This window comes from Rhodococcus sp. NPDC059179 (genome assembly GCF_042754885.1).
Classification (GTDB): domain Bacteria; phylum Actinomycetota; class Actinomycetes; order Mycobacteriales; family Mycobacteriaceae; genus Rhodococcus_G.
Genome location: NZ_JBHZBV010000001.1, coordinates 940,763 through 996,528, shown reverse-complemented (window position 1 = coordinate 996,528; position 55,766 = coordinate 940,763). Strand labels below are relative to the sequence as shown.

Genomic DNA, 55,766 nt, shown 5'->3' with positions numbered 1-55,766 from the left:
GGCCGAGAAGGTCATCACGGAGGCGGTCGAGCGGCTCAAGGCCAACGGCGGCCACTGATCTTCCTGCGGCCCCCGGCCGCACTCGAAAGTGTGGGATTTCGCCCGGTATCCGGGCGAAATCCCACACTTTTCTCGTTGTCGCCCGCGGTCACTACGATTCGCCGGGTGACCGGATACGACGACACCGACTTCTTCGGGGGCCTCGACGCCTCCGCCCTGCCCGAGCGCCAGCAGCGGATCCTCGCGACCGTCCGGGACTGGGCCGTCGAGTACGGGTTCGCGCCGAGTACCCGGCAGATCGCGGACGAGGTCGGGCTCCAGTCGACGTCGTCGGTGTCGAAGCATCTGAAGGCGTTGGAGGAGAAGGGGTTCCTGCGACGCAGCTCGTCGGTGACCCGGCCGATCGACGTGCGCCCGTTCCTGCGGGGGGCCGGACCGGGCACCGCGTCGGGCGACTCGGTGGCCGTGCCCGTGGTCGGCGACATTGCCGCCGGCAGCCCGATTCTCGCCGAGGAGCACACCGACGACGTGCTGACGCTGCCGCGCGAGCTGGTCGGGTCCGGCACCGTGTTCGGCCTGCGCGTGCGCGGCGAGTCGATGATCGACGCCGCGATCTGCGACGGTGACATCGTGGTGGTGCGGCAGCAGCACGAGGCGCATTCGGGTCAGATCGTCGCCGCGATGATCGACGGCGAGGCGACCGTGAAGGTGTTCCGGCGCCGGGGCGGGCACGTCTATCTCGAACCGCGCAACCCCGCCTACAAGGTCATAGACGGCGACGAGGCCGTCGTGCTGGGCAGGGTCGTCTCGGTGATGCGGCGGGTCTGAGCGGTGCGTCCATTCGCGTGAAGGCCGCGGATTCACCCTCGGTGTGAGGGTCTTCCTCCCCAGTGGGGATGGAATCCCTTTCGTGTTCGGGCGACAGTTACGAGTGTCCGAACCACCATTCCGTCTCGGCGGAATAGCGAAAACGGATGGCCCATAACCTCTTCGAGTGGACTGTCCGATCCTGAAAGGAATCTGCCATGTCCACTCACACAAAGTTCACGCGTACTGCCGCCGTCCTCGCGATCGGCGGGGCGGCAATGCTCGGTGTGCCCGCACTTGCCTCGGCAGCCCCGTTCACCTGGAACTCGGGTGACGACGGCGGATCCGCCGCGGACGTGACAAGCGACGGAACGACCTTCACGTACACGCTCGACAACACATCAGGCGCCGCGGTCGCCGTCGGCGTGAACGTATCGACCTTCCAGTTCCTTGGGTCCAGTGGCATTTTCGACGCGGCCGGCCCGGCGGCCCTTGCTCCCGGCACCACGGCAGGCGGGGCAGACGACGGGATCACGGTCCACCTCATCCAGGGCGGCACCTACGACTCCGGGGATGGAAACCCGGAACCTGTCGGCACCGGATATGCCGTCACGTGGTGACGGTCGCAGTCGTCCAGAGCCGCTGAAAGTGTGGGATTCCGGTCGGATACCGACCGGAATCCCACACTTTTCTTGTCGAGCCTATTGCTCGCCGTCTTCCTTCCGCGCCGCCGCCGAAGCCGCAAGCCCCCCTGCCATCCGCAGCGGGACCTCCTTCCAGAAGAAGACCAGCACCAGCGCCGCCAGCGCAACACCGGTCACCGACAGGAACACCGTCGACAACGACTCGGAGAACCCGACCTTGAACGGCTGCGCCAGCGCCGGGCTCAGCTGCTGGATGATCGAGCTGTCCTGCAGGACCTGTTCCGCCGACGTCACGTCATGGTTCGCGAGCCCGGTCGACAGTGCGACGTCGGCCGGATTCGAGCTGTGCAACCCCTCCGCGACGGCCTGCTGGAAGGCCGGATCCTTTGCGGCGGAACGCAGCTCGTCGCCGATGTTCGGGGTCAGCTGCGCGAACAGGATCGACAGGAACACCGCGACCCCGAGGGTGCCACCCATCTGCCGGAAGAACGTCGCCGCCGCCGTCGACACGCCCATGTCCTGCGGGGGCAACGCGTTCTGGATCGCCAACGTCAGCGGCTGCATCAGGTTGCCCAGACCGAGACCGGTGATCGCCATGAACACCATGACCAACGGCAGCGACGAGTCGGCGTGAACGAAATGCAGCAGGAACATGCCGAGGGTCAGCAGGGAGGCACCGATCAGCGGGTACACCCGGTAGTGGCCGGTCTTGGAGATCCGCTTACCCGAGACCATCGAACCCGCCATGAGCCCGAGCACCATGGGCAGCATCTGCATCCCCGCCAGCATCGGGCTCGACCCGCGGACCACCTGCAGGTACTGCGGCAGCAGGGTGATGCCGCCGAACATCGCGGCGCCGACCACGACGGAGATGACCACGCCCATCGCGAACGTCGAGTTGCGGAACATTCGCAGCGGGATCAGGGCGGCGTCGCGCATCCCGCGTTCGACAAGGATGAACCCGAGCACGCCGAGCACCCCGATGACGTAGCAGGCAACGGAAAGCACACTCCCCCAGCCCCATTCACGGCCCTGCTCGGCGACGACCAGGAGCGGGACGATGCCGATCGCCAGGACAAGCGCGCCCCACCAGTCGATCCGCACCCCGGGGTGATGGACCTTCGGCAGCTGCAGCACCTTCGAGACCACCGCCAGCGCGAACACGCCGACCGGCACGTTGACCAGGAACACCCAACGCCAGCCGTCGATTCCGAGGATGGCCTCCTGGCCTGCCAACAGGCCACCTAGCACCGGCCCCAGGACGCTGGACGTGCCGAAGACCGCGATGAAGTAGCCCTGGTACTTGGCGCGCTCGCGCGGGCCGACGATGTCGCCGAGGATGGCGAATGCCAACGACATCAGCCCGCCCGCACCGAGGCCCTGGAAGGCGCGGAACGCGGCCAGCGCGTACATCGATTGAGCCAGGGTGCACAGCAGCGAGCCGAGCACGAAGATGACGATCGCGGCCATGTAGAACGGCTTGCGCCCGTACATGTCGGACAACTTGCCGTACAGCGGGGTGGAGAGCGTCGCGGTGATCAGGTACGCGGTGGTCACCCACGCCTGCAGCGAATAGCCCTCGAGGTCGTCGGCGATCGTCCGGATCGCCGTCGAGACGATGGTCTGATCGAGCGAGGCCAGGAACATGCCCAGCATCAGTCCGCTGATGATGACCAGAATTTCCCGGTGAGTGAACGAGCCTGCGGCCTGGGCGGGGGCAGTGCGTTCGGTCGCGTCGGTCACCGGTCGCTCCCCGGCGTCGGCTCCGAAACAGGGTCGCTCCGCAGGCTCCGCTCCGAAGAAAACAGAGGCCGCATCCGCTCGTAATCGCCCACGAACCGGTCCATCAGCCGCGCAAAGTCCTTCAGGTCCTCGACCGGCCAGTCACCGAGCATCAACCCGAGTCGCTCGTTGCGCAGCGCGCGGATCCGCCCCGCCGCGGCCCGCCCGGACTCGGTGACGGCGAGCACGCTCGCGCGACCGTCGGTCGGGTCGGCCTGCCGCTGCACGTGCCCGCGCTCGACGAGCTGCGCCACCTGACGACTGACGGTCGACGGGTCGGTATACATCGACTCCGCGAGCGCACCCGAGCGCATCGGGCCGCCGTTGAGCAGGCGAAACAGGCATGCGTAGGCGGCCGGGTCGATTCCGTCGGTGGACTTGGCGTGCGCGATGGTCCGGTCCCGAACCCGCTGCAGCCGCACCAGGTAATTGCCGATCTCGTCGGCGTATGGCTCGATCTCGTCGCGCATACCCGCGCCCCCAATACTTGCGTCACTCAACTAGTTTCCGGCCGCAAGTATGTGACGGGGGCACGCCGCTAGGCAAGCGCGGGCGAGGGGTGGGTCAGCGGCCCTGGAAGTCCGGGGTGCGCTTCTGGAAGACCGCTGCCATGGCCTCGCCGATGTCCTCGGACGCGAGGAACGCCGCGTTCCAGGCCGCGACGTAACGCAGGCTGTCGTCGACGCCGGCCGAGCGGCTGTGGTCGAGCACGTCCTTGATGCCCTGAACCACCAGCGGCGGGTTCGCGGCGATCTCGGCCGCGGTGGCGTGCGCGGCGGCCAGGACCGCGTCGGCATCCTCGTACACGTCGTTGACCAGGCCGATCTTCTCGGCCCGTGCCGCGTCGATGTCCTTGCCGGTGAGCGCGAGCTCGCGCACGTGGCCGTCACCGATGATCGCGGGCAGCCGGGCGAGGGTGCCCATGTCGGCGACGATGGCGACCTTCACCTCGCGAATGCTGAACTTCGCGTCGGCGCTCGCGTACCGGATGTCCGCCGCACTGACGAGGTCGACGGCACCGCCGATGCACCAGCCCTGGATGGCCGCGACGACCGGCTTGCGGCAGTTGGCCACGGCGTTGATCGAGCGCTGCATCTTCTTGATTTCCTCGTGGAAGGTGGTCCGAGGCGCGGCCTGCGCCTTGTCGCCGAGGACCGGCGCCATCATCGGAGCCATCGCCGCGAGGTCGAGGCCGAAGGAGAAGTGCTTGCCGGATCCGGCGAGGACCACCGCCCGCACCTCGGGGTCGGCGTCCAGCTCGGCGAAGATCAGCGGCAGCTCGCGCCAGAAGTCGGGGCCCTGCGCGTTGCCCTTGCCGGGACCGATGAGGGTCACCTGCGCGACGCGGTCCTTGCGCTCGACGGTGAAGGCATTCCAGATCTGCTCGGTCATTACTCAAGAGTAACAATCCCCCGCGCCGCACGTTAAGGCTGCGCAAACTCCGCCCGCAGGATCTGGTCCGGGACCAGACTGGGGCGCACAATCAACTGAGCCGGGACGGGGCGAGATCGGAGATGCCATGTTGATGCATCAGGGGATCGGCCTCGACCGGTTCAACGCCCTGCCCGAGCGCGGCGCCGTGCACGCGCTGTTCGCGTGCTGCTGTTCGGTGACGTGGGCTCGCCAGGTGGCGGCGGGCAGGCCGTACCGCGCGCACACGGAATTGCTGACCGCGGCGGACACCGAGCTGTTCGAGCTGTCCGAGGCGGACATCGACCGCGCCCTGGAGTGCCATCCGGGGGTCGCCCGCCGGGCCCAGTCCACGGCCTCGAGCCTGGAGCAGAGCGCATGCTGGGCGCCGGACGAGGCCACCATGTCCGCTGTGATCGACGCGACCGCCCGCTACGAGGAGCGCTTCGGGCACGTCTACCTGTGGTGCGCCGCGGGCCGCGACGCGACCGAACTCCTCGGCGACCTGACCCATCGCCTGGGCAACACCCCGGACACCGAACGCAAGACCATGCTCGGCGAGCTGGCGAAGATCAACCGGAGCCGGATCCAGCGGATGCTCGGCCCCGAGGGCGGTTTCGCAGAATCCGGGTACTGAGTGCTAGTGATAGGCCCAGCGGCCGCCGCCGCAGAACATCGCGTGACCGTCGGGTGTCTGCGTGATTCGGTCGACTGACGGGTCACACGCGTCCCCGTGGTTGTGGACGCCAATGATCTCTTTCTCGCCCCAAATCCCCTCCCCTGTGTGGGGATTGGTGCTGCAGACGAGATCGCCGCCGGTGTTCGCGTCGACGCCGACCCGTAGCTCTTCCGAGCAGGATTGGCCTGCCACGGCCGACGGTGGTTCGACAGGCTGCGGGTGCTCGCCCGGGTGTGCGTTGGCCGCGCCTGCGAACCCGAGGGCGGACAGTCCGATCAGCGCGGCGACAGCGGGGGTCCGTGCCGCGACGGCAATGCGATTGATGGACATGATGTGTCCGTTCGATTGGTGCTGCGGAGGACTTCGGAGGTCGACTCCGAGAGGACCTGAACAGCTATCAAGCCTATTCGCGCAACGGCAGGGCGACGATCCCCACAGGGGTGGGAAATCGCCCACCCCGGCGCTCCTTTTCCATTCACTGGGGTCTGGCACCGGAATGTCGAGCGTCAGGACCGCGTCAGCGCGCTCGCGAACAGCTCGGATACCGCGGTGTGCACCGCGCGCTCGTCCACCTGCTCGGGGTCCACGGCGTGTTCGAGCATCAGCCCGGAGATCAGCGCCATCAGCGTGATCGCGATGTTGCGGGCATCGACCCGCTCGGCCACCCCCCATTCCCGTGCCCGTTCCGAGATCAGCTCCTCGATCTGGGCGCGCAGGTGCCGCCGCTCGCGCAGATATGCCTGCGCGATCTTCGGGTCCCGGGCGGCCTGCAGCCCGAACTCGAGCACCAGCAGCGCCCAGCCCGGGTCGGCGATCAGCCAGGAGCTGATCGTCTCGCCGCCGCGTCCGGCGGCGTCGGTGGCGCTGAGCCCGGCGATCTCGGCGAGCACCCGTCCGGCCAGCTCCAGGGACCGCTGCGCGAACAGCTCGGCGAACAGGTCCTGCTTGGACTCGAAGTTGGAGTACACCGCACCCTTGGTGAAGCCGGCCCTACGGGCGATGTCGGCAAGGGTCGCGGCGGCGAAACCGTTTTCGACGAACTCCTCGGCTGCCGCGTCGATCAGCCGTTGACGCACCACATCGCGCCCGGGCCGGGTCTGGGGGTACCTCCCGCTCGCGGGGGATGGACCCTCTGGTGACGCAGCTCTCCCTTGACCTATGGCGTTCACGATACCTACGGTATTCAATACCGAGAGTATCGGCAAGACTCAGAATGTCGGAAAGAACGCGCCGCGACAGCAAGGAAGCCATGACCACCACCGAACCGCACCGGTCCACCAGCCCGACCGACCGCTACAGCCCGCGGCAGATCCTGGTCGCGGTGGTCCTGGGCGTGTTGCTGCTCCAGCTCGGCTTCATCACCAGCTACGTGGCCGCGTTCCACCAGCCCACCCCGCGCGACATCCCGATCGCGGTGATCGCCGAGGCGGGGCTGCCCGACGGCATCGACCAGCAGGTCGCCGACGACCTCAACGGCATCGACGGCCACCCGGTCGACGCCCGGCTCGCCGCCAACACCTTCGAGGCGCGCACCCTGATCCGGGACCGCGAGATCATGGGCGCCTATGTCGTCAGCCCCACCGGCACCGACACCCTCGTCACCGCCAGCGGCGCGGGGAGCTCGGCGGCGACGGCACTCGAGGGCATCTTCACCAAGGCAGGCGCCGCCGAGCACCGCACGTTCGTCGTCCGCGACGAGGTGCCGGTCGCCGTGCACGACAACCGCGGCCTGTCCGGCTTCTATCTCTCGATCGGCTGGGTGGTCGGCGGCTACCTGCTCGCCGCCGCCATCGGCCTGCTGATCGGGGCACCCCGCACCCTGCGGGAGGCGGGCGGGCACATCGCGATCATGGCCGGGTACGCCGCGGTCTCGGGGTTCCTCGGCGCGCTCATCACCACACACCTGCTCGACACCTTCACCGGCCACCTGCTGCCGCTTTCCCTGCTCGGCGCGGGAGTGGTCCTCGCGACCGGAGTGTTCACGATGGGCCTGCGCGCTGCGGTCGGGATCGTGGCCGTGCCGCTGGCGATCCTGATCTTCGTCGTGCTCGGAAACCCGAGCGCGGGAGGCGCTTTCGGATCCAATGTGCTGCCCGGCTTCTACGCGGCCATCGGGCGGTGGATCACCCCAGGGGCAGGCACCGAGGGCGTGCGGTCGATCGTCTACTTCCAGGGCACCGGCGTCGGCCAGCCCGTCGTCGCGCTCGCCCTCTACGCCCTGATCGGTATCGCGCTCGTGCTCGGCTGCACCGCTCGCCGCGCGCGCCGCGCCCCGACCGCCGCGTGAGCGCCACGACACGTCGCCCCGCGTGCCGTGCGGAGCCGACGCACCGGTTCTAGTGTGGGGCATGGCCAGGCTCCTGCACCCGAACGCGGCCCACGTCGCGCGCATCTTGATCTCCCGCGGCCATCACGGCGTGGTGGTGACCCAGGACCAGTCGACGCACACCGCCGAGGCGGCCGCGGCCGCGCTGGGCGTGCCGGTCGGCGCGATCACGAAATCGCTGGTGTTCCTGCTCGACGACGACCCGATCCTGCTGCTGGTCTCGGGCGCCCACCGGGTCGACACCGAGCACACCGGCAAGCGACTCGATGGCACGCTGACCCGGGCGCCCGCCGAGACCGTCCGGCAGGTGACCGGCCAGCCGATCGGCGGTGTCGCGCCGGTCGGGCACCCGACCAACCTGCCCACGTACGTGGACGCCACGCTCGCGCAGTACCCCGAACTGTGGGCCGCCGCCGGCCATCCCGCGACCATGTTCCGCACCACCTTCGCCGAACTGCTCCGCATCACCGCCGGACTGGCCATCGACGTCGACTGAGCCCGGGTCCTATAGTGAGCGAAACCGATCCCTGGAGGCCACGTGACTGACGGAGTGTGGAGTCGGCGACACGTCGACCTGTGCCGCACCACCGCGAGCCTGTGTCCGCGCTGATCCGACTCGTCGGCGCGCACCGTTGGTGCGTGCGTCTGCGCAGCTGAAGATCCGGAGAATCCGTTGTCACAACCACTCGACAGTCATCGACAAGACGATCTGGCCCCCGCCTCTATCCCCGAGGACCCGGTCGGCATCACCGCCGACCAGTACCGGGCGGCGATGCGCCGCTACCCGGCAGGCGTCACCATCGTCACGCTCGACTCCCAGGCCGGCCCGGTGGGCTTCACCGCCACCTCCTTCGCCTCGATCTCCCTTGACCCGCCGCTGGTCTCGTTCAACATCGCGCACAACTCCTCGAGCATCAAGGCGCTGCACGCCGCGGACTCGCTGGTGATCCACCTGCTCGGCGAGCACCAACAGCACCTGGCCCAGCGCTTCTCGCGCAGCGCCGATCAGCGGTTCAGCGACGAATCGCTGTGGAACCGCCTCGACTCAGGCGAGCCGGTACTGCACGGCACCCCGATCTGGTTGCGCACCACCGTCCACCAACTCATCCCGATCGGCGACCACACCCTGGTCATCGGGCTGGTCACACGCGTGCACGACGAGGACGACGCGGAGGCCGCCGCCGCTCCCCTGCTCTACCACGACGGCCGGTACTACCGGCCGACCCCGCTCGGCGAATGATCCCGGCGGCGAACATGACCGCTCAGCGCGGGGCCATCGACTCCCCAGTTCGGCGTGAGTGTCGCGGCTGTCGTTGACCACGACCGCCACCTACACCTTCATACCGAAACTGGGAGTTCCCATGGTTGATCACGCTCTGGGACAGCGGGATTCAGATCCCGATCTCGTCCTCACCCTGCAGTTCAGCAATCCCGGATCCGCCGACAGGCGGCAGCTGGTCGCGCTCGCAAACGCCCTGCGCGCGACCGCACAGGAGCTCGTCCCCGGGGTCAGCACCCGGGCCCGGATGGACACCGCGCCCACACCGACCGCCGCGGTCGCGCCCACGAACTCGGCCGGTCACGCGAACTCCGTCTCGCCGACCGACGCGTCGCTGGTCATCGACCTCCCGGCCCGGCAGGTCTCGGTTGGCGGCCTACCGGTCTCGTTGAGCCACACAGAATTCGAGATTCTCTCCCACCTGGCCCGGCGGCCGCGGGTGGTGGTCTCAAGGCGCCGACTGCTCGAGCTGAGCGGCAACCTCGGCGAGCGCGAACGGGCGGGCCGCAGCGTGGACGTGCACGTCTCTCGGGTTCGGACGAAGCTCGGACGGTTCGGCTGGCTGGTGTCCACCGTCCGCGGCACCGGCTACCGCTTCGACCCCGATCCCCGGGTCCACATCGTCACAGAGGCCGCGGCTGACCCCACCCGGCGCTCGGCCTGACCGCGGCCTTGCGGAGGAGCGACCGACCGGCCACTCCTCCGCAAGGCAACTGGGGAGACGTGCCCTAGGAGGCGAAAACGCTTCTGCTGGAGGCGAATCCGAATCGGCCAAGCACCTCGCCGAGGGCGGCTGACGGCCGGGTGAGTCCGCGCTCGTGCAGCGACGGCAGCACCTCGTCCACCACCCGGTCGAGCACGCGGGGCAGGACCAGCGGAAGCAGGGTGACCCCGTCGGCGACCCCCGCCGCGCTGATGTCTGCGATGAGCCCGGCCAGCCCCGACGCCGTCCCGACGTAGGCGATCGAGTCGGGCACCCGGACGCCCCCGAGGTCGCCGTCGAGCTGGGCGAGTTCCCTTCGCGCGGAGCGTGAATCGTCGCCGAGTAGTACCTCGACGTCGAGCAGAACCGTGACCGAGTCCGGATCCCGGCCGTCGGCCGCGGCATCCGCACGGATGCGGTCGCGTTGCTGCTGGGCCTCGCGGAGATCATGCGCACGGATACGGACGACGGCGCCAGGAACCGCGGCCAGGTCGAGCTGCGCCCCCGGGTCCGCCGACGCGGTCAGGTCCACCCAGTAGTCGGTGAGCCCGATCGGGATCCGGAAGTCGGTGTGCACCGCGGACTCCGGGTGATGCCCGGCTCCTGACAATTCGACCGCCACGTGCAGCGGCCGGGTACGGAAAGACGAATAGGCAGACATGGGTCTCCTTGGGGATGCGTGTGAGCTGGGCGAGCTGGGGACGAGCTCAGCTCAGACACATGCCCGACGCGGTACGGCAGAGATCCACATGCCGACGGCACCACTGGGCGTCAGTCGCCAGGATCGTCACGGGTGCCATGGCGCGAGTTTACCCGGCGAACCCGATCGCGGGGCGACGCCCGTCCACCAGTTCCCGCAGCGCGGCCACCAATCGGTCCACGTCGGCGGCGTGGCTGCCCAGGCCCAGGCTCGCCCGGACGGCGCCGTCGGGTCGGCCGAGCCTCGCGAGCAACGGATGCGCGCAGAACCGGCCGTCGCGGACCCCGATGCCGTGCCGGTCCGAGAGATGGCTCGCCGCCTCGCGGGGCGCGCATCCGTCGACGGTGAAGGTGACGATGCCGACCGAATCCGGTGAATCGGACCAGATCCGGAGCAGCTCGACGCCGTCGATGCCGCGCAGTCCGTCGACGAGCCGGTCGCACAGGACCCGCTCGTGCCGCTCGGCCGCGTCTGCGTCGAGGCCGGCCAACGCCTCGCAGGCCGCCGCCAGCGCCGCGACGCCGAGCACGTTGGGGGTGCCGGCCTCGTGCCGCTGCGGCGCCTGCGCCCAGTCGACGCCGCCAGCCGAGACCTCGCGGGTGGCACCGCCGCCGACCAGGTAGGGCTCGGCGGCGTCGAGCCAGTCCCGCCTGCCGACGAGCGCGCCCGCGCCAAAGGGTGCATACAGCTTGTGGCCGGAAAAGGCCAGGTAGTCGACGCCGAGCGCGGCGATGTCCACCCGCCGGTGCGGGAGCAGCTGGGCGCCGTCGACCAGGATCCGCGCGCCACAGGCGTGCGCGACCTCGGCCAGGCGCGCGATCGGCAGCACCTCGCCGGTGACGTTGGAGGCGCCGGTGACGGCGAGCAGCGCGGCGGGCCTGGTGCACAGTTCGGCGACGATCCGCTCGACGGTCTCGGCCACGGTGTCCGCGGACCGGACGATCCGGGCGCCGTTCTTCTTCCAGGGCAACAGGTTTGCGTGGTGCTCGATGTCGAGGACGACGGTGTCGCCGGGCACGCAGCCGGCGAGCAGGTTCAGCGAGTCGGTGGTGTTGCGGGTGAACACCACCACGTCGTCGGGCCGGGCCCCGACGAATCCGGCCACCGTGTCGCGGGCGCCCTCGTAGCTGGCGGTCGACACCTGTGAGGCGTAGCCGGCGCCGCGGTGCACGCTGGCGTAGTAGGGCAGCAGTTCCTGCACCCGCGCGGTGACCTGCGCCAACGCAGGCGCACTCGCCGCGTAGTCGAAGTTCGCGTAGGTGCAGGTCCCGCCGCCGGACAGCGGGACCGACAGGTCGGCACCGGAGACCGCGGCGAACGGGCGGTCGGCGGAGCAGGCGTCGGCGGCGAGAACGGCGGTGGTGGCGGCGGTGAGAACAGCAGTCATCAGATATCCCTCGGTCAGGGACCCGTGTGCGTTTGGTAGACAACGAGCCCGCGCTTGCCGGGTCCGGTAGTGGACCGCAGCCAGGTCGTCACCCGGGGCACCCCACCGCGGTGGAGGGTTGCCGGCCAGCAAGCCGGGGCTATCTGCTGGCACTCATGACCTACGGCGAGGATTGCAGCCCTGGCCGCGTGTTGTCAACCTTCTCCGCGGGCTCACCCGCTCCCCATCCCTCGACCTCTCTCGCTCCGCTGCCCGCGAACTAGTCGGACACGTGGGTGGCTTCGGGGTTGGTTGCGTCACGGACAACGCGCAGGGCCGCGGTCAGGGCTTCGAGCTGGTCGGGGGTGAAGAGGCCGGTGAACCAGCGGTCGATGCCTTCGAGGTAGGCGGGGAGGATTCGTGCGACGCAGGTGGCTCCCGCCGCGGTGAGTACGGCGCAAGAGCTGCGGCGGTCTTTCGGATCGGCTTCGCGGCGGGCGAAACCATTGCGCTCCAGGCGATCTACGAGTCGGGTGGCTCCGCTGGTGGACAGGCCCGTCTGAATGGCCAGATCGGTCATGCGGAGTTTGCGTCCCGGCGAGCGGGTCAGGCGTAGGAGTGCGTTCAGGTCCAAGCCTGAGAGACCGTTCTCTTTCCAGATCGGGTCCAGGCGCGCGAGGAGCCCTTCATTGGCCTCGAACAGCAAGCCGACGGCGGTGAGCCTGGGGTCGTCGAAGAGATGCTTGGGGTCCACGTGAGCAGCGTAGACCAGACCATTGCGTCGGGGATAGTTGACATGCGGAACATTTTGCGTATGTTGTTGACAACGCAATATTCCGCACAGCAACAAAATGGAGGGTTTCGATGACCACACAGGAATGGATCGCCGGATTCCGTGCACCGTTGGTGAACCCGGGCGAGGAGATTCGGCTGGCCGAACCGCGCGGATTCGCCGGGGAGACACTGCGGCAGGTGGTGCGGCTCGCCGGCGGCGGCGAGCGGCTACGGGTGCGGCTGACGAATCGGTACTCGGATCGGGAATTGGTGATCGGGGTGGCACGAATCGCACTACGTAAGAGCGGGCACGAGATCGTGGCCGAGACCGATACTGCGGTGCGGTTCGGCGGGGCCGACCAGGTGCGGATTCCGGCGGGCGGGGAGATCGTGAGCGATCCCGTCGCGATGGAAGTCGAAGCGGGACAGGAAATCACGCTGACTCTGTACCTACCCGAGGACACGGGCCTCGCGGCGTTCGCGCATATGCCCGCGGCGTCCGGCTGGATCGTGCCGGGCGATCGGACGGGTGACACCGCCCTGCCCGACGCCGAGGAAACCATCTCACGGTTCTTCCTCACCGGAATCGATGTGTTGGCCGCGGCCGGGACACCGGTACTGGTGGCCTTCGGCGACTCGTGGTTCGAGGGTGTGGGATCCACGCACGGGGAGAACCGGCGGTCGGTCGACGCACTCAATTCCTCGCTGTCCCACGGATGGGTGGTGAATCAGGGCATCGGCGGTAACCGTTTGCTCAGCGATCAGGTCGGCGAGCACGCGCTGGCCCGGTTCGAACGGGATGTGCTTTCGGTGCCGGGCGTGGCGGGCGTGTGGGCCAACTTCGGGATCAATGACCTGATTCTGACGGGAGCCGCGCCGGTCGATGCCCTGATTGCCGGGTACATTGAGCTGGCGCGGCTCGCACATGCAGCGGGGCTGCCGATCTACGCCAATACGATCGGGCCTTTCGCCGGGGTGATCTACCCGGGCATGAGTGTGGCCGAAGGGATTCCGGTGCGGAACGCGGTGAACGCGTGGCTGCGGGAATCGACGATCTTCGACGCCGTGTTCGATGTGGCGGCGGCGGTGGAAGATCCGAAGCGGCCGGACTTCATTCGGGCCGAGTTTGACAGCGGCGACGGACTGCACCTCAATGACGCGGGTGCGCGGGCCATGGCCGGGACGGTGGATCTGCTTGCGCTCCAGGCGAATACCGGCATCAAGGCAGCCTAGGCCCGGCGGCTTGCACTTGTTAGAGGCCGTTGACCCAGCGAGTCGGTCGAACCGGCTCTCGTCGTGCACCCCGGCGAGGGCATCCGGGATTCCGATGCACCCGCGGCGCGGCGTCGTGGTCATCGGGCGCCCTCGGAAAGCTGGTCCGGCAAGCCGAACGCGAAGGGCGCCTCGAACATGGCGGCGATCCGAAACCTGATCTCCTCGGTGCTGATCGATCCGCCCACGCCCATCCCCGGCGCTGCTGCCGTCACTGATGTGTTCATTCGTGCTTCCTCGGTTCGTGTCGTCGGCCGGAATTCGGCCTGAACCAACCATGGCCCCGGCGTCGGCCGTTGTCTGTCCGCCGGCCGGGCCTCGCCACGGATGAAGCGGCCGTCCCCCGATCGGTGGACACGCCATCCGACGGCCCGTCGAATTCGACTTGATTTTGAATCCTGATCTGCGGTTTCCTGTCGCCATGACCGCCGCTACCCTGCTCAGCTTCGCGGGCGTGTGCCTGCTGCTCGCCCTCATGCCTGGACCCGACTCGTTCCTGGTGCTGCGCTACAGCATCGGCGGCACCCGGCCCGGCGTCGCGGCGGCCGTCGGGGTGGCGATCGGCAGCCTGTTCTGGGCGGTGGTGGTGGCGCTCGGGGTCGCGACCCTGCTCGAGCAGTCCGCGTCCGCGTACCGGGTCGTCAAGATCGCCGGCGGGCTGTACCTGCTCTACCTCGGGGTCCGCGCCCTGCTCCGGCGGCGGGCGGCCGGTCCCGCGGAGACCGGGCGGGTCGCGGCCTCGACCGGGTCCGCGTTCGGCGCCGGGGTGCTCTCCTGCGCGTTGAACCCGAAGATGGGCCTGTTCTACCTCGCGGTTGTCCCGCAGTTCCTCGACCAGGTGACCTTCGGTTCGGCGATGACCCTCGGAGCGGTCGAGGCCGTCGTGGCGCTGGTGGTGATGGGCGCGTTCGCGGTCGCCGCGTCGCGGCTGGTCGCGCTGCTGCGCAGGCCAAGGGTGAGCGAGCGACTCGACAGCCTGAGCGCCGGGATCCTGGCGGCGCTCGGCGTCGGCACGCTCGTCTCGGCGGGCAATTCCTGACGCGGCGCCACCGCGCGGTGCGTTGCGCGGGGCCGGACACGCGCGCTGTACTGGCAGCGGCACCGACGGAAGGAATCGACATGGCACGCGTCGTCATCATCGGCGGTCACGGCAAGGTCGCCCTGCACCTCGCCCGGATTCTCAGCGATCGGGGTGACGGCGTCACCGCCCTGATCCGCAATCCCGCGCACGCCGCCGACGTCGGGGCGACCGGCGCGACCGCCGTCCTCGCCGACGTCGAGAACCTCGGCACGGACCCGATCGCCGACCTCATCCGCGGGCACGACGCCGTGGTGTGGTCCGCGGGCGCGGGCGGCGGAGATCCCGCCCGGACCTACGCCGTGGACCGGGACGCGGCGATCCGCTCGATGGACGCGGCCGCACAGGCAGGCGTCGACCGGTACGTGATGGTGTCGTACCTCGGCGCCCGGGCCGATCACGGTGTCCCGCCGGATAATTCGTTCTTCCCGTATGCGGAGGCCAAGGCCGCCGCGGACGCCCATCTGCGCGGCACCGCGCTGTCCTGGACCATCCTCGGCCCCAGCACGCTCACCCTCGAGGCGGGCACGGGCGGGATCGAGGTCGGTCCGAGCATCGAGTCGGGCACGGTGTCGCGTGAGGACGTCGCGCGGGTGGCCGCGGCGGTGCTGGTCCGGCCGGCGACCATCGGGCGGTTCATCGGCTTCAACACCGGCGACACCCCGATCGACGAGGCGCTCGATTCGCTCGGCTGAGCAGGGCGATGCCTAGCACTCCCCGACCTCGACACCCCAGCGAAAGAAGGGTCCGGGCGTAGTCTGCAGCCATGTCTCGGCGAGAATTTTCGCCGCCCGCGCGGGCTCCGATCGCCCCTTCTGCGCGCCGCTACCGTCCGCGCGTTCACCAGCTAGCAAACTTGCCATGAGATAACGACGCGACAACCAGCCGACTCAGACAGGAAATCTCGGGTGCCACTGCAGTCCCAACCGGAAACGGACCGATCCCAGCGGATCCCGACCGAGTACCTTCGGTCGGCGCTGGCTCCCGCGCCACGCACCCTGATCGACATCGTCATCGCGACCGCCGAGGCCAACCCCGACGCGCTCGCGATCGACGACGGCAGCACCACCCTGACCTACCTCGAACTGCTCGAGGAGATGTACGGCGGCGCGCAGCGGCTCGGCGAGGCGGGGGTCGGCGCGGGCGACCGGGTCGGCATCCGGATGCCGTCCGGCTCGTATTCGCTGTACGTGGCGATCCTGTCGGTGCTGGCCGCGGGCGCCGCCTACGTGCCGGTGGATGCGGACGACCCCGACGAACGCGCCGAGCTGGTCTTCGGCGAGGCGCAGGTCGCGGCGATCATCACCGGCGACACCATCGAGCCCGGCACCGCTCCCCGCCGTGAGAATCCACCCGCACCGCGGGTCCCGACCGTCGACGACGACGCCTGGATCATCTTCACCTCCGGCTCCACCGGCACCCCCAAGGGCGTCGCGGTCAGCCACCGCAGCGCCGCGGCGTTCGTCGACGCCGAGGCGCGGATGTTCCTGCAGCACGCGCCGATCGGGCCCGGCGACCGGGTGCTGGCCGGGCTGTCCGTCGCCTTCGACGCCTCCTGCGAGGAGATGTGGCTGGCCTGGCGGCACGGCGCCACCCTGGTGCCCGCGCCCCGCGCGCTGGTCCGCAGCGGCATGGACCTGGGCCCATGGCTGGTCTCACGCGATGTCAGCATCGTCTCCACCGTGCCCACGCTGGCCGCGCTGTGGCCGGCCGAGGCGCTCGAGGCGGTGCGGCTGCTCATCTTCGGCGGCGAGGCCTGCCCGCCGGAGCTGGCCGAACGCCTCGCCGTCGACGGCCGCGAGGTGTGGAACACCTACGGCCCCACCGAGGCGACGGTCGTCGCGTGCGGCGCCCTGATGGACGGCCGCGGCCCGGTGAGCATCGGGCTACCGCTCGACGGCTGGGACCTGGCGGTGGTCGACGGCGAGGGCACCCCGGTCCCGATCGGTGAGGTCGGCGAGCTGGTGATCGGCGGTGTCGGTCTCGCCCGCTACCTCGACGCGGCGAAGGACGCCGAGAAGTACGCGCCGATGCCCTCGCTCGGCTGGGACCGCGCCTACCGCAGCGGCGACCTGGTCCGCCTCGAGCTCGAGGGGCTGCTGTTCCAGGGTCGCGCCGACGACCAGGTCAAGCTCGGCGGCCGACGCATCGAGCTCGGCGAGGTGGACAACGCGCTGCAGAACCTGCCCGGGGTGAGCGGGGCGGCCGCCGCGGTCCGCAAGACCGCCGCCGGGAACTCGATCCTCGTCGGCTACCTGGCCAGCACCGACCCCGACTTCGACGTCGCCGCGGCCCGCGAGCTGCTCGCCGAGCGGCTGCCCGCGGCGCTGGTACCCCGGCTCGCGCTGCTGGGCGAGCTGCCGACCCGCACCTCCGGCAAGGTGGACCGGGCGGCGTTGCCGTGGCCGCTGCCTGGCACGGACGCCGGGGACGCCGCGGCGGGCGCCGGGCTCGACGGCACCGCCGCCTGGGTGGCCGGGCTGTGGGCGTCGATCCTCGGCGCGCAGATCACCGGTGCCGACGACGACTTCTTCGCCAGCGGCGGCGGCTCGCTGGCCGCAGCCCAGCTGGTGACCGCGCTGCGGGAACGCTTCCCCGAGGTCACCGTCGCCCAGGTCTACGACCACCCGCGGCTCGGCTCGCTGGCCGGGTTCCTCGACGAGCTCGCGCCCACCGCGGCGGCCGAGCCCCGGATCGTCGAGCCCACCCCGCGGTCCACCCAGCTGGCGCAGATCCTGCTCACCATCCCGCTGACCACCCTGACCGGGCTGCAGTGGGTGACCTGGCTGGCGATCGTCAACAACGTGCTCGCGCTGGTCGCCGACGTGCCGTGGGCCCCGGCCGTGTCCTGGTGGTGGGTGCTGGCCGCGTTCATCGCCTTCATCAGCCCGATCGGGCGGATGGCGATCTCCGTCGCCGGGTGCCGGCTGCTGCTGCGCGGGCTCACCCCCGGCAGCTACCGGCGCGGCGGTCGCGAACACGTGCGGCTGTGGGTCGCGCACCGGCTCACCGAGGCCAGCGGGGCGGCCAACCTGTCCGGTGCGCCGTGGATGATCTACTACGCGCGCGCCCTCGGCGCCAAGGTCGGCCGCGACGTCGACCTGCACACGCTGCCGCCGGTCACCGGGATGCTCGAGCTCGGCGACGGCTGCTCGGTGGAGCCGGAGGTGGACCTGACCGGGCACTGGATCGACGGCGACGTGGTGCACATCGGCGAGATCCGGATCGGCGCGGGCGCGGCCGTCGGGGCCCGCTCCACCCTGCTGCCCGGCGCCCGCGTCGGCAAGAACGCGGAGGTCGCGCCCGGCTCCGCGGTGACCGGGCGGGTCAAGGCCGGGCAGAGCTGGGCCGGCTCCCCCGCGGTGAAGGTCGGCAAGGCCGCCCACCCGTGGCCGGCCGAACGGCCGCCGCTGGCGACGCGGTGGGTGCCGGTGTTCGGGCTCACCTCCGTCGCCATCGCCGGTCTGCCGATCGTCGCGCTCGCGGCCGGGATCGCCCTGATCGGCTGGGGCGTCCACGGCACCCCCGACCTCGGCTCCGCGGCGGTGCGCGCGCTCGCCTGGCTGCCTGCCGCGACGGTGCTGACCCTGGCGGTGTTCGCGGCGCTGACCCTGATCGCGGTCCGCGGGCTCGGCGTCGGCCTGCGCGAGGGCTACCACCCGGTGCGCAGCCGCGTCGGCTGGCAGGTGTGGGCAACCGAACGGCTGATGGACTCGGCCCGGACCCTGCTGTTCCCGCTCTACGCCAGCCTGCTCACCCCGGTGTGGATGCGACTGCTCGGCGCGAACATCGGCAAGAACACCGAGATCTCCACCGCGCTGGTGCTGCCGAAGTTCACCACCGTCGCGGACGGCGCCTTCCTCGCCGACGACACCATGGTCGCCTCCTACGAACTCGGCGGCGGCTGGCTGCACATCAAGGAGGCCAAGGTCGGCAAGCGCGCCTTCCTCGGCAACTCCGGGATGGCCGGTCCCGGCCGCCGGGTGCCGAAGAACGGCCTGGTCGCGGTGCTGTCCGCGGCGCCGAGCAAGGCCAAGTCCGGCTCGTCGTGGCTGGGCAGCCCGCCGGTGCGGCTGCGCCGGTCCGTGGGCGACACCGACTCGTCCAGGACGTTCGAACCGCCCCTGCGACTCAAGATCGCCCGGGCCGTGGTGGAAACGTGCCGGCTGATCCCCGTCATGGTCACCTTCGGCATCGGCCTCGGGGTGCTGTTCGCGCTGCAGGCGATGGCGGGCGCGGTCGGCTTCTGGCTCGCCGCCCTGCTCAGCGGGATCGTCCTGCTGGTCGCGGGCGCGGTGGCCGGGGCCGCGTCGATCGCGGCGAAGTGGCTCGTCGTCGGGCGGATCAGGAGGGTCGAGCACCCGCTGTGGTGTTCCTTCGTGTGGCGCAACGAGGTGTCGGACGCGTTCGTGGAGACCGTCGCCGCGCCCTGGTTCGCGCGCGCCGCGACCGGAACCGCCGTGCTGGCGGTCTACCTTCGAGGGATGGGTGCGACGATCGGCCGCGGCGTCTGGTGCGAATCCTATTGGCTCCCAGAGGCGGACCTGGTGACCCTCGGCGACGGCGCGACGGTCGAGCGGGGCTGCGTGGTGCAAACCCACCTGTTCCATGATCGGATCATGTCCATGGACACCGTCACCCTTGGCAACGGGGCAACCCTGGGACCGCACTGCGTCGCGCTGCCCGCGGCCGGAATCGGCGACGGCGCCACGGTTGGACCCGCGTCGCTGGTGATGCGCGGCGACACGGTGCCGCCGAACAGCCGCTGGCAGGGCAACCCGATCACCCCGTGGGCGTGACGATGGTGAAGCCGGGGAAGTTTTACGAGGAGCCGATCGACTCCTACCTGCCGCACGTCGGCAATCGCGGCTACCGGGTGTCGCGGTACGAGCTGGACCTGACCTACAAGGTGTCCGGCAACCGGCTGGCGGGCAAGGCGTCGATCACCGCCGCCACCACGGAGATCCGGCCGAAGTTCGCCTTCGACCTATCGCAGAGCCTGGCGGTGACGAAGGTGTCGGTCAACGGTTCCCGGCCGTCGAAGTACACCCACCAGCACGGGAAGCTGACGATCACCCCGGCGCATCCGATCCCGGCTGGCGGCGCCCTGTCGGTCACTGTGCAGTACGCGGGCACCCCGAAACCGATCCGCAGCCTGTGGGGCGAGGTCGGCTGGGAGGAGCTGACCGAGGGCGCGCTGGTCGCCAGCCAGCCGAACGGCGCCGGGTCCTGGTACCCGTGCGACGATCACCCGGGCTCCAAGGCCAGCTACCAGATCGCCATCACCACCGACTCGCCGTACTACGCGCTGGCGAACGGCACGCTGGTGCGCAAGCAGGTCCGGGCCAGCCACACCACCTGGGTGTACGAGCAGACCGAGCCGATGGCCAGCTACCTGGCGACCATCCAGATCGGCCACTACGAGCGCAGGCGCGTCGACCACGATTCGGTACCAATGCACGCCGTGCTCCCGCCGCGGCTGCGGACGGCGTTCGAGCACGACTTCGGCAGGCAGCCGCAGATGATGGAGACCTTCACCGCGCTGTTCGGCCCCTACCCCTTCCCCGAGTACACGGTCGTCGTCACCGATGACGAGCTGGAGATTCCCATTGAGGCACAGGGCATCTCGGTGTTCGGAGCGAACCACTGCGACGGCAAGCGCAGCGCGGAACGGCTGGTGGCCCACGAGCTGGCACACCAGTGGTTCGGCAACAGCCTGACGCTCGGGTCGTGGCGCGACATCTGGCTGCACGAGGGCTTCGCCTGCTACGCCGAATGGCTGTGGTCGGAGAACTCCGGCGGCCCGTCGGCGCACGAGATCGCGACCCAGGCGCACCGCAACCTCACCGGACTGCCGTACGACCTGATGCTCGGCGACCCGAGTCCCGAGCTGATGTTCGACGACCGGGTATACAAGCGCGGCGCCCTGACCCTGCACGCGCTGCGAACCACGCTCGGCGACGAGGCCTTCTTCAACCTGCTTCGGCAGTGGACCGCCAAGCACCGACACGGCACCGTCACGACCGAGGAATTCACCGACCTGGCGGCGCATTACACCGATCTGCCGCTGCGCCCGCTGTGGGATGCCTGGCTGTTCCAGAAAGCCATGCCCTAGGCGCGGCTCCGCCGCCCGTGCGCGCGTCACACCCCAACCGGGGTAAGACACGCGCACAGTTGCGATGGCCTCGGGGTGGTGACGGGTTTCCCTCCTGTGGTGGATAGCCGGGATGGGTGCCGACACGGGACTCTTGTCCTGTCAGCAAAACCACCACCCAGCAAGGAGATTCACATGTCGAACACCATCAAGCGCACTTTCGCCGCTCTCGCCCTCTCGGCCGCTGCCCTCGGCGCGGGTGCGGGCGTCGCCTCCGCCGGGATCTTCGATCATGCGTTCAATGTCGGCGTGGGCGGCCCCCAGGTGCTCAGCCCCGGTGCCGGTCAAATCGTCAACCCAGGCGGCTGCATCGTTGTGGGGTTCTGCTGAGTTTCTGCTCGGCCTGTACACCACCCGCGGCCGGTGCCGGCGCCGCCTCACGGCGCCGGCACCCTCGCCGTAACCACCCGACCAGCCACGAAAGGCTCTCGAAATGCCCAACATGACCAGAGTCAGAAACCGCACCGCCACGGCCCTCGTCGCAGCAGCCTTCGTCCTGACGGCGGGCGCGGGCGTCGCCTCCGCAGTGATCCCCAGCGACAGCTTCAACGCGACCGTCGGCAGCGCCAACCTAGGCCCCCTGTCCACCCCTGGCGTGGGCGCTCACCCGAGTGGGGTCGATCTCGGCGGACTCCGCGTTTCGACCCCGTTCTACCCCGCGGGGTAGATGCGGCCTCGCCGCAGCGGTGCGGGTGTGGAGTCCATGGATTCCACAACCGCACGCTGCGCTAGGCGCCGTTCTGGAGGTGCGATCGACTCTTGACCAGCACCAGCACCAGGGAGGCCGCGGCGACGACCGCGCCGAGCCCGAACAGCATCGGATAGCTGAACACCGTCGGCCAGGTCTGCACACACAGCGCCATCGCCGCGGGCACCGCGAACCCGATGTAGGTCAGCGAATAGAACACCGCGGTGAGCCCGGCGAGGTCGTCGGGGCGCGCGATCCGCTGGATCTCCTGCAGCCCGGACACCAGCGCCATGCCGTACCCGCCGCCGAGCACGGCGGCCGCGACCAGCGCCAGCGGCACCGTCAACCGGTCAGCGGCGACGGCGCCGACCGCCATACCCGCCACCAGGATCGTGAGCGCGACCACGACGGCGCGGGCACTGTGCGGGGTGTCGATGCGCCTGCCAAGCGCCTGGATCGAGAAGCCCGCGGCCAACGCGACCACGCACAGCAGCGCGGAGAACGCGACCGGCCTACCACCGCTGTGCGGGGCCATCAGCGCGGGCATCACCGCGTAGGCGCAGCTGGCCGCGCCGAACACCCACGGCGCCACCGGGGCGATGACGTACCGGAACCGCAGGTGCCCCGCCGCCGGGATCCGCAGGTCCTCGCGCAGGGGGACGCGCCGGTCGGCCGGAACCGCGGCCCTGGTCTCCGGTGTCGCGAACAGGGCAACCCCGGCCGCGACCGCGATCGAGATGTGCACCAGGTACGCCAGCGCACTCGGCCACGGCGCCCACTGCGCCAGCACGCCCGCCGCACCCGCGCCGAGGGCGAACCCGGCCGTCAGGCTCATCGCCGCCCGCCTGGCACCGGAGCCTGCGCCTGCGCGCCGATCCCATGGCGCCGTCGACAACTCCTTGAGCCAGCTGCCGCCGACCGCCATGCCGATGCCGAGTCCGATACCGCTGAGGATGCGACCCCCGATGAGCAGCGCGGAGCTGTCGGCTCCGGTGGCGAGCACGAGGGAACCGGCCGCCGCGATGAACGGGGCGGGCAGCATCACCGGCCGTCGGCCGAGGCGGTCGGAGAGCGGACCGCCGATGAGCATGGCGGGGACGATGCCGAACACGTACGCGAACAGGAAGCTGTCCACCACCACCGCGGAGTAGCCGTGGTCGAGCCGGTACATCACCAGCAGCGGGGTGAACTCGTTGCCGCCCCACGCGACGGCGAACATCGCGGCTGACACCAGCGCCCACGGCGCGCCGGACCGCTTCTGCGGCCGGTCGGCGGTCGCCGCGACCCGCCGGGACTGGGCCTCGACCTGCAGGCTCATCGGGCACCGGCCTGCAACAGCGGCAGTCCGTGCACGCGCCGCATGTGCACGATCACCGCGGCGTCGTACCCGTCGGCGTCGGCGGCCTCGACCAGGTCCGAGAGCGCGGTGTGGTCGTCGATGATCGAGGCGAGCTGCAGCGGGTCCCTGGCCAGCGAGCGCGCGGTCATCCGGCGCTGCCGCTCGCGCAGGCCCGCGTAGAACGTGTCGAGCAGCGGGTTGCCGCCCGCGCGGACGATCAGCCGGTGGAAGTCGGCGTCGAGCCCGCTGAACCCGTCGACGTCCCCCGCCGCGGCGGCCGCGCGCTGGGTGTCGAGGCTCGCGCGCAGGGCCGCGACCAGCTCGGTCCGGACGGTCTCGACGGCGACGACGGTGCGGACCGCATCGGTCTCGACGAGCCGGCGCGCGGCGACGACGTGCTCGGCCTCGCCGTCGGCGACGGGCACGATCAGCGCCCCCCGCTTGGGGTAGAGCCGCATCCAGCCCTCGGCCTCGAGCCGCAGGAACGCCTCGCGGACGGGGGTGCGACTGGTACCCATCTCGGTGGCGATCTCGCCCTCGCTGATCAACTCGCCGCCGGGCAGCGCCGCGGACAGGATCCGCTCCTTCACCTCGCGGTAGACGACCTCTGACGCCGAATGCAACTTAGACACAAGATGTATTTATACCCGTCGCACGCGCCGCCGCCGCAGGTAGGGGTCACTTTTCGGGTGCGGGGTCAGGGCACCCAGTACTTGGCCGCGAGGTGCTCGATCACCGGATCGCCGTCGAGCGCCTCCTCGAGGGCAGCGAGGTCGTCGTCGAGCGCCACCAGGCGCGGATCGTTGCCCTCGGAACGCTCGGACGGATAGCCGCCGTCCTCCGCGATCTGGCGCAGCAACTTCTCCCGTACGCGATGCTTCAGCGATTCGGCCATAGCTGAGCATTGACCAGCAGAGCCGCGCTGTCGACCGGACGCGCCGGATCAGTCGTCGTGCTTGCGGAACACCCGGCGCGCCACCGGGATGAGCACGATCAGCGCGCCCACCATCACGATCACCGAAAAGATCTGCATTGCCATCGGAACCTCCGGGTCGAGTCTGGACCGTCGTGACGCCTGGGCGAGCGCCGCTCCGCTGTCACGTCGGGGCGAGCCCCGCTCCCCATGGGGTGTTGCGCACCACGGTGAACACCGCGAGCACCACCAGTATCGCAGCGGTGGCAGACCGTCCGAGCACGATCATCCGATCGTCGACCCCCCTCCACCGCCGCGACACCCAGCGCATCCACGCCACCGTCAACACCACGACGAGCGGCAGGATCGCCGCGTTACTCGACAGCGAGGCGACCACGTCCCCGTGGGTGAGGTCGTTCACCGCGCGCAGCCCGCCGCAACCCGGGCACCACCAACCGGTCACCACGTGAAACGGGCAGAACCCGTAGGCGCCTGCGCGGTGCGGGTCACGCAGGTACAGCAGCATCGCCGCGCCGAGACCCGCCGCCGCGACGGCGAGCGGAGCACGCATCGAGCGGGACCGAATCCCTGACCGCGTCATCGTCATCGCGGCACCGCCACGGCACCCTTGACCACGACCGAGGAGAGCAGCATGTCGTGCCAGCACCGGTGTCGCGGATCCCACAGCGGCCAAAGGAAGTTCAGGAAACAGAGGTCGCCGAGGAACCAGAGCATCAACCACCGCACAAAGGCCATGCCGGGGCCGAGCGGCCGTCCGTCCGCCTCGCGTACCACCGAGATGCCCAGCCACTTCTTGCCGAGCGTCTGCCCGGTATTGCCCTGCCGGAACACCATGTTCCAGACCAGCAACGCGAGCGCCAGCAGAATGCCGGCCACCATGATGGCGATACCGGCGCCGTTGACGTTGGTCAGCTCGGTGTCGGAATAGGGGCCGTAATAGTCACCCGAGTAGGTCGTGACCGATTCCGAATCCTTGAACGCGATCAACGCCCCGAGACCCGCAATGAGGTAGCCAGGCAGCGGGACCACGATCCGGTCGAGCAGGTATGCGCCGACCCGAGACCACCACGAGGCGTAGGGATATGCCGGTGGCGGCGGGCTGCCGTACGGCTGGCCCGGCGGCGGATAGCCCGGCTGCTGGGGGTACTGCGGGGCGCCGTACTGCGGCTGACCCTGCTGCGGTTGTCCGTACTGGGGCTGACCGTATTGCGGCTGCCCATACTGCGGCGGCTGCTGGCCGTACTGGGGCTGGGGTGGCGTCTGACCGGGCTGCGCGGGATCGGGCTGCTGGGGCTGATTCGGATCCGACATGGCGCCACTTCCTATCCGCAGGGTGTGATTCCGTTCCCAAACCATAGCCCGGAACGACTTCCTGTCACCTTGCTTGTTCGGCCCGTTCGCGACGGCTAGATTTCGAGGTCCGACGGAAACCGCGACCAAGGAGACGAGCATGGCCGAACCGGTATTCGACAAGTCGGATCAGCTGAAGCAGGTCCAGCAGGCAATTCTCGAGGGCGAGACGATCATCGCGGTCTACGACTGCATCGGCGCAGGCACCGGATTCATCGGGCTGACCAATCTTCGCCTCGTCATTCAGGACAAGAGCTTCGTCGGCAGCCGCACCGCGATCACGTCAATTCCGTACAAGAATGTCCGGTCGGTGTCCTTTCTCAGCAACAAATCGTGGGCCGGACATTTCTTTTCGTCCAGCAGCATCGCCGTGGACATCGGCCAGCAGACCTATGAGGCCGACTTCCGCGGCACGGAGAAGGCGCACCACGTGCACACGGTGATCCTGGAGCACATCACCCGGTGACCCGGCCGGGCCGGAGCGCACCCGATGTCGGGCGCGCTCCGGCTCGATCATCGCCGCGGCCGGGGCGGCACCCCGTCGGCCTCGTCGTGATCCCCGGAATTCCAGGCGCGCCGGGCGGATTCGCGCGCCATCCGGTCGCGCAGCCGCGCCGACGCCCTGTCCGCGCGCCGCAGCGCCGGCTGCCTGCACAACGGACAGCAACAGGCGTTGATGCCCGAGTACAGGTGCTCGACGCCGCAGTCGTGCGTCGGCCTGTCACGCTCCTCGGCGATCGAGCGCGGCAGGTCGCAGCGACCGTCGCGATGGTCGTGCACGACAACGCCGTTGAGGGCGCCGGTCCAGAGCTTGACGACGATCGGGTCGGTCTTGTCGGTATGGGACATGTGAGACGCCTCCGCACAAACGGTCGGCGCGCCCGCACCCACGGATCGGGGCCCGGACTAGCGCCGTGTGAGCGCGTCTCTCGGCAGTCTGATCACGGACCCCAGCATGCCGCACGCCTCCGACATCGGGCTCCGACCTTGCGCCGGACGCCACCAGCCCGGAGAGTGAACGTCCGTGAGCGGTCGCATCCACCACCTCAGCTGCGCGACGATGTGCCCCACCGCCGGTCGCATCCCTGCCCTGGCCCCGTCGCGCCTGGTCGCGCATTGCCTGCTCGTCGAGGGACCCGCCGGGTTGACCCTGGTCGACACCGGCTTCGGCAGCGCGGACGTCGCCGACCCGGTCGGCCGCCTCGGTCGGCTGTTCGTGACGTCGATCGGCGCCAGGATGGATCTCGCACTCACCGCCGTCGCGCAGGTGCGCGCGCTCGGCTACGACCCGTCGGACGTCCGCGACATCGTGGTCACCCACCTGGACGGCGACCACGCGGGCGGGCTCGGCGACTTTCCGTGGGCCCGGGTGCACGTGCACGCCGACGAGCTCGCGACCGCCCGCGCCCGCACCAAGATGCTCGACAAGACCCGATACCGCGCGAAGCAGTGGGCGCACGGCCCGAACTGGGTCGAGCACCGCGCGGACGGCGACCGGTGGTTCGGCTTCGAATCGGTGCGGGCGGTCGGCGACGGCGTCCTGCTGGTGCCGTTGCGCGGCCACACCTTCGGGCACAGCGCGGTGGCGGTACGTCGCCCGGGCGGCGGATGGTTCCTGCACGCCGGTGACGGCTACTACTTCACCGACGAGAAGCTGACCCCGCCGTCCTGCCCGCCCGGGCTGCGGGCGATGCAGGTCACGATGGAGATGGACCGACGGTCGCGAATCGCCAACCAGCACCGGGTTCGCGAGTTGCACGCCGCGCACGGCGACGAGATCACGATCATCTGCGCGCACGACGCCAGCGAGTTCGACGCGCTGGCCGCCGTAACCGACTGAGCTATCCGGCCAGGTCGTCCGGGCCGATGGGGTCGTCGTCCCAGTGGGCCGAGGTGACCGACTGCTGGGCGCGGAGTCGGTTGACGGCGACGAGCCCGAGGGCGATGAGTGCGCCAACCACAGCTCCCCTCACGACGCGACGCGATGCTCGGGTGGACTTCGCGGGCTCGGCAGGGGCGGTCATGTGAGGAGTCTCCCGCATCGAGCGCGAAACTCGAAAGGCCCCTCCCCCGCTGACGCGGGTGAGGGGCCTTCGAATGGAGCCGCCTAAGAGAATCGAACTCTTGACCTTTTCATTACGAGTGAAATGCTCTACCGACTGAGCTAAGGCGGCGTGCCCGACCTCGCGGTCGAGCCAGAGGGAGTCTAGCGGCTCATCCCGCGGATGCGAAAACGGCCCCCGCTACTTCAGCTCGGCACCCAGCTTGGCCACCATCGACGCGACCGCGAACCGGGGCTTGACGTTGGTCGCGAGCGCCTCGCGACACTCGAGCACCGCCTCAACGCACCGGAGCAACGCCTCGGGGCTGCCCGCCGCGGCCATCTTTCGCACCTGGTCCGCCTTGTCCGGGTGGTTCGGCTGTGCGGACGACCCCATAGCCGCCGCCAGCGCGTCCCGGTACAGCCCGGCCAGGTCCATCAGGGCCCGGTCCAGGCTGTCGCGACCGGTCCTGGTGGCGCGGGACTTCTGCCTGCGCTCGAGGTCCTTGAGCGCGCCTGCCGACCCGCGCAGCGCCCCGGCCGCGCCCTTGCCGGTGCCGCCCGCGCCGAGGGCGGTGCGCAGCTCCTCGGTCTCCCGTTCGTCCCTGGCCGCGCTCATCTCCTTGGCCTCGGCCTCCGCGGCCCGGACCAGCTCGTCGGCGGCCGCGTATCCGGTTGCCGGGCGGGTCGCGGCGGACGCGATGCCCAGCGCCTTGCTGCGTCGCGCCCGCGCCTCCTCGTCCGTCGCCAGCCTTCGGGCGCGGCCGACATGGCCGCCGCTGATCGAGGCGGCCAGCAGGGCGGCGTCGGCGTCGAGCTGGTCGCGCTCGCGCAGCACCCCGGCGATCGCCTCCACCGACGGGGTCACCAGCGCCACGTGCCTGCACCGAGACCGCAGCGTCACCGAGATGTCCTGCGGGTCCACCGACGGCGCGCACAGCAGGAACACCGTCCGCTCCGGCGGCTCCTCGACGACCTTGAGCAGGGCGTTGGCGGCGCCCTCGGTGAGCCGGTCCGCGTCCTCGATCACCACCACCTGCCAGCGCCCTGTGCTGGGCCTGCGCGCCGCGGTCTGCACGATCGCACGCATCTCGGCGACGCTGATACTCAGGCCCTCGGGGATCACCCGGCGCACGTCGCCGTGGGTGCCGGCCATCGTGGTGGTGCAGGCGTGACACTGCCCGCACCCGGGCTCGCCGTCGCCCGTGCACTGCAACGCGGCGGCGAAGCACAACGCCGCGACCGAGCGGCCGGAGCCGGGCGGACCCGTGAACAGCCAGGAGTGGGTCATCAAAGAGCCCGCCGAGGCGACGCCGCCCCTGGCCGCCCACGCGGCACCGGTCAGCTCGACCTCGACGTGCTCCTGCCCGACCAGTCGATCGAATACTCCCGCCACGGGCCGAGCCTAGCGGTCGGGCCCGACAGTTCCCGGTGGGCGTCCGAAACGTCAGTCCGGGGCCGTCAGGACTTCTTGGCGGCGGCCTTCTTCGCGGCCGCCTTGGCGGGCGCCTTCTTGGCAGCGGTCTTCTTCGCCGCGGCCTTCTTGGCAGGCGCCTTCTTCGCGGCGGCCTTCTTCTTCACCGGGCCACGCGCGCGACGGTCGGCGAGCAGTTCCGAGGCACGCTCGTCGGTGATGGTCGCGACGTCGTCGTCCTTACGCAGGCTCGCGTTGGTCTCGCCGTCGGTGACGTACGGACCGAACCGGCCGTCCTTGATCACCATCGGCTTGTCCGTCGCCGAGTCGTTGCCCAGCTCCCGCAGCGGCGGCGTCGCCGCCCCGGTGCGCCCGCGACGCTTGGGCTCCGCGTAGATCTTCAACGCGTCCTCGAGGGACACCGTGAACATCTGCTCCTCGTTCTCCAACGAACGAGAATCGGTGCCCTTCTTCAGATACGGGCCGTAGCGGCCGTTCTGCGCGGTGATCTCTTCCTTCGACTCCGGGTCGACGCCGACCACGCGTGGCAGCGAAAGCAGCCGCAGCGCGTCCTCGAGCGTCACCGTCGCCACGTCCATGGACTTGAGCAGCGAGCCGGTCCGCGGCTTCGGGCCCGCAGCCTTCTTCGCGGACTTCTTCGCGGCCGCCTTCTTGGCAGGCGCCTTGGTCTGGACGGCACCCTCACCCTCGGCCGTCGGGACCGGCACGATGTCCGGCTCCGGCTCGGGCTCCGGCTCGGGCAGGATCTCGGTGACGTAGGGACCGAAACGTCCCTCCTTCGCGACGATCTCGTGCCCGGTCAGCGGGTCGACGCCCAGCTTGCGGCCGTCCTGCGGGGTGGCGAACAGCTTCTCGGCGTACTCGGGAGACAGCTCGTCCGGCGGCAGATCGTCGGGCAGGTTTGCGCGCTGCGAGACCGGATCCCCTTCGGGGTCATCGGGATTGATGACCATGCGCTCGAGATACGGGCCGAACCGGCCGACCCGCACCACGACGTCGCGGCCCTCGGAGTCGGCGAAGAGCCGGATCGAGTTCACCTCGCGGGCGTCGATGTCCTCGAGGTTGGTGCCGACCATCTTCTTGAGTCCGCCGGAGCGGGCGACCGAGCCCTCCACCCCGTGCTCGCCGCCGAAGTAGAAGCTGGACAACCAGTTTCCACGCTGCTCGCGTCCGCCGGCGATCTCGTCGAGGTCGTCCTCCATGCCGGCGGTGAAGTCGAAGTCGACCAGCCGGCCGAAATGCGCCTCCAGCAACCCGATCACGGCGAACGCCACCCAGGATGGCACCAGGGCACTGCCGCGCTTGTAGACGTAGCCGCGGTCGAGGATCGTCTTGATGATCGACGAATACGTAGACGGGCGACCGATTCCCAGCTCTTCGAGGGTCTTGATCAGACTGGCCTCGGTGTAGCGGGCCGGCGGGTTCGTGGTGTGGCCGTCCGGGTCCAGCTTGGTGGCGGTGACGGCCTGCCCGGCGACGAGCACCGGCAGCCGCGACTCGGCGTCGTCGGACTGGCCGCCGGCCTCCTCGTCGACGCTCTCGACGTACGCCTTGAGGAAGCCCGCGAAGGTGATCGTGCGGCCCGATGCGGAGAAGGTGCACTCCTCGCCGGTGCCCGCGATGCCGGTGATCCGCAGCGTCAGGGTGGTGCCCCGCGCGTCCGCCATCTGCGAGGCGACGGTGCGCTGCCAGATCAGCTCGTAGAGCTTGAACTCGTCGGTGGCCAGCTGCGAGTGCAGCTGCCCCGGGGTGGCGAAGACGTCGCCCGCGGGGCGGATCGCCTCGTGCGCCTCCTGCGCGTTCTTCACCTTGCGCGTGTACTGCCGCGGCGACGGGCTGACGTACTCGGCGCCGTACAGCTCGGTGGCCTGCGCCCTGGCCGCGGCGATCGCCGACGGCGACAGCGTGGTCGAGTCGGTACGCATGTAGGTGATGTGGCCGTTCTCGTACAGCCGCTGCGCGGTCCGCATCGTGCGCTCGGAAGTGAAGCGCAGTTTGCGTGCCGCCTCCTGCTGCAGCGTCGAGGTCATGAACGGCGCGTACGGCTTGCGGGTGTACGGCTTGTCCTCGGCGGACGAGACGGTGAGATCGGTGCCGTGCAACGCCTCGGCCAGGCGGCGGGCGTAGCCCTCGTCCAGCACCGTGACGCCGGTCGACTTCAGCTGTCCGTCGGCCCCGAAGTCGCGGCCCGCTGCGACCCGGCTGCCGTCGACGCTGACCAGTCGCGCGCCGAAGCTGCGCGGGTTGGCCTCGGCGCCCGCGTCCAGGGTGGCGGAGATGTCCCAGTACTCGGCGGACCGGAAGGCCATCCGCTCGCGCTCGCGCTGCACGATCACGCGGGTGGCCACCGACTGCACGCGGCCTGCCGAGAGCTTCGGCATGACCTTCTTCCACAGCACCGGGCTGACCTCGTAGCCGTAGAGCCGGTCGAGGATGCGTCGGGTCTCCTGCGCGTCGACCAGGTCCTGGTCGAGGTCGCGGGTGTCCTGCGCGGCCGCGAGGATGGCCGGCTTGGTGATCTCGTGGAAGACCATCCGGCGGACCGGGATCTTCGGCTTGAGCGTCTCGAGCAGGTGCCAGGCGATGGCCTCGCCCTCGCGGTCGGGGTCGGTGGCGAGATAGAGCTCGTCGGCGTCCTTGAGCAGACTCTTGAGCTCGGCGACCTTCGCCTTCTTGTCCGGGCTCACCACATAGAGCGGTTCGAAGTCGTGGTCGACGTTGACGCCGAGCCGGGCCCAGGCCTCGCCCTTGTACTTGGCCGGCACGTCCGCCGCGCCCCGGGGGAGGTCGCGAATGTGACCGACCGACGCCTCGACGACATAGTTCTTGCCCAGGTAGGGGGCAATTTTCCTGGCCTTGGTCGGCGACTCGACGATCACGAGACGGCGCGTCTGGTCGGCTGTGGCGGGGCTGTCGCCCGCCGTGTCCTTCTCCCGAGCTGCCACCTTGCTGCCTGCACCTTCCTCGACTCGAATCGGCGATCACGTCAGTCACTACAGTGACACACCGCGTACCCATCCTTGCAGATCAATCCCGTGTCGACTGTTCTACACCTGCGGCCAGGCCTCGCGCGCCTCCTGCCGGTCGGGTGCCTGTCCGACGTTTTCGACCAGCCGCATCAGCCGCTTGTGCCCCACGATCCGGAGCCCGGGGCCTGCCCCACGGGTACCGATGAGGGTGGGTGCGATCCCGGCCCGCATCAGCGATTGGGCGAGCACCGGGTGGGTGTCGGGGGCGTGCGGGTCCAGCCCGAGCACGAACCGGTCTCCCTCACTCTCGGACCGGCCCGCGGCCAGCACCCAGGCCCGCAGGGCACGCGAGTCCGGGATCCAGCCCGCAGGCACGGCCTTGACCGCACCCTTGGTCCATTGCGCCGCGAGCGCGACCAGCTCGGGCACCGACCCGGTCCGGACCAGCGGGCTGCCCTCGTCGGATCGGGTGATCTCGGCGGCCAGGCCTGCCTCCTCGATCAGCTCGGCGACGGCGTCCGCCCGCCACGGCGCGTCGACGACGACCGACACCCTGGCCCGGCCTGCGCCCGCGGAGACCTGCCCCTGAGCGGCCAGCAGCCCGCTCAGGTCCGATACCGCGGGCGGCACCGCCTCCGCGGAGAAGAAGGACAGCTGGTTCACAAGAGGACAGTAGGCCAATCCGGCCGCCCGACCCGAGCCTGACACGACCCCGTCGGTGCGCGGCCCCGGCGCAAACGACTCGTCCCCCACCACCTTGCGGTGCTGGGGGACGAGTTGATCCGTTTCGAGGAACGAATGAATCAGACCGCGCGAACGCCGGTGGCCTGGGGACCCTTGGTGCCCTGACCGACCTCGAACTCGACGCGCTGGTTCTCCTCGAGCGTGCGGAATCCGCTGCCCTGAATCTCGGAGTAGTGGACGAAGACGTCAGCAGAGCCGTCCTCGGGGGCGATGAAGCCAAAGCCCTTCTCCGCGTTGAACCACTTCACAGTGCCCTGTGCCATGCTTATCCTTCACTTTCTAACACCGGATTCGGTGAACAGCAGTCAACAGTCCACCGGGCCGGTTCCGACCGCTGTACCGCTGATTTCCCCCTCAGGAAATGCATCACGCACCGCGCTCGCAACATCGATCCTGCGAGCGCGTACACGAACACAGAAGCTGCGACCGCATAGGAGTCAATCATGGTTCGCGCGATGGCAACAGTCGAAATCCAACAATGGTCATAAAGAAATGATCACGCTTCCGATTACCCGTCGGTAACAGCTCAATTGGACGCGCGTCCGGTATTGACAAGGGCTGCACAGTGTTAAACACCTCCCGGCAAGTACCATCAAAACCCCAGGTGAACAGGGACGTGTACGCGGCCAACCAACGAACTCGGAGTTATCAGTGAGCCAACCGGCCGCGGCAGCGAGCTACGGGCAGTCCCTGCTCGACCGGGTACTGGCGGGCACCCCACGCGGCGAGGATCCGCTCACCCATGTCGCCGAACTGCCCGCCCGCGAGTCCCGGTTCACGCAATGGCCATCATGGATTCACCCCGATGTCGTCAATGCCATGCGCGGGAACGGAATCCCCCTGCCGTGGACGCACCAGGAGGCCGCGGCCTCGCTCGCGGCGGCGGGCTCTCATGTCGTGGTCGCGACCGGAACCGCGTCCGGAAAGTCACTGGCCTACCAGTTGCCCATCCTCACCGCGCTCGCAGAGGATCCGCGCGCGACCGCCCTCTACCTGGCCCCGACCAAGGCCCTCGGGGCCGACCAGATCCGGGCCACGATCGCGCTCACCGAGCAGGCCGAATCGCTCGCGACCGTCTACCCCAACGCTTTTGACGGTGACACACCCGCCGAGATACGCCAGTGGGTGCGGGCCAACTCGCGCTGGGTCTTCACCAACCCCGACATGCTGCACGTCGGCATGCTGCGTTCGCACCAGCGCTGGGCGCACTTCTTCCGGAATCTGCGCTACGTGGTGATCGACGAATGCCATTCCTATCGAGGAGTTTTCGGCTCCAATGTGGCACTGGTCCTGCGCCGACTGCGGCGAATCGCGCGTCGCTATGCCGCCGACCCGGTGTTCATCCTCGCCAGCGCCACCACCGCGGCGCCGGGGGCAGCGGCGTCCCGGCTGATCGGGGCTCCCTGCGAGGAGGTCACGGTCGACGGCTCACCGCACGGCCCGCGGACCGTCGCACTCTGGGAGCCCCCGCTGCTGGCCGAGGTGACCGGGGAGAACGGCGCCCCTGTCCGCCGCGCCGCAGGGTCGGAGGCCGCCCGGATCATGGCCGACCTGATGATCGAGGGCGCCCGCACCCTGACCTTCGTCCGCTCACGCCGCGGCGCCGAGCTGACCGCGATGGGCACCAAAAGGCTACTGGCGGAAGCTGCCCCGGACCTGACCGAACGGGTCGCCGCCTACCGGGCGGGCTATCTGGCCGAGGACCGCCGCGAGCTGGAGACCGCGCTGGCGGACGGCACCCTGCTCGGCGCCGCGACCACCAACGCCCTCGAACTCGGGGTCGACATCGCCGGCCTGGACGCGGTCGTGGTGGCGGGCTTCCCCGGCACCGTTGCCTCGTTCTGGCAGCAGGCAGGGCGGTCCGGCCGCCGCGGCGAGGGCTCGCTGGTGGTGCTGGTGGCCCGCGACGATCCGCTCGACACGTACCTGGTGCACCACCCGGCCGCGCTGCTGGACAAGCCGGTCGAGGCCACCGTCACCGATCCGTCGAACCCCTACGTTCTCGGCCCGCAGCTGCTGTGCGCCGCGATGGAACTTCCGCTCAGCGATGCCGAGGTCGAGCAGTTCGGCGCCGTCGAGCTGCTCACCCGGCTCGCCGAGCAGGGGCTGATCCGGCGCCGCGCGCACGGCTGGTTCGTCACCGCAGACTCGAACCCGCATGCGTCCGTGGATATTCGGGGTGGAATCGGCAAACAGGTCGCCATTGTCGACGCCGAGTCCGGCCGAATGCTCGGCACTGTCGACGGCGGCCGCGCACCCGCCACCGCCCACCCGGGTGCGGTGCACCTGCACCAGGGCGAGTCCTTCGTGGTGGACATGCTCGACCTGGACGAGGGCCTGGCGCTGGTGCATGCCGAGACCCCCGAGTGGAGCACCTCGGCGCGCGAGACCACCGAGATCGTCATCACCTCGGTCCTCGAACACACCGACCACGGCCCCGTCACGGTGGCGCTGACCGAGGTCGAGGTCACCCACCAGGTGGTGGGGTACCTCCGGCGGCTGCCGTCCGGCGAGGTCCTCGACTCGATCGAGCTCGACATGCCGCCGCAGCGCCTGAGCACCCGCGCCGTGATGTACACGGTGACACAGGAACTGATGGAACGGGTGGGCATCACCGCGGACCGCTTCCCCGGCTCACTGCATGCCGCCGAGCACGCCGCGATCGGACTGCTACCGCTGGTGGCGACCTGCGACCGCGGCGACATCGGCGGGGTGTCGACCGCCGTGCATCAGGACACCGGCCTGCCGACGGTGTTCGTCTACGACGGCCATCAGGGCGGCGCCGGGTTCGCCGACCGTGGGCATGCCGAGTTGCTGCGGTGGCTGCGCGCCACCAGGGACGCGATCGCGTCCTGCGAGTGCCTGGCCGGGTGCCCGTCCTGCGTGCAGTCCCCCAAGTGCGGCAACGGCAACGACCCGCTGGACAAGGACGGCGCCGTCCGGCTGCTGTCGGCGGTGGTCGGCGCCCTCGCCCCCTGACCCACCCGTGACCTCCGTGACCTCCGTGACTTCCGTGACCTCCCCAATGTCACATTCGTTCGGCTCAAGCGAACCGGTGTGACATTGGGGAGGTCCGGCGGGGGTCGGGTCGGATCAGATGAGGTCGGTCTTCTGCATCCACCGCAGGATCGGCCAGCCGGCGAACACCGGCAACCAGCAGGTGAGCACCCGGTAGAGCAGCACCGACGGCACCGCGACCGCGGCGGGTACACCGAAGGCCGCGAGACCACCGATCAACGCCGCCTCGACCGCGCCGACGCCGCCGGGGGTCGGCGCCGCGGAGGCCAGCGTGCCGCCGATCATCGTCACGATGGTGACGGTGACGAAGCTGACCTCGCCGCCGAACGCCTCGACGCTCGCCCAGAGGGCAAGCGCGGCACCGAGAGTGGTGGCCGCACAGCCACCAACGATGAGTAGGAACCGTCCCGGGTCGCGGGCCAGATCCAGCAGCTCGGTGGTCACGTCCGCAATCTGGGGGCGCAGCTCGTCGATCAACCAGCGCCGCAGACTGGGCACGATCATGAACGCCCCGACCACCCCGAAGAGGAGACCGACCACCAGGTAGATGATCGTCGCGTTCGGGATGAAGTTGGACAGGTCCGCGCTCTTTCCCGCCGCCACGCTGAAGACGATCAGCAGCCCGACGTGGGTGACCACCTGGACCGTCTGCTGCAGAGCGACGGCGGCGGTCGCCCGCACCCCACCGAGCCCGTTGTGCTGCAGAAACCGCACGCTCAGCGCGAGTCCGCCGACCCCGGCTGGCGTGGTGGTGGCCGCAAAGGTGTTGGCGAACTGCATGATCACCAGGTTCTTGAGCCGGACGGACTCCGAGGCGCAGGCCCACAGCGCCACCGCCGTCCCGATGTACTTCGACACCGACACCACCAGACCGAGCAGCGCCCACCACCAGTTGGCGGTCCGCAGCTCAGTGAGGAAGGTGGGCACCTGACTGACGAACGGGTATGCGACGTAGACCAATCCGATCAACAGGACCAGCTGGATGATCTGGTTCCGACTGAACCGGGTGACCTGCTCGGTCTTGATCACCTCGGAGTCGGTCTGGGTCCGGACCTGATGCCGGGTGGCCGACATCAGCGCGTCCGCCTCCGGCAACGCGTTGCGCAGCCGCCTGGGCATCGCCGCCTTCGTCAGTCGGCCCGACGCGGCGAGGACCTCGCCCTCCCCCAGCGCCCCGATCGCGGCGCGCACCGCCCGTTCCGCTCCGAACCGCGCGCCGGTGGTCAACAGCAGCTGGGCGATATCCGACTCGAGCTGCGCGTCCGACGCGCCGACCTCCGAGTGCGCGAAGCCCTCGAAATGCACTCGGTCGCCGTTGATCCTGAGATTGTCCGGGCGAAGGTCGCCGTGCGCGACCTGATTCACGTGCAGTATCCGCAGACCGGACCAGGCCGCCTCGAGATGTGCGGGGTCCGCCTGTTCGAGGGGAGTACCCGAAGGCGCCGAGTGCGCGTAGAGCATCCAGCCACGCTCGAGCGGGGACACCGCGACCGCCAGGCTGGAGGACAGTCCCATCCGCCCGACCGCGGTCGACATCAGTGCCCGGTGCTCGACCGCCCGGCGCAGCGACGCATACGGCGCGGGCGTCTCCGCGGTGCGGAAGGTGAGCCAGTGCCAGACCTGTCGGACGGCGCCCTCGCTCCGCTGATGCGGCCCGAAGAGTTCGAGGACGACGGTGTCGTCGGCGCCGGCCTTCCGGAGATCCATTCCGAGGTGGTCGATCTTCCGGCTGCCCTCGCTGCACTGCGCGGAGAGCACGAGGGGACCCGAACCGGCGGGGCTGAGCACCGACAGAGCGTCCACCCTCAGTCCACGCCTGCCGAGCGCGCGGACCGCGAGATCGACGGGGACCTCGAGCGCGGGAGTGCCCACGAACAACACGACCAGCGCCCCGATCAGCCACCCGACGGTCAGCCCCAGCATCGAGCGGGCGGGGACGACGGCGCTGACGAACAGGTGGATGGGTACGAAGGCCAGCAGCAGCAGCCACCAGATCCGGCGCCAGCGGGCCGGCAGCCACGGACCGGACACGGTCAGCATGGCGGCCAGCATCGCGATCCACCGCGGGTCGTCGAGGAACTGCGACAGGAAGGTGTCCAGGTGCCCGTCGAGATCGAGGTGCCACTTCGGCGCGGACAGCCCGGTCCCGGTGATGGACAGCGCGACGACGGCGAGCAGTCCCGCGGTCGCGTACCCCGCGAGCAGCTTCCACCGCTGACCCAGGACGAGCCCGACCAGGATCGCGAACGGCAGGATCAGGATCGCGGCCCCGTACAGCAGGTAGATCCGGGTCGACACCTCCGCGGAGGCGACGCCGATGAGGTCCGACAGCGAGTTCTCCACGGCCTCCCAGCGGCCCCGGGTGATCAGCGAGGTGGCGATCACAGCGCCGACGAACACCGCCGCGATCACGACGCGGAGCTGATCGTTGGTACGCCGACGCAACGGCTGCAGCAGGCTGCCCTGGACCGGGATCTCTCGTCCGTCGACTCGCATGGGGTGATCGAGCCTATCCGACGTGCACGTGCGGTCGACGGGACACGTCGGGCTCGGCGCGCCGCAACACCTCCCGGGTGACGGGCGCGACCTCGCCCTGCCCGATGAACAGGAATCGCAGCAGGTTGGTCACCGGATTGCCCTCCGTCCACTCGAAGTACACGTGCGGGATGGACCCGGTCCGATCGCGGATGTCGAGGAGGATCGCGGCGATCGAATTGGGAATGGCCGCGCTGTTGACCCACAGGATCCGGTACTTGTCGCGCTCGCGTCCGTGCACCCGTAGATCAGTGGCGAACTCAGACGAGTCGGTCACGTTCACCTCGAGGAAGAGGATCGGCTCGCCTGCGGGGATGTGACTCTCCAGCCGCTGATCGGACTCCTTCTCCTTGTACTCCTCCGAGTCGCGGCGATCCACGTCGTGGGTGACGATCCGGATCGTCCCCCGCGCCGCCTCCTCGAGGAACTTCTCCGCGGTCGCGTCGTAGCTCACCGAGGTGGCGCGCAGCTCGAAGGCCCGCGAGAACCGGGACGCGAACGAGACGATCAGGATCGCGAGGATGAACAGGATCGCCAGATGCAGGCCCTCGGGACGCTCGAAGATGTTGGCGAGGGTGGTGTACACGAAGATCGCGGCGACCACCCCGAAACCGAAAGCCTTGCGCCGCTGGCCTCGCCGCAACGCCGACAGCGTCACCGCGACGGCGGCTGAGGTGATCAGCACCAGGACCCCGGTGGCGTAGGCGGCGCCCTGCGCGTCGACGCTGGCGTCGAAGTACCAGGTGATGCCGAACGCGATGACGGCGAACACCAGCACCAGCGGCCGCACCGCCCTCGCCCAGTTCGGTGCCATGCCGAACCGGGGCAGGTACCGCGGGACCAGGTTGAGCAGGCCAGCCATGGCCGAGGCGCCCGCGAACCAGAGGATCGCGATGGTGCTCACGTCGTACACGGTTCCGAAGACGCTGCCGAGGTACTCGTGGGCGAGGTAGGCCAGTGCGCGGCCGTTCGCCTGTCCCCCGGCCTTGAACTCGTCCGCCGGGATCAGCACGGTGGTGAGGAAGCTGGTCACGATGAGGAAGCCGCTCATGATGAGCGCGGCGGTGGTCAGCAGGTGCCGGGCGCCGCGGATCCGGCCGCGCGGCGCGGTCCTGGTGTCGGTCGGATCGCCCTCGATCTGCGGCATCACCGCGACCCCGGTCTCGAATCCGGAGAGGCCGAGTGCGAGCTTCGGGAAGACCAGCAGCGAGATCGCGATCATCATCCACGGGCTGCCGTGCTCGGTGGTCATGGCCGCGGTCCAGTCCGTGACGACCGACGGCGCCGTCGCCACATGCCACGCCCCGACGACGACCACGACCAGGTTCAGCGCCAGGTACACCGCGACCAGGGTGACCGCGATCCCGATCGCCTCGGAGAAGCCCTTGAGGAACACCGCCGCGAGCAGCGCCAACAGCACCAGGGTGACCCACAGATTCTCGCCGTGCAGGGCGGCGGGGGCGAACGGGTTCTCCACGACGTGTGCGGCGCCGTCGGCCGCCGACAGCGTCATGGTGATGATGAAGTCGGTCGCCGCGAACCCCAGCAGGACCAGGACGAAGATCTTCCCGCCCCACTTCGGCAGCAGTCGGGCCAGCATGGCGATCGAGCCCTCGCCGCGCGGGCTCTCCTGCGCGACACGGCGATACACCGGCAGAGCACCGAACAACGTCAACGCGACCAGGACCAGGGTGGCCAGCGGCGAGAGCACGCCCGCGGCCAGCGCGGCGATGCCCGGCTGATAGCCGAGGGTGGAGAAGTAGTCGACGCCGGTCAGGCACATCACCTTCCACCACGGGTGTTTGTGCTCCGGCTTCGGCGCCACCCGGAACGGACCCTGGTGCCCGGCCGGCTCCTCGGTGACGTCCTCGAGGAGCCAGGTGTGTAGCCGCGACGAAGCCCGACTAGTGGTGATCACACCGCGAATCCTGCCACCGGCCATTGCCGCACCCGGCGAAACGCGCTCGACCCGTCGAACGGTTCACGATGAGCCAGGGCCGACGCCGCCCGCCCCACACGTCTTCACGCTCTGCCCGCCACGGTCCGGCGGCTACAGCACAGGACCCGCCCTGGCCGCGGCGACCGCATCCCCGCCGACGACCGCGGGCAGCGGCAACCGCACTCCGACGGTCACCACCACGTCCCACCCCTCGACCCGGCAGTCGCGCACCGACGCGCGCATCCGTCCGGCGATCGTGGCGGCCGATGCGCAGGCCGCCTCGCCGCCGTGCTCGAGTGCCGCCGCGGCCGCGAGCGCCGCCAGGTCCGCGGCCGACTGGGCCCGGTGCCGCGCCGACACCGCCGAGCCGAGATGGATCACCAACGCCGCCACCGCGATCAGCGCGAGCATCGCCCAGCACGCGAGGACGGTTGCCGATCCGCGGTCGTCCCTCACCTGCCACCTCCGGACGGCGCCTGATCCGGAGCTGAGCCGGAAGGGCCGGAACCGGCGGTGTCGAGGTCCGTCGCGGCCGAGTCCTCTGTGGCGGCAACCGCTTCCGCCGAGATGTCGAGCGCGGGTAGCAGTGGCACCCCGGCCCGAACCACCGCGATGGCAAACCCACCGTCCTCCCGCACCGTGATGCGTGCGCCCCGAGGAGCCACCCGCTGCGCCGCGGGGATCGCCTCCGCCCGGTCGCCGCGTGCGACGAGCCTGGCCGCCTCCCGCGCGGCGTCGACGCACCGAACATGCGCGGACACCGCGAGGAAGGAACCCAGGCACAGCACCACGACCACCGTGATCGAGGCGATCGCGATGGCAGCCTCCACCGTCACCGCGCCCGCATCGTTCACACGGCGGTGTTCAGCGCCTTGTCGATGATCCCGGTCAGGGCAGCGACGATGGAGTCTCCGGTCACCACCGAGTACAGCACCGCCCCGAACGCCGCCGCGGCGATCGTGCCGATCGCGTACTCCGCCGTCGACATGCCCTCCTCCGCTGCCGCGGCCAGCAGCAGCCGGGTGCGCAGCGCGCCAATCCCCTTGGTCACCATGATGTTCCCCCTTCTCGGTCACCGTCGCGGCATCTCCACGACGGGTTGTCCTGGACGTTTCGTCCCTCACAGCACACCCCCGCTCAGCACCCGGGTGGCCAGGCCGACCACCACCGGGACGATCCCGAGGCAGAGAAATGCGGGCAGGAAGCAGAGCCCGAGCGGACCGCTGATCAGCACGCCCGCCCGTTCCGCCGCGGCGGTCGCTCGGTCCTCGATCGCGAGCCGGCGCTGCGCCGCCAATTCGGCGACCGCATCGGCGAAGGCCGCGCCGGACCGCGACGAGCGCCGAGCCATCCGCGCGAGTCCCTCCGTCTCGGGATCCGTCGCCGCGCGCTCCCAGGCGATCTCGGGCTCGGCACCGAGAACGAGCAGGTTCGCGGCCGAGGCCAGAGCGCCCCCGAGCGGTTCCGGAGCGGACGCCGCGACGGCCCCCGCCGCCGCGGCGACGGGCATACCCGATCGCAGGCAGGCGGCCAGCAGGTCGAATCCGGCCGCGATCGCCATGGGGTCGGCGGCCTCGCGGCCCCGGGGACGCTGCCGGTACCCCCGCGCCGGTCTCGCGGACAGCGGCGCCCGCAGGCGTCCCGCCGCCGAGCCTGCACCGGGAGCGGTGAGCGCGGCGGTCGCGAGCAGCACCGCGGCCACGGCGCTCACCCGGTCACCCGCCCGGTGATCCGATCCGTCCAGAGCAGGCCTGCGCACACGAACAGCGTGCCGAGGATCAGCAGCAGTCCCCCGAGTCCCCCGGACAGCAGCACGCGCAGCGGGCCCGCACCCATCAGCTGTCCCAGCGCGATCCCCAGCACCGGCAGGCAGGCGAGCACCGCCGCCGTGGCCCTGGCCCCCGCCAGGCCAGCCTCGACGCGGTCCCGGAACCTGATGCGCCCCACCAGGTCCACGCGGACCGCGTCGAGCAGATCGGCCAGCGCGATGCCGTGCCGATCGGCCACCCGCCACGCCGCGGCCACCCGCTCCAGCTCCACGCCGATTACGCACCCGGGGGCGTGCAGTCCGTCGGCGGCGCTGCCACCGAGCCGGGCGCGGGCCGCGGCACCACGGAACGCCTCCGCCGCCGCACCGTTCGATTCCCGCGCCGCGGTGGTGCAGGCGTTCGCCGGGTGGGCTCCGACCCGCAGCTCCCCTGTCGCCGCCTCGAGGCAGCTGAGCAGCCCCCGCAGTTCCGCGTTGCGCGCACGCTCCCGTCGACGGCGCGAGCGTCGGTGTGCCGTCGTCAACGCGAGGACGGCCGCCGCGAGCCCGGCGGTGGGCGCGCAGATCGCAACGGCGCCAATGAGTCCGATCACCGCGGCCGCGCGCACCCGCGCCTGTCCGCGCAGACGCTCCGTGCGACGCGGGGGTCGCAGCCTCGTCATCGTGCGGGTGCCCGGCGCGACGACCAGCGCGAGCGCGACGACCGTCAGCGCCGCGATCATCACGCCCCCACCCCGAAGCCGCGACGCTCGAGCAGGGCCGCGAGGCGACCAGCCCCCGGACAACCCCTGTCGGCGGGAGTCCAGGCGGGCACCACGCTGACCTGCCCGCGCTCGTCCCGATCCAGCACTCCGATCTGAGCGAGCCTGCGCCTGCCGTCCGCCGCGCGGTGCACGTGCAAAACGACCTGCACCGCCGCCGCGAGCTGGCTGTGCAGGGCGGCTCGGTCCAGGCCGCCGAGCGCCGCGAGTGCCTCCAGCCGGGCGGGCACCTCCTCCGGCGAGTTCGCGTGCACGGTGCCCGCGCCGCCGTCGTGACCGGTGTTCAACGCGGTGAGCAGGTCCACCACCTCAGCGCCGCGCACCTCCCCGACCACGATGCGGTCCGGCCGCATCCGCAGCGCCTGCCGCACCAGTTGGCGGACGGTCACCTCCCCGACGCCCTCGACGTTCGGGGCGCGGGCGACCAGCCGCACCACGTGCGGGTGGGTCGGGGCCAGCTCGGCGGCATCCTCCACGCAGACGATGCGCTCGCGGCGATCGACCTGCGCCAACAGCGCCGCGAGCAGGGTGGTCTTGCCCGCCCCGGTCCCACCGACGACCAGGAACGCCAGTCGGGCGGCGACGATCCGCACGAGTAGTTCGAGCGCGTCCGCGGGTACCGTCCCACCCGAGTGGAGCGCGTCGAGCCCCTGAGTCGCGGGCCGCAGCACCCGCAGCGACACACAGGTCCCGCCCTGCGCGAGCGGGGCGAGCACCGCGTGCAGCCGAACCCCGAACCCGGCGCGCGGCGCCGCGGGGAGCCGGCCGTCGACCCATGGCTGAGCGTCGTCGAGTCGCCGTCCCGCCGCCAGCGCGAGCCGCTGAGCCAGTCGCCGCACCGCGGCCTCGTCGGCGAAGCAGACCGGGGCAGGCTCGAGTCCGGAGCCCCTGTCCACCCATACCCGGTCGGGCGCCGTGACCAGGACGTCGGAGACATCCGGCTGCGCCAGAAGCGGTTCCAGCGCGCCTGCCCCGGTCAGTTCGGTCTGCAGGACGTGCAGGGCGTCCAGTAGGTCGGTGTCGCCGAGCACCCCCGATGCCTCCGCTCGGATCGCTGCGGCCACCGTCGCGGGACTTGGCTGCGCCGACGTTCGCGACAATCGCTCCCGAACCCGATCCAGCAGTTCGGGCGAGACCAGGGAGCTCATGCGGCCCGCCGCCCGGCGCCCGCCTCGAGCAGGTCGAGGATCGCCAGCGCGGCCGCGGCCAGTGGCGATCGCCTGCGTAGCCTCAGACCGCCGCGTTCGAGGGCAGCGGCCAGGCGCGGCTGTGGCCGCATCGCCGCGAGGACCGGGAGCCCGAGCAGCTCGGCAATGTCCCGGCCCCGCAGCCCGCCGGGTGCCGGACCACGCACCACCACACCGATGTTCGGGTTCCTGGTTCGCACCGAGGCCACCACCGATTCGGCGGCCGCCGCAGACCGCACCTGGGCGGGCACCACGATCGCCACCAGGTCGGCCAGATCGAGAACCGCGCCCGCAAGATCACCGAGCCCCCTACCGACATCGCAGACGACGAGATCCCCCGCACCGCAGCCTGATTCGATCATCGCCCTCATCGCCGCCGCGGACGGCTGCCCGGAGTCACCGCCGCGTCCGCAGGCCAGCACCGCCACCCCGGCACCAGCGTCTGGCAGGGCGTCGTGCAGGGCGGTCGCGGACACCCGTCCGCCCTCGACGACCACCGAGGGCCAGCGCAGTCCCGGCCTGCCCTCCACGCCGAGCAGCAGGTCGAGGCCGCCGCCGTGCGGATCCGCGTCCACCAGCAGTGCGCGACTCCCGGCCCGCCGGACGGGACCGGTCAGCGCGATCGCCGCGGCCAACGTGGACGCCCCAGCCCCGCCGCTGCCGCCGACCACGGCGATCACCGAGCCGCCCGCCGAGGTGCGGTCGCGGCGCTGCGCCAGCGATTCGACGAGGGCCGGTTCGTCCGCAGGGAGGACCAGCACGGACTCCGCCCCGATCGCGGCCGCGGCCTGCCATTCGGGGAGGCCGGGCGGGCCCGAGCACACCACATGGACGGCCGACCGACGCGGCAGCGCGTCGGCTGCGCAGCCTCGTGCGGCGGCCGGATCGAGCGCGATCGAGGCGGCACCGTCCCACACCTGTCTGGGAATCGGGAGCACCCGTTCATCCACCGCACGGTCGGCGGCGGCCGCGGCGCGCCGCACGCTCAGGGACAGTTCGGCGTCCTCGAGCACCGCGAGGACCGGGTGAACATTCGACGGATGCGGGGCACCCGATGCTTGTGGAGGTTCCATACCGAGCGAGCCTGCGCGCTCGGTCGGGTCGAGAGAAGGGGGTCATCGGCGAATGTGGACAGAACCGGCCCTGTGGATGGATTCCGGTACGCGCGAACCACTCCGGCGTCGACAACCGGCGAAAGAGACGACCGCGGAGGGCCGGAGAGGGTGCGGCCCGAATGGGCCAGAAATGGAGGAAGACCCCCGCCAGGGGGGGAGGAGGCGGGGGTCTTCAGAGTTCAGCCCCGGGGGGTCGGGCTGAACACACCCAGATCAAGTCCAGGTGTTTTTGATACTACACCCGCCGCGATCCGAGTTTGCAAATTCAACTTTCCGGTTCGCGATCCGAAAATGAACACTGAGAATCCCGCTCGGATCCCGAGGCGCGGAGCCCGCGGAGCGCCCAGACACCACAGTCACCCGGGGGCTCTATCCTGGATTCTGTGACCGCAGAGGCGAACAGACAGCCCGAGAACGGCCGGGTCGCGGCGTTCTTCGACCTGGACAAGACCATCATCGCAAAGTCGAGCACGCTCGCGTTCAGTAAGCCCTTTTTCGATCAGGGCCTGATCAATCGGCGATCCGTACTCAAGAGCAGTTACGCCCAGTTCCTCTTCCTGCTCGCGGGCGCCGACCACGACCAGATGGAACGGATGCGGACCCACCTGACCAATATGTGCGCGGGCTGGGACGTGGAGCAGGTGCGGGCGGTGGTCGCCGAGACGCTGCACGACATCGTCGATCCGCTCGTGTTCGCCGAGGCGGCCGACCTGATCGCCGACCACAAACTGCGCGGCCACGACGTCATCGTGGTCTCGGCCTCCGGCGAGGAGGTGGTGACGCCGATCGCCGCCGCCCTCGGCGCCGACCACGCCGCCGCCACCCGGATGCAGGTCGAGGACGGGCGGTTCACCGGCGAGGTCGACTTCTACTGCTACGGCGAGGGCAAGGTCGACGCGATCCGCGAGCTCGCGCGGCTACAGAACTATGATCTCGATCGCTGCTTCGCCTACTCGGATTCGATGACCGACCTCCCGATGCTCACCGCGGTCGGCCACCCCACCGCCGTCAACCCGGACCGCGCACTCCGGAAGGAGGCGGCCGGAAATGGTTGGCCCATACTGACTTTCTCCAATCCGGTATCCCTGCGGGCCCGCCTCCAGCCACCCTCGCGGACCACCGTCGCGACGACCGCGGCGGTGGGCATCGGGGCGCTCGCGGCGGGCGTGCTGACGTACGGATTGTTGCGCCGCAGGCGCTGACGGGGCCCGAAGACTGGTATCAATCCAGGTGCGTGTACCCCTTGAAGCGAGTGCGGTCACGGGGTACAAAGGAGTTACGGACGAACGGCAGGCCAGGGTCGACTCGGAAGAGAAGGATCGATCTCCCGGCCGCGAAATCCCAGCACGGACACCAGGCACCCACGCGGAGCCGCAAGCCACTATAAGGGCAGCAGCGTTGTGGGCCTGCGTGACTCGAACATTCGGCAGCGAGGACCTTGCACGAGTTGCAGAGGCGAACTGGCGATGCTTGAGCCCACGCCGAGGCCGGACACACAACCCACCAAGCACGCTTGGTAACCCGGCGGTCCGTGCTAGCGGGCGGCGAAGTCGACGGGAGTCGGCGGCGCCGCTCGCATTGCGCCTGGGGTAGGGACGGGCGGTGCGCCAGTGCCCTTGCCTCTCAGGCGAAGTCCGTCGCATACCCAGCAGAGCACCGGCGCCCCCACCCGATCGGGCTCAGCCCGCCGCCGCGTCCGCGATCGAGGTGGCCTCCCTCGCCCCGGCCTCCATGGCGCCGCAACACAGGATCACCCAGCTGCCGACCCCCTCGGCCGATCCCGATCCGAAGCCCTTCACCCCGTCGCGATATGCCTGCTGCCGACGCAGCCAGCTCACCTCCGGCACCCCGAGGTTGTGGGGGTCCAGTCCGGTAGACGCGGCCACCAGCCGGGACGCAGCCCTGGCGACCACCCCGTCGGCAGTACCGAAGGGGCTCAGCGACAACAACTCCCCGTGCACCACGGCCGCAAGAACCGGCGCGGGCGCCTTCGTTCCCCCCGTCACCAACTGTGCAAGGCCGTCGAGCCGCTCCCCCACGCCGAGGTCCGTGCGTGGGCGACCCAGCGTGGACTCGTCGGTGACCAGGTCCGCCGCGGCGAGCAGGTGCAGCCTGGCCAATGCCTGGAGCGGCGCCCGCTGCCAGGTCTGCACCATGATGGTGAGCGCGTCACCGTCGATGGCCTGCGCCACCCGCAGCGCGCCCGCCAGGATCGGGTCGCCCTCCTCGCCCTCGGCTGGCAGCTCGGTGCTGCCGCCGTCGATGGACGCCGACGCCCGCGCGGCGCGGACGGCCGCCTCGGCCGCGGTCGTCGGCCAACCGCGGCGATTGGTCTTGTGCCGGTGCACCTCGCCGAGCGCGTCGCGCGCCCGGTCGGCGGCCTCGCGCACGCCGGGCAGGTCCAACAGGGGCTGCAGGGGGTCGTTCACGCCGCTCAACGCTACCCGCCGCCGCCACCGGCCCCGCGGCCGAGGAGGCCGACCGAGCCCCCGGTCGGCACGTCTATTCGTCCCCCGCACCCCCGGGTTCGGCCTCCCCGATCGCCACCCTGCCGTTCTCGTGCACCACCAGACCCGGATTGTGCGCGATCTCCCAGCGGTAACCGTCGGGATCGGTGAAGTACCCGCTGTACCCGCCCCACGCCCGCCGGGCGCCTGCGACCAGGACCGCGCCGCCCGCCCGTGCGGCCGTCGCAAGGACCTCGTCCACCTCGTCCGGGCCGGCCACGTTGTGACCGAGGGTGATGGGCGCCCGGCCCTGCTCGCCTGCCGCCTGCGCGGTCGGCCCGGCCTCGCGGACCATCTCGTCCGCCGACCACAGTGAGAGCACCACGCCGTGCCCGATCTGCAGGAACAGCACCTCGCCCGGGACGTACAACGTCGGCGTCCACGCCAGGCCGTCGACGTAGAACGCGTGCGATCGGGCCACGTCGGCGACGCCGAGGGTGATCACGTTCAGTTGTTGCCTCATGCCTCCACCGAACCACCGCGGGCCCTCCCGGTCACCACCTATCCGGCATCTCGCCGCGGCCGTCCGGCGACGGCGCCGACGGACCGACCCACCGGCGGGGCCGTCCGACCCGGTCCGTTCGTCGCCCACCGCGACCATCGGTCGCACGAACACGACCGATCGGCGCAGATCCAGGGGTTGCACACGTCTGCAACGGTGCGCCCGCCGCGACATGTGACTACCCTCACAAAGGCGCGAATAACGCCACAGAATCACGAAAGAGGGCCGGGCGAGATGACCAGTAGCACCGCCGATACCAACGCAGCCGAGCACCCGACGAGCTATCCGCCGAGCGCGGAGTTCGTCGCGGCCGCGAATGCAGGCCAGGAGCTCCAGGCCGCCGCGGACGCCGACCGGCTGGGATTCTGGGCCGACCAGGCTTCGCGCCTGCATTGGCACGAGCCGTGGAGCCAGGTCCTGGACTGGTCCGACGCCCCCGTCGCCAAGTGGTTCGTCGGCGGCAAGCTCAACGTCGCGTACAACTGCGTCGACCGGCACGTCCTCGATGGTCACGGCGACCAGGTCGCCATCCACTGGGAGGGCGAGCCCGGCGACAGCCGCGACGTCACCTACAACGACCTGCTCGCCGAGGTGAGCAGGGCCGCAAACACTTTCACCGATCTCGGCCTCGTGGCCGGCGACCGTGTCGCCATCTACATGCCGATGGTCCCCGAGGCGATCGTCTCCATGCTGGCCTGCGCCCGGCTCGGCCTGACCCATTCCGTGGTCTTCGCCGGCTTCTCCGCGTCGGCGCTGCGGTCCCGGATCGACGACGCCGAGGCCAAGCTGGTCATCACCACCGACGGCCAGTGGCGCCGCGGCCAGGCCGCCCCGCTCAAGACCGCCGTGGACACCGCCGTCGACGGCGCGGCCTCCGTGCGCAACGTGCTGGTGGTCAAGCGCACCGACATCGACGTCGAGTGGACCGATGGCCGTGACCTCTGGTGGCACGAGACGGTGGCCGCGGCCTCGCCCGAGCACGAGGCGCAGGCCTTCGACGCCGAACACCCGCTGTTCATCCTCTACACCTCCGGCACCACGGGTAAGCCCAAGGGCATCATCCACACCACCGGCGGCTACCTCACGCAGGCGTCGTACACCCACCACAACGTGTTCGACCACAAGGCAGGCAAGGACGTCTACTGGTGCACCGCCGACATCGGCTGGGTGACCGGACACTCCTACATCGTCTACGGCCCCCTGTCGAACCGGGCCACCCAGGTGGTCTACGAGGGCACCCCGAACTCCCCCGATGAGCACCGGCACTTCAACATCATCGAAAAGTACGGCGTCAGTATCTATTACACGGCACCGACCCTGGTGCGCACGTTCATGAAGTGGGGCCGCGAGATCCCCGACGCGCACGACCTGACCTCGCTGCGGCTGCTCGGCAGCGTCGGCGAGCCGATCAACCCCGAGGCGTGGCGCTGGTTCCGTGACGTGATCGGCGGCGGTCGCTGCCCGATCGTCGACACCTGGTGGCAGACCGAGACCGGCGCGATCATGATCTCCCCGCTGCCCGGCGTCACCGCCACCAAGCCGGGCTCCGCGATGGCGCCGCTGCCCGGCATCTCCGCGAAGATCGTCGACGACGACGCCAAGCCGCTCGGCGCAGGCGGCAACGGCTACCTGGTGCTCGACGAGCCGTGGCCGGCGATGCTGCGCGGCATCTGGGGCGACATGGAGCGCTTCAAGGACACCTACTGGTCCCGGTACGCCGAGGAGGGTTGGTACTTCGCAGGCGACGGCGCCCGCTACGACGACGACGGCGACCTGTGGGTGCTCGGCCGGGTGGACGACGTCATGAACGTCTCCGGTCACCGGATCTCCACCTCCGAGGTCGAGTCGGCGCTGGTCGGGCACCACAGCGTCGCCGAGGCCGCGGTGGTCGGGGCCGCCGACGAGACCACCGGCCAGGGCATCGTCGCGTTCGTCATCCTGCGAGAGGGGGCGGAGAACACGGGCGACACGCTGATCGCCGAGCTCAAGGTGCAGGTGTCGACGGAGATCAGCCCGATCGCCCGGCCGCGGCAGATCACCATCGTGCCCGAGCTGCCGAAGACGAGGAGCGGCAAGATCATGCGCCGACTGCTCCGCGACGTCGCCGAGGGCCGCGATCTGGGCGACACCTCGACGCTGGTCGACCCCAAGGTGTTCGAGGCGATCCGGGGCAAGTAGCCCTCCACCGCCCCACCATCGACGGTGCCCCCGTGCGGCTCGATCGCGCGGGGGCACCGTCGTCTCCCGTCGCCGGGCCGCCGCCGCGAGCCTTCCCGGCCGTGTCGGATTGGCCTACCATTGGTCCGTCAGCGATGGCCCCAGTCCCACTCATGACGAGTGCCGAGCCGAGTAACGCTCACGGGAGAGCGGGTCCGAGCTCGAACGGAGACCGTCATGCCAGATCTGCGCTGGCGAACGCGATTCGCCGCCCTGCTCGTGCTGCTACTCGCGATGCTCGTCTGCTCCGGCGCCGCCGCACACGGCGAACAGGATTCGCCCGAGCGTCCCGTTCCCGGTCCCGAGCAGCGCGCGGCCGCCGTCGTCGGCCCCTCCGTGGTTCTGGTCAAGGCGGAGGCAAAGGGCTGGGTCCGCTTCCCGGACGGGGAACCGATCAATAAGGATCCCTTCGTAATCAATTGGCGCTGTACTGGATTCGTCGTCAACCCGGACGGCTGGGTCGCCACGGCCGGCCACTGCGCCGAGGGCGGCCGCGAGGTGCTCCTCAAGGCCGCCGTGGCATGGGCCCTGCAGGCGATCCCCACCCTCGATCCCGCCCTCGTGAACGAGACCGCCCAGGCGAACTGGCGGGTCGAGGGCGAGGAACCCGGGTCCACCCCGACCCTGGCCATGTCGGTGGTCCCCGGCGGGGCCGCCGAGGGCGAGGCACTGGGAGCCGAGATCGCCGGCCTGGTGCCACTCACGGAGGGCGACGTCGCGCTGCTCAAGATCCAGCGGGCCGAGCTGCCCGCCGCGGAGTTGCTCACCGACGCGGGCGTCGCCATCGGCACGCCGGTGTTCTCGGTCGGCTTCCCCGGCACCACCGACGCGCCGGCCGAGCCCTCGCAGAGGCCGGTCGTCGCCGGCGGCGAGATCAGCGCACGGAGGGCGACCGGAACCGTTCCCGTCTACCAGACCGACGCGGAGGTGTCGGAGGCCATGAGCGGAGGCCCGACGGTGGACCTCAGCGGCAAGGTGATCGGGGTGAACAGCTTCGGAATCCACGGGCAGACACAGCCGTTCACCTTTGTCGCCCCGGCGCGCGGACTGGTGGACCTGATGAACGAGAAGGGCGTCGCCCCGTCGCTCGGGCCCGCGGACACCGTCTACCGCTCCGGGGTCGAGCACTACTTCGACGGCGACTACACCGCCGCGATAGCCGACTTCGACGAGGTGCTGTCCCTCGCGCCGGAGTACCCGGGGGTGGCCGACCTCCGGACCAGCGCCGAGCAGGAGCGCGAACTGTACGGCGACGTCGACCCGTCCGGCTCGACCCCGAACCGGTACCTGCTCGTTGCGCTGGCCGTGCTGGTCCTGGTCGGGGTCGGCGCCGTGGTGCTGGTCCGCCGGACGAATCGGCCCTAGAGTTCGGCCCCGCGCGGATCGAGCCCGGGCGCGTCGAGCGAGGTGTCCTTGGTCTCGCGCATCACCAGCAACGCGACGAAGGTGAGCGATCCCGCCACGAGCAGGTAGATCCCGACCCAGCCGACCCCGTGCGTGGTCGCGAGCCAGGTCGCGATGAAGGGCGCGACCGCGGCACCGAGAATGCTGGCCGTGTTGTACGCGATGCCTGACCCGGTGTAGCGGACATTGGTCGGGAACAGCTCGGGCAGCACCGCACTCATCGGTCCGAAGGTGAAGCCCATCAACAGCATTCCGACGATGAGGAACGCCAGCATGCGGGCGTCGGTCATCTTGTCCGGGTCCAGGGTAACCGAGAATGTCAGTCCGAAGACCATGATCGCGCCGGTGGCGACGAGCAGGGTCAACCGCCTGCCGTACCGGTCCGCGAGCCAGCCGGTGATCGGCACGCCCGCCGCGAAGAACAGCACGGCAATCAGCTGCAGCACCAGGAATTCGGAGTACTTGAAGCCCAGCCCGGTGCCGCCGGCGGCCACCGTCTTGGCGGTGCCGTAGCTCAGCACCCAGGTCGTCATGATGTAAAAGAGCGTGTACGTCGCGAGCATCACGAAGGTGCCGATGATGAGCTGGCGCCAGCTGGTCTTGAACACCGTCGCGAGCGGCGTCTTGACCTTCTCGCCGCGCTCGACGGCACGCGCGAAGACCGGGGTCTCCTCCAGCTTGAGCCGCACGTACAGGCCGATGATCACCATGATCGCACTGAGCAGGAACGGGATTCGCCAGCCCCAGCTGAGGAACGCACTGTCCAGGTCGGGGTTCGCGTTGTCGTGACCCATGACCAGGGCGATGATCAGGAACAGCCCGTTGGCCAGGAAGAAGCCGATCGGGGCGCCGAGCTGCGGCCACATCGCCGCCCATGCCCGTTTGCCCGGCTTCGCCGTCTCGGTCGCCAGCAGCGCCGCCCCCGACCATTCGCCGCCGAGTCCGAGCCCCTGGCAGAACCGCATCAGGGCCAGCAACGCAGGCGCCAGCAACCCGATCGAGTGGTACGTCGGCAGCAGTCCGATCACGAACGTCGCAATGCCCATGGTGAGCAGCGAGCCGACCAGGGTGGCCTTGCGGCCGATCCGGTCGCCGTAGTGGCCGAACAGGATCGAGCCGAGCGGGCGGGCCACGAACGCGAGCCCGAAGGTGGCCAGCGAGGCCAGCAGGGCGGTGGTGTCGTTGCCCTTGGGGAAGAACAGGTGCGGGAACACCGCCACGGCCGCGGTCGCATAGATGTAGAAGTCGTAGAACTCGATCGAGGTGCCGACCATGCTGGCCACCACGATGCGACTGCGGGGCACCGCGTCTCTCGCGGCAACCGCCTCGTCGACCAACACGTCAGGGGCTTTGCTCATCCGATTCTCCTGCACCAGTTCCACAGAGTGGACATCCGACGTCCAAACCTCAGGAAGCAGATCACTCGGGTCGTTGCGGTGACAAACCATCTCGAGGTGTTTGCGCCGAGCGGTATCAAGATCGCGTTAAGCTGCCATCGGAGCGCCGGGAAGTCTGGTCGGCATGTGGCACACCTGTACGCCCGCGACCTCGGGAGAAACCTGACGTGATCCAACCGCTCCGCTCCGAACTGTCCCGCTATCTGCGCACCGAGACCGTCGGTGGGGCGATCCTGCTGGTGGCGGCCGCCGTCGCGGTGATCTGGGCGAACTCCCCGTGGTCCGACGCGTATGCCGCCCTGCGGGACTGGCAGGTCGGGCCGAGCGCGATCCACCTGAACCTGAGCCTGAACACCTGGGCCCAGGACGGTCTGCTGGCCGTGTTCTTCTTCGTCGCGGGCCTCGAACTCAAGCGCGAACTCGTCGTCGGCGAACTCGCCGACCGTAAGAAGGCGCTGCTGCCGATCATCGCGGCGGTCGGCGGCGTGATCCTGCCCGCGCTGATCGCGCTCGCGGTCGGCTGGGGCACGCCCGGCATCGAGCGGGCCTGGGCGATCCCGGTGGCCACCGACATCGCCTTCGCCCTCGGGGTGCTCGCGCTGACCGGGTCGAGGATCCCGGCCAGCGCCAGGGTGTTCCTGCTCAGCCTCGCGGTCGTCGACGACCTGCTCGCCATCATCATCATCGCCGCGGTATTCACCACCTCGATCGCGATGCTGTGGCTGCTCGGCTCGATCGCCTGCATGGCCGCATACGCGTACGCGCAGCACCGGCGGATCACCACCCCGCTCCTGTACGTCCCGCTGGCGCTTCTCGCCTGGTATTCGATGCACGAGGCGGGCATCCACGCCACCCTCGCAGGCGTCGCCCTCGGCCTGCTGACCAGGGTGCGCAAGGACCCGGGTGAGGCGGAGGCCCCCGCGACCCGGCTCGAGCACCGGATCCAGCCGTTCTCCGCCGGGTTCTGCGTGCCGGTGTTCGCCCTGTTCGCCTCGGGGGTTCCACTGGGCGGCGACGTCCTCCGGTCGATGTTCACCGACCGCATAGCGCTGGCCATCATCCTGGGCCTACTCGTCGGCAAGACGGTCGGCATCTTCGGCGTCTCGTGGCTCGCGGTCCGGCTCGGCATAGCCACCAAGCCGGGAAGCCTCGGCTTCCGCGACATGTTCGCACTGTCGGTGCTCGGCGCGATCGGGTTCACCGTTAGCCTTCTGGTGGCCGAACTCGCGCTCGAAGGAGCCGAGGCGGAGACGGCGAAGGCTGCGGTCCTGTTGACCTCGCTGACGGCGTCGCTGATCGGCTCGGCGCTACTGTTGCGCCGGGGGCGCGTCCATCACGCACGCGCCAACGCGACCGGTTAGAACGACGATCTTGGAGGGGCGCAGACGTGAGCATCCGTGACCGCAACGGCGACAGGTACGACCGGCTGACCGGGGACGGGGTGCCCCACACGATCACCTCGATCCCGCTCACCGACGTCGATGCGCACGCGCCCGGCACCGCCAGCATCGGGAATCTCGTCAAGGACGCGACCGCCCAGGTCTCCACGCTGGTCCGCGCCGAGGTGGCGCTCGCCAAGGCCGAGGTGACCGGTGAGGTCAAGAAGGGCCTGCAGGGCTCGCTGTTCTTCATCCTCGCGCTCACGGTCCTGCTGTTCAGCTCCTTTTTCTTCTTCTTCTTCCTCGCCGAGACCCTGGCCGTGTGGACGCCGCGCTGGCTCGCATTCCTCATCGTCTTCCTGCTGATGGTGGTGGTCACCGCGGTGCTGGCGCTGTTCGGCTACATGCGAGTCCGCAAGCTGCGGGCACCGGAGAAGACCCTCGACTCGCTGCGACAGGCCGCGACGGTGCTGCCGAATGCCGCGGAGTCGAGCTACAAGCACGGCGACTACACGCCCGGCGAATACGCCCGCCGGACCCAGCTCTAGGCAAGAGAGCGCCGCCTTTCCCCGTGACCTACCCCGATCCCTCCACCGTCCGATTCGACGGCCCGTGGCAGCACCGCGACGTGCACGCCAACGGCATCCGCTTCCACGCCGTCGAGACAGGCCCGTCGGATGGCCCCCTCGTCGTGCTACTGCACGGCTTCGCCGACTTCTGGTGGTCCTGGCGGCATCAGCTGACCGCACTCGCCGACGCCGGCTACCGTGCGGTCGCGCTTGACCTACGCGGCTACGGGGACAGCGACAAGCCGCCACGCGGATACGACGGCTGGACCCTGGCCGGTGATGTCGCAGGCCTGATCCGGGCCCTGGGACACACCCAGGCCACGCTCGTCGGGCACGCCGACGGCGGCCTCGTCTGCTGGGCGACGGCGGTGCTGCACCCCCGGCTGGTCAAGTCGATCGCCCTCGTCAGCTCGCCGCACCCCATCGCGCTCAAGCGGTCGGTCCTGGCCGACCGGGCGCAGCGGTCGGCGTGGCTGCCCGCCTTCCTCCGCTGTCAGCTGCCGTGGCGGCCCGAGCGGGTGCTGACCCGGGACGACGGCGCGGAGGTCGAGCGGCTGTTGCGCGGGCGGTCCGGCCCGGAGTGGTCGCAGACCAAGGAGTTCGTTGAGGTCGCCGAGCGGGCCAGGTCCGCGATCCAGATCCCCGGCGCCGCGCACTGCTCGCTTGAGTACCAGCGCTGGGCGTTCCGCAGCCAGTGGCGGCCGGACGGCCGCCGGTTCATGAAGGCGATGAACCAGGTGATGACCATCCCGGTGCTGCAGATCCACGGCGACCAGGACCCCTACGTGCTGGCGACCGCGTTGCGCCGCGACACCAGGTGGGCCCCGGGCCGACGGCTGCACACCGTCGCGGGCGCTGGCCACTTCGCCCACCAGGAGCGTCCGGCCGAGGTGACCGCCGCGCTGACGGAGTTCCTGATGCGCTGACGCACCCGTGCGCGGGGGTGGGGGCCCCACACCCCGCAACCCCGCCCCGGGGGGGCAACCGCCGAAAG

General features: G+C 70.2%; 58 protein-coding genes, 1 tRNA gene and 1 riboswitch (1 of these 60 cut by a window edge). Of the genes, 25 read left to right on the top strand and 34 right to left on the bottom strand.

Translation table 11 applies throughout. The features are described from left to right. The 3 genes from ACFXMV_RS04650 to ACFXMV_RS04640 form a co-directional block, all read left to right on the top strand. A protein-coding gene (locus ACFXMV_RS04650) for an inorganic diphosphatase (protein WP_378500492.1) crosses the window boundary here: on the top strand, nt 1–58 show its final stretch. It extends 434 nt beyond the left edge of the window; 58 of the gene's 492 nt are visible here — the last part of the coding sequence; its start codon lies off the left edge, out of view; the stop codon is at nt 56–58. Nucleotides 59–165: 107 nt separating this feature from the next. Next, nucleotides 166–828 carry a transcriptional repressor LexA gene (gene lexA, locus ACFXMV_RS04645; RefSeq protein WP_378502443.1) on the top strand — a complete coding sequence of 221 codons (663 nt, stop codon included), beginning with the start codon at nt 166–168 and terminating at the stop codon, nt 826–828. A gap of 197 nt (nt 829–1,025) precedes the next feature. Further along, nucleotides 1,026–1,427 (top strand): hypothetical protein, encoded by a 402-nt coding sequence (locus tag ACFXMV_RS04640; RefSeq protein ID WP_378502444.1) that lies wholly within the window; start codon nt 1,026–1,028, stop codon nt 1,425–1,427. A gap of 81 nt (nt 1,428–1,508) precedes the next feature. On the opposite strand, the gene ACFXMV_RS04635 is transcribed toward ACFXMV_RS04640, so the two are convergent. From ACFXMV_RS04635 to ACFXMV_RS04625, 3 genes are all read right to left on the bottom strand, one after another. Further along, complete coding sequence (locus ACFXMV_RS04635; RefSeq protein WP_378503229.1) at nt 1,509–3,194, bottom strand: MDR family MFS transporter; 1,686 nt, start codon at nt 3,192–3,194, stop codon at nt 1,509–1,511. Then, the gene (locus ACFXMV_RS04630; protein ID WP_378503230.1) at nt 3,191–3,703 is read right to left on the bottom strand and encodes a MarR family winged helix-turn-helix transcriptional regulator; all 513 of its coding nucleotides are present in this window, start codon (nt 3,701–3,703) and stop codon (nt 3,191–3,193) included. The genes ACFXMV_RS04635 and ACFXMV_RS04630 overlap by 4 nt, the downstream gene beginning before the upstream one ends. Before the next feature lie 94 nt (nt 3,704–3,797). Beyond that, nucleotides 3,798–4,625, bottom strand: a complete 828-nt coding sequence (locus tag ACFXMV_RS04625) for a crotonase/enoyl-CoA hydratase family protein (RefSeq protein ID WP_378501534.1) — start codon at nt 4,623–4,625, stop codon at nt 3,798–3,800. 127 nt (nt 4,626–4,752) lie between these two features. Between ACFXMV_RS04625 and ACFXMV_RS04620 the strand changes: the two genes are divergently transcribed. Further along, nucleotides 4,753–5,280: a 2-oxo-4-hydroxy-4-carboxy-5-ureidoimidazoline decarboxylase gene (locus ACFXMV_RS04620; RefSeq protein WP_378501533.1), complete on the top strand. Its 528-nt coding sequence runs from the start codon at nt 4,753–4,755 to the stop codon at nt 5,278–5,280. 3 nt (nt 5,281–5,283) lie between these two features. Here the strand turns inward: ACFXMV_RS04620 and ACFXMV_RS04615 are convergent, their stop codons facing one another. Both ACFXMV_RS04615 and ACFXMV_RS04610 read right to left on the bottom strand, forming a co-directional pair. Continuing rightward, a complete protein-coding gene (locus ACFXMV_RS04615; protein ID WP_378501532.1) occupies nt 5,284–5,652 on the bottom strand; it encodes a hypothetical protein in 369 nt (122 codons plus the stop codon). A gap of 176 nt (nt 5,653–5,828) precedes the next feature. Further along, complete coding sequence (locus tag ACFXMV_RS04610; RefSeq protein ID WP_378503231.1) at nt 5,829–6,398, bottom strand: TetR/AcrR family transcriptional regulator; 570 nt, start codon at nt 6,396–6,398, stop codon at nt 5,829–5,831. 173 nt (nt 6,399–6,571) lie between these two features. Here ACFXMV_RS04610 and ACFXMV_RS04605 point away from each other — a divergent pair, with 173 nt between their 5' ends. From ACFXMV_RS04605 to ACFXMV_RS04585, 5 genes are all read left to right on the top strand, one after another. Then, nucleotides 6,572–7,609, top strand: a complete 1,038-nt coding sequence (locus ACFXMV_RS04605) for a hypothetical protein (RefSeq protein WP_378501530.1) — start codon at nt 6,572–6,574, stop codon at nt 7,607–7,609. Nucleotides 7,610–7,670: 61 nt separating this feature from the next. Next, entirely contained in the window at nt 7,671–8,144 is a 474-nt protein-coding gene (locus tag ACFXMV_RS04600) for a YbaK/EbsC family protein (protein WP_378503232.1), read from the top strand. 42 nt (nt 8,145–8,186) lie between these two features. Further along, complete coding sequence (locus tag ACFXMV_RS04595; protein ID WP_378501974.1) at nt 8,187–8,258, top strand: putative leader peptide; 72 nt, start codon at nt 8,187–8,189, stop codon at nt 8,256–8,258. Nucleotides 8,259–8,420: 162 nt separating this feature from the next. Beyond that, nucleotides 8,421–8,888, top strand: a complete 468-nt coding sequence (locus tag ACFXMV_RS04590) for a flavin reductase family protein (protein ID WP_378501973.1) — start codon at nt 8,421–8,423, stop codon at nt 8,886–8,888. Nucleotides 8,889–9,009: 121 nt separating this feature from the next. Further along, entirely contained in the window at nt 9,010–9,591 is a 582-nt protein-coding gene (locus tag ACFXMV_RS04585) for a winged helix-turn-helix domain-containing protein (RefSeq protein ID WP_378501971.1), read from the top strand. 64 nt (nt 9,592–9,655) lie between these two features. Here ACFXMV_RS04585 and ACFXMV_RS04580 read toward each other — a convergent pair whose 3' ends face one another. The 4 genes from ACFXMV_RS04580 to ACFXMV_RS04565 form a co-directional block, all read right to left on the bottom strand. After that, complete coding sequence (locus ACFXMV_RS04580; RefSeq protein WP_378501970.1) at nt 9,656–10,291, bottom strand: hypothetical protein; 636 nt, start codon at nt 10,289–10,291, stop codon at nt 9,656–9,658. 46 nt (nt 10,292–10,337) lie between these two features. Further along, the gene (locus ACFXMV_RS04575; protein WP_378501969.1) at nt 10,338–10,430 is read right to left on the bottom strand and encodes a putative leader peptide; all 93 of its coding nucleotides are present in this window, start codon (nt 10,428–10,430) and stop codon (nt 10,338–10,340) included. Between the two features lie 9 nt (nt 10,431–10,439). Next, nucleotides 10,440–11,717 (bottom strand): aminotransferase class V-fold PLP-dependent enzyme, encoded by a 1,278-nt coding sequence (locus ACFXMV_RS04570; protein ID WP_378503233.1) that lies wholly within the window; start codon nt 11,715–11,717, stop codon nt 10,440–10,442. Nucleotides 11,718–11,762: 45 nt separating this feature from the next. Then, nucleotides 11,763–11,878, bottom strand: a riboswitch (SAM riboswitch). A 98-nt stretch (nt 11,879–11,976) separates the two neighbouring features. After that, nucleotides 11,977–12,450, bottom strand: coding sequence for a MarR family winged helix-turn-helix transcriptional regulator (locus tag ACFXMV_RS04565; RefSeq protein WP_378501143.1), 474 nt, complete (start codon nt 12,448–12,450; stop codon nt 11,977–11,979). Nucleotides 12,451–12,602: 152 nt separating this feature from the next. On the opposite strand from ACFXMV_RS04565, the gene ACFXMV_RS04560 reads away from it, so the two are divergent. Beyond that, a complete protein-coding gene (locus tag ACFXMV_RS04560) occupies nt 12,603–13,703 on the top strand; it encodes a GDSL-type esterase/lipase family protein (protein ID WP_378501145.1) in 1,101 nt (366 codons plus the stop codon). A 119-nt stretch (nt 13,704–13,822) separates the two neighbouring features. Here the strand turns inward: ACFXMV_RS04560 and ACFXMV_RS04555 are convergent, their stop codons facing one another. Then, nucleotides 13,823–13,969, bottom strand: coding sequence for a hypothetical protein (locus tag ACFXMV_RS04555; protein WP_378501142.1), 147 nt, complete (start codon nt 13,967–13,969; stop codon nt 13,823–13,825). Between the two features lie 194 nt (nt 13,970–14,163). Between ACFXMV_RS04555 and ACFXMV_RS04550 the strand changes: the two genes are divergently transcribed. The 6 genes from ACFXMV_RS04550 to ACFXMV_RS04525 all read left to right on the top strand — a co-directional run bounded on the left by ACFXMV_RS04550 (nt 14,164) and on the right by ACFXMV_RS04525 (nt 21,641). Further along, nucleotides 14,164–14,781, top strand: a complete 618-nt coding sequence (locus ACFXMV_RS04550) for a LysE family translocator (protein WP_378501141.1) — start codon at nt 14,164–14,166, stop codon at nt 14,779–14,781. Between the two features lie 80 nt (nt 14,782–14,861). Then, entirely contained in the window at nt 14,862–15,515 is a 654-nt protein-coding gene (locus ACFXMV_RS04545; RefSeq protein ID WP_378501140.1) for an SDR family oxidoreductase, read from the top strand. A 213-nt stretch (nt 15,516–15,728) separates the two neighbouring features. Then, complete coding sequence (locus tag ACFXMV_RS04540; protein WP_378503234.1) at nt 15,729–19,619, top strand: Pls/PosA family non-ribosomal peptide synthetase; 3,891 nt, start codon at nt 15,729–15,731, stop codon at nt 19,617–19,619. Between the two features lie 2 nt (nt 19,620–19,621). After that, complete coding sequence (locus tag ACFXMV_RS04535) at nt 19,622–20,935, top strand: M1 family metallopeptidase (RefSeq protein ID WP_378498238.1); 1,314 nt, start codon at nt 19,622–19,624, stop codon at nt 20,933–20,935. Nucleotides 20,936–21,109: 174 nt separating this feature from the next. Beyond that, nucleotides 21,110–21,304 (top strand): hypothetical protein, encoded by a 195-nt coding sequence (locus ACFXMV_RS04530; protein WP_378498237.1) that lies wholly within the window; start codon nt 21,110–21,112, stop codon nt 21,302–21,304. Between the two features lie 112 nt (nt 21,305–21,416). Continuing rightward, nucleotides 21,417–21,641, top strand: a complete 225-nt coding sequence (locus ACFXMV_RS04525) for a hypothetical protein (protein WP_378501982.1) — start codon at nt 21,417–21,419, stop codon at nt 21,639–21,641. A 61-nt stretch (nt 21,642–21,702) separates the two neighbouring features. Here ACFXMV_RS04525 and ACFXMV_RS04520 read toward each other — a convergent pair whose 3' ends face one another. The 5 genes from ACFXMV_RS04520 to ACFXMV_RS04500 all read right to left on the bottom strand — a co-directional run bounded on the left by ACFXMV_RS04520 (nt 21,703) and on the right by ACFXMV_RS04500 (nt 25,246). Then, nucleotides 21,703–22,881, bottom strand: coding sequence for an MFS transporter (locus ACFXMV_RS04520; RefSeq protein ID WP_378501983.1), 1,179 nt, complete (start codon nt 22,879–22,881; stop codon nt 21,703–21,705). A gap of 95 nt (nt 22,882–22,976) precedes the next feature. Further along, a complete protein-coding gene (locus ACFXMV_RS04515) occupies nt 22,977–23,633 on the bottom strand; it encodes a GntR family transcriptional regulator (RefSeq protein ID WP_378501981.1) in 657 nt (218 codons plus the stop codon). A 65-nt stretch (nt 23,634–23,698) separates the two neighbouring features. Further along, entirely contained in the window at nt 23,699–23,896 is a 198-nt protein-coding gene (locus tag ACFXMV_RS04510; RefSeq protein WP_378501980.1) for a hypothetical protein, read from the bottom strand. Between the two features lie 202 nt (nt 23,897–24,098). Further along, nucleotides 24,099–24,485: a DUF2752 domain-containing protein gene (locus tag ACFXMV_RS04505; RefSeq protein ID WP_378503235.1), complete on the bottom strand. Its 387-nt coding sequence runs from the start codon at nt 24,483–24,485 to the stop codon at nt 24,099–24,101. Nucleotides 24,486–24,517: 32 nt separating this feature from the next. Continuing rightward, nucleotides 24,518–25,246, bottom strand: a complete 729-nt coding sequence (locus ACFXMV_RS04500) for an RDD family protein (protein WP_378499853.1) — start codon at nt 25,244–25,246, stop codon at nt 24,518–24,520. Between the two features lie 139 nt (nt 25,247–25,385). Here ACFXMV_RS04500 and ACFXMV_RS04495 point away from each other — a divergent pair, with 139 nt between their 5' ends. Beyond that, complete coding sequence (locus tag ACFXMV_RS04495) at nt 25,386–25,751, top strand: PH domain-containing protein (RefSeq protein WP_378499854.1); 366 nt, start codon at nt 25,386–25,388, stop codon at nt 25,749–25,751. A 47-nt stretch (nt 25,752–25,798) separates the two neighbouring features. On the opposite strand, the gene ACFXMV_RS04490 is transcribed toward ACFXMV_RS04495, so the two are convergent. Then, complete coding sequence (locus tag ACFXMV_RS04490) at nt 25,799–26,134, bottom strand: hypothetical protein (protein ID WP_378499855.1); 336 nt, start codon at nt 26,132–26,134, stop codon at nt 25,799–25,801. Between the two features lie 175 nt (nt 26,135–26,309). On the opposite strand from ACFXMV_RS04490, the gene ACFXMV_RS04485 reads away from it, so the two are divergent. After that, nucleotides 26,310–27,125, top strand: a complete 816-nt coding sequence (locus tag ACFXMV_RS04485; RefSeq protein ID WP_378503236.1) for an MBL fold metallo-hydrolase — start codon at nt 26,310–26,312, stop codon at nt 27,123–27,125. A gap of 1 nt (nt 27,126) precedes the next feature. Here ACFXMV_RS04485 and ACFXMV_RS04480 read toward each other — a convergent pair whose 3' ends face one another. The 6 genes from ACFXMV_RS04480 to ACFXMV_RS04455 form a co-directional block, all read right to left on the bottom strand. Further along, complete coding sequence (locus ACFXMV_RS04480; protein ID WP_378499857.1) at nt 27,127–27,309, bottom strand: hypothetical protein; 183 nt, start codon at nt 27,307–27,309, stop codon at nt 27,127–27,129. Nucleotides 27,310–27,383: 74 nt separating this feature from the next. Beyond that, nucleotides 27,384–27,459: transfer RNA gene (locus ACFXMV_RS04475), tRNA-Thr, on the bottom strand. 69 nt (nt 27,460–27,528) lie between these two features. Next, a complete protein-coding gene (locus tag ACFXMV_RS04470; RefSeq protein ID WP_378499858.1) occupies nt 27,529–28,722 on the bottom strand; it encodes a DNA polymerase III subunit delta' in 1,194 nt (397 codons plus the stop codon). A gap of 65 nt (nt 28,723–28,787) precedes the next feature. After that, nucleotides 28,788–31,706 (bottom strand): type I DNA topoisomerase, encoded by a 2,919-nt coding sequence (topA, locus tag ACFXMV_RS04465; RefSeq protein ID WP_378499859.1) that lies wholly within the window; start codon nt 31,704–31,706, stop codon nt 28,788–28,790. Between the two features lie 102 nt (nt 31,707–31,808). Beyond that, entirely contained in the window at nt 31,809–32,393 is a 585-nt protein-coding gene (locus ACFXMV_RS04460; protein WP_378499860.1) for a hypothetical protein, read from the bottom strand. Between the two features lie 140 nt (nt 32,394–32,533). Further along, nucleotides 32,534–32,737 (bottom strand): cold-shock protein, encoded by a 204-nt coding sequence (locus ACFXMV_RS04455; RefSeq protein WP_005248460.1) that lies wholly within the window; start codon nt 32,735–32,737, stop codon nt 32,534–32,536. Between the two features lie 388 nt (nt 32,738–33,125). Between ACFXMV_RS04455 and ACFXMV_RS04450 the strand changes: the two genes are divergently transcribed. Then, nucleotides 33,126–35,453, top strand: coding sequence for a DEAD/DEAH box helicase (locus ACFXMV_RS04450; protein ID WP_378503237.1), 2,328 nt, complete (start codon nt 33,126–33,128; stop codon nt 35,451–35,453). A 114-nt stretch (nt 35,454–35,567) separates the two neighbouring features. Here ACFXMV_RS04450 and ACFXMV_RS04445 read toward each other — a convergent pair whose 3' ends face one another. From ACFXMV_RS04445 to ssd, 9 genes are all read right to left on the bottom strand, one after another. Beyond that, nucleotides 35,568–37,988 (bottom strand): lysylphosphatidylglycerol synthase domain-containing protein, encoded by a 2,421-nt coding sequence (locus ACFXMV_RS04445; RefSeq protein WP_378499832.1) that lies wholly within the window; start codon nt 37,986–37,988, stop codon nt 35,568–35,570. Nucleotides 37,989–38,001: 13 nt separating this feature from the next. Next, nucleotides 38,002–39,969 carry an amino acid transporter gene (locus ACFXMV_RS04440; protein WP_378499833.1) on the bottom strand — a complete coding sequence of 656 codons (1,968 nt, stop codon included), beginning with the start codon at nt 39,967–39,969 and terminating at the stop codon, nt 38,002–38,004. Nucleotides 39,970–40,077: 108 nt separating this feature from the next. After that, nucleotides 40,078–40,422, bottom strand: coding sequence for an Rv3654c family TadE-like protein (locus tag ACFXMV_RS04435; protein ID WP_378499834.1), 345 nt, complete (start codon nt 40,420–40,422; stop codon nt 40,078–40,080). Further along, complete coding sequence (locus ACFXMV_RS04430; protein ID WP_378499835.1) at nt 40,419–40,820, bottom strand: TadE family type IV pilus minor pilin; 402 nt, start codon at nt 40,818–40,820, stop codon at nt 40,419–40,421. The genes ACFXMV_RS04435 and ACFXMV_RS04430 overlap by 4 nt, the downstream gene beginning before the upstream one ends. Continuing rightward, on the bottom strand, nt 40,817–41,020 hold the full coding sequence (locus ACFXMV_RS04425; protein WP_378499836.1) for a DUF4244 domain-containing protein: 204 nt from the start codon (nt 41,018–41,020) through the stop codon (nt 40,817–40,819). The genes ACFXMV_RS04430 and ACFXMV_RS04425 overlap by 4 nt, the downstream gene beginning before the upstream one ends. Before the next feature lie 66 nt (nt 41,021–41,086). Beyond that, a complete protein-coding gene (locus ACFXMV_RS04420; protein ID WP_378503238.1) occupies nt 41,087–41,677 on the bottom strand; it encodes a type II secretion system F family protein in 591 nt (196 codons plus the stop codon). Further along, the gene (locus ACFXMV_RS04415; protein WP_378503259.1) at nt 41,674–42,456 is read right to left on the bottom strand and encodes a type II secretion system F family protein; all 783 of its coding nucleotides are present in this window, start codon (nt 42,454–42,456) and stop codon (nt 41,674–41,676) included. Before ACFXMV_RS04415 ends, ACFXMV_RS04420 begins: the two co-directional genes overlap by 4 nt. Further along, entirely contained in the window at nt 42,456–43,643 is a 1,188-nt protein-coding gene (locus ACFXMV_RS04410) for a TadA family conjugal transfer-associated ATPase (protein ID WP_378499838.1), read from the bottom strand. The genes ACFXMV_RS04415 and ACFXMV_RS04410 overlap by 1 nt, the downstream gene beginning before the upstream one ends. After that, nucleotides 43,640–44,755 carry a septum site-determining protein Ssd gene (ssd, locus tag ACFXMV_RS04405; RefSeq protein WP_378499839.1) on the bottom strand — a complete coding sequence of 372 codons (1,116 nt, stop codon included), beginning with the start codon at nt 44,753–44,755 and terminating at the stop codon, nt 43,640–43,642. Before ssd ends, ACFXMV_RS04410 begins: the two co-directional genes overlap by 4 nt. A 413-nt stretch (nt 44,756–45,168) precedes the next feature. On the opposite strand from ssd, the gene ACFXMV_RS04400 reads away from it, so the two are divergent. Continuing rightward, entirely contained in the window at nt 45,169–45,999 is an 831-nt protein-coding gene (locus ACFXMV_RS04400; protein ID WP_378503260.1) for an HAD-IB family hydrolase, read from the top strand. Nucleotides 46,000–46,476: 477 nt separating this feature from the next. On the opposite strand, the gene ACFXMV_RS04395 is transcribed toward ACFXMV_RS04400, so the two are convergent. Both ACFXMV_RS04395 and ACFXMV_RS04390 read right to left on the bottom strand, forming a co-directional pair. Further along, nucleotides 46,477–47,226 carry an oxidoreductase gene (locus ACFXMV_RS04395; RefSeq protein WP_378501596.1) on the bottom strand — a complete coding sequence of 250 codons (750 nt, stop codon included), beginning with the start codon at nt 47,224–47,226 and terminating at the stop codon, nt 46,477–46,479. Between the two features lie 73 nt (nt 47,227–47,299). Beyond that, a complete protein-coding gene (locus ACFXMV_RS04390; protein WP_378501597.1) occupies nt 47,300–47,767 on the bottom strand; it encodes a VOC family protein in 468 nt (155 codons plus the stop codon). A gap of 273 nt (nt 47,768–48,040) precedes the next feature. On the opposite strand from ACFXMV_RS04390, the gene acs reads away from it, so the two are divergent. Both acs and ACFXMV_RS04380 read left to right on the top strand, forming a co-directional pair. Then, entirely contained in the window at nt 48,041–49,984 is a 1,944-nt protein-coding gene (gene acs / locus ACFXMV_RS04385) for an acetate--CoA ligase (protein WP_378503239.1), read from the top strand. Between the two features lie 216 nt (nt 49,985–50,200). Further along, complete coding sequence (locus ACFXMV_RS04380) at nt 50,201–51,388, top strand: trypsin-like peptidase domain-containing protein (RefSeq protein ID WP_378502295.1); 1,188 nt, start codon at nt 50,201–50,203, stop codon at nt 51,386–51,388. Here ACFXMV_RS04380 and ACFXMV_RS04375 read toward each other — a convergent pair. Further along, entirely contained in the window at nt 51,385–52,785 is a 1,401-nt protein-coding gene (locus ACFXMV_RS04375) for an MFS transporter (protein WP_378503240.1), read from the bottom strand. The genes ACFXMV_RS04380 and ACFXMV_RS04375 overlap by 4 nt on opposite strands. A gap of 206 nt (nt 52,786–52,991) precedes the next feature. On the opposite strand from ACFXMV_RS04375, the gene nhaA reads away from it, so the two are divergent. Genes nhaA through ACFXMV_RS04360 form a run of 3 tightly spaced genes read left to right on the top strand, consistent with a single transcriptional unit; the run spans nt 52,992 to nt 55,698 of the window. Further along, nucleotides 52,992–54,185 carry a Na+/H+ antiporter NhaA gene (gene nhaA / locus ACFXMV_RS04370; protein WP_378501696.1) on the top strand — a complete coding sequence of 398 codons (1,194 nt, stop codon included), beginning with the start codon at nt 52,992–52,994 and terminating at the stop codon, nt 54,183–54,185. A gap of 26 nt (nt 54,186–54,211) precedes the next feature. After that, on the top strand, nt 54,212–54,751 hold the full coding sequence (locus tag ACFXMV_RS04365; protein WP_378501695.1) for a phage holin family protein: 540 nt from the start codon (nt 54,212–54,214) through the stop codon (nt 54,749–54,751). A 23-nt stretch (nt 54,752–54,774) separates the two neighbouring features. Further along, nucleotides 54,775–55,698 (top strand): alpha/beta fold hydrolase, encoded by a 924-nt coding sequence (locus ACFXMV_RS04360; RefSeq protein ID WP_378501694.1) that lies wholly within the window; start codon nt 54,775–54,777, stop codon nt 55,696–55,698. Nucleotides 55,699–55,766 lie beyond the last annotated feature (68 nt).

Excerpts from the sequence above, each read along its gene's own strand:
- ACFXMV_RS04640 (WP_378502444.1), top strand. The coding sequence starts at position 1,026 with ATGTCCACTCACACAAAGTTCACGCGTACTGCCGCCGTCCTCGCGATC.
- ACFXMV_RS04630 (WP_378503230.1), bottom strand. The coding sequence starts at position 3,703 with ATGCGCGACGAGATCGAGCCATACGCCGACGAGATCGGCAATTACCTG.
- ACFXMV_RS04625 (WP_378501534.1), bottom strand. The coding sequence starts at position 4,625 with ATGACCGAGCAGATCTGGAATGCCTTCACCGTCGAGCGCAAGGACCGC.
- ACFXMV_RS04620 (WP_378501533.1), top strand. The coding sequence starts at position 4,753 with ATGTTGATGCATCAGGGGATCGGCCTCGACCGGTTCAACGCCCTGCCC.
- ACFXMV_RS04615 (WP_378501532.1), bottom strand. The coding sequence starts at position 5,652 with ATGTCCATCAATCGCATTGCCGTCGCGGCACGGACCCCCGCTGTCGCC.
- ACFXMV_RS04605 (WP_378501530.1), top strand. The coding sequence starts at position 6,572 with ATGACCACCACCGAACCGCACCGGTCCACCAGCCCGACCGACCGCTAC.
- ACFXMV_RS04600 (WP_378503232.1), top strand. The coding sequence starts at position 7,671 with ATGGCCAGGCTCCTGCACCCGAACGCGGCCCACGTCGCGCGCATCTTG.
- ACFXMV_RS04590 (WP_378501973.1), top strand. The coding sequence starts at position 8,421 with ATGCGCCGCTACCCGGCAGGCGTCACCATCGTCACGCTCGACTCCCAG.
- ACFXMV_RS04585 (WP_378501971.1), top strand. The coding sequence starts at position 9,010 with ATGGTTGATCACGCTCTGGGACAGCGGGATTCAGATCCCGATCTCGTC.
- ACFXMV_RS04580 (WP_378501970.1), bottom strand. The coding sequence starts at position 10,291 with ATGTCTGCCTATTCGTCTTTCCGTACCCGGCCGCTGCACGTGGCGGTC.
- ACFXMV_RS04575 (WP_378501969.1), bottom strand. The coding sequence starts at position 10,430 with ATGGCACCCGTGACGATCCTGGCGACTGACGCCCAGTGGTGCCGTCGG.
- ACFXMV_RS04570 (WP_378503233.1), bottom strand. The coding sequence starts at position 11,717 with ATGACTGCTGTTCTCACCGCCGCCACCACCGCCGTTCTCGCCGCCGAC.
- ACFXMV_RS04555 (WP_378501142.1), bottom strand. The coding sequence starts at position 13,969 with ATGAACACATCAGTGACGGCAGCAGCGCCGGGGATGGGCGTGGGCGGA.
- ACFXMV_RS04550 (WP_378501141.1), top strand. The coding sequence starts at position 14,164 with ATGACCGCCGCTACCCTGCTCAGCTTCGCGGGCGTGTGCCTGCTGCTC.
- ACFXMV_RS04545 (WP_378501140.1), top strand. The coding sequence starts at position 14,862 with ATGGCACGCGTCGTCATCATCGGCGGTCACGGCAAGGTCGCCCTGCAC.
- ACFXMV_RS04535 (WP_378498238.1), top strand. The coding sequence starts at position 19,622 with ATGGTGAAGCCGGGGAAGTTTTACGAGGAGCCGATCGACTCCTACCTG.
- ACFXMV_RS04530 (WP_378498237.1), top strand. The coding sequence starts at position 21,110 with ATGTCGAACACCATCAAGCGCACTTTCGCCGCTCTCGCCCTCTCGGCC.
- ACFXMV_RS04525 (WP_378501982.1), top strand. The coding sequence starts at position 21,417 with ATGACCAGAGTCAGAAACCGCACCGCCACGGCCCTCGTCGCAGCAGCC.
- ACFXMV_RS04520 (WP_378501983.1), bottom strand. The coding sequence starts at position 22,881 with ATGTTCGCCGTCGCGTGGGGCGGCAACGAGTTCACCCCGCTGCTGGTG.
- ACFXMV_RS04510 (WP_378501980.1), bottom strand. The coding sequence starts at position 23,896 with ATGGCCGAATCGCTGAAGCATCGCGTACGGGAGAAGTTGCTGCGCCAG.
- ACFXMV_RS04505 (WP_378503235.1), bottom strand. The coding sequence starts at position 24,485 with ATGCGTGCTCCGCTCGCCGTCGCGGCGGCGGGTCTCGGCGCGGCGATG.
- ACFXMV_RS04500 (WP_378499853.1), bottom strand. The coding sequence starts at position 25,246 with ATGTCGGATCCGAATCAGCCCCAGCAGCCCGATCCCGCGCAGCCCGGT.
- ACFXMV_RS04495 (WP_378499854.1), top strand. The coding sequence starts at position 25,386 with ATGGCCGAACCGGTATTCGACAAGTCGGATCAGCTGAAGCAGGTCCAG.
- ACFXMV_RS04490 (WP_378499855.1), bottom strand. The coding sequence starts at position 26,134 with ATGTCCCATACCGACAAGACCGACCCGATCGTCGTCAAGCTCTGGACC.
- ACFXMV_RS04480 (WP_378499857.1), bottom strand. The coding sequence starts at position 27,309 with ATGACCGCCCCTGCCGAGCCCGCGAAGTCCACCCGAGCATCGCGTCGC.
- ACFXMV_RS04455 (WP_005248460.1), bottom strand. The coding sequence starts at position 32,737 with ATGGCACAGGGCACTGTGAAGTGGTTCAACGCGGAGAAGGGCTTTGGC.
- ACFXMV_RS04445 (WP_378499832.1), bottom strand. The coding sequence starts at position 37,988 with ATGCGAGTCGACGGACGAGAGATCCCGGTCCAGGGCAGCCTGCTGCAG.
- ACFXMV_RS04440 (WP_378499833.1), bottom strand. The coding sequence starts at position 39,969 with ATGGCCGGTGGCAGGATTCGCGGTGTGATCACCACTAGTCGGGCTTCG.
- ACFXMV_RS04425 (WP_378499836.1), bottom strand. The coding sequence starts at position 41,020 with ATGGTGACCAAGGGGATTGGCGCGCTGCGCACCCGGCTGCTGCTGGCC.
- ACFXMV_RS04415 (WP_378503259.1), bottom strand. The coding sequence starts at position 42,456 with ATGATCGCGGCGCTGACGGTCGTCGCGCTCGCGCTGGTCGTCGCGCCG.
- ACFXMV_RS04410 (WP_378499838.1), bottom strand. The coding sequence starts at position 43,643 with ATGAGCTCCCTGGTCTCGCCCGAACTGCTGGATCGGGTTCGGGAGCGA.
- ssd (WP_378499839.1), bottom strand. The coding sequence starts at position 44,755 with ATGGAACCTCCACAAGCATCGGGTGCCCCGCATCCGTCGAATGTTCAC.
- ACFXMV_RS04390 (WP_378501597.1), bottom strand. The coding sequence starts at position 47,767 with ATGAGGCAACAACTGAACGTGATCACCCTCGGCGTCGCCGACGTGGCC.
- acs (WP_378503239.1), top strand. The coding sequence starts at position 48,041 with ATGACCAGTAGCACCGCCGATACCAACGCAGCCGAGCACCCGACGAGC.
- ACFXMV_RS04380 (WP_378502295.1), top strand. The coding sequence starts at position 50,201 with ATGCCAGATCTGCGCTGGCGAACGCGATTCGCCGCCCTGCTCGTGCTG.
- ACFXMV_RS04375 (WP_378503240.1), bottom strand. The coding sequence starts at position 52,785 with ATGAGCAAAGCCCCTGACGTGTTGGTCGACGAGGCGGTTGCCGCGAGA.